This window comes from Streptomyces sp. NPDC001292 (genome assembly GCF_042896465.1).
GTDB lineage: Bacteria > Actinomycetota > Actinomycetes > Streptomycetales > Streptomycetaceae > Streptomyces.
Genome location: NZ_JBIAXG010000022.1, coordinates 1 through 57,671 on the forward strand (window position 1 = coordinate 1; position 57,671 = coordinate 57,671).

At 67.5% G+C, this 57,671-nt stretch carries 28 protein-coding genes and 4 pseudogenes (1 of these 32 running past the window's edge); 15 read left to right on the top strand and 17 right to left on the bottom strand.

The annotated features are described in order from the left end of the window. Positions 1–189 precede the first annotated feature (189 nt). The 4 genes from ACFY4A_RS22635 to ACFY4A_RS22650 all read left to right on the top strand — a co-directional run bounded on the left by ACFY4A_RS22635 (position 190) and on the right by ACFY4A_RS22650 (position 5,087). The gene (locus ACFY4A_RS22635; RefSeq protein WP_390831186.1) at positions 190–939 is read left to right on the top strand and encodes a L,D-transpeptidase family protein; all 750 of its coding nucleotides are present in this window, start codon (positions 190–192) and stop codon (positions 937–939) included. Between the two features lie 19 nt (positions 940–958). Continuing rightward, positions 959–1,657: a response regulator transcription factor gene (locus tag ACFY4A_RS22640; RefSeq protein ID WP_390831187.1), complete on the top strand. Its 699-nt coding sequence runs from the start codon at positions 959–961 to the stop codon at positions 1,655–1,657. Continuing rightward, positions 1,654–3,471, top strand: a complete 1,818-nt coding sequence (locus tag ACFY4A_RS22645; protein ID WP_390831188.1) for a sensor histidine kinase — start codon at positions 1,654–1,656, stop codon at positions 3,469–3,471. Before ACFY4A_RS22640 ends, ACFY4A_RS22645 begins: the two co-directional genes overlap by 4 nt. Before the next feature lie 437 nt (positions 3,472–3,908). After that, positions 3,909–5,087: an adenosylhomocysteinase gene (locus tag ACFY4A_RS22650; protein WP_390831189.1), complete on the top strand. Its 1,179-nt coding sequence runs from the start codon at positions 3,909–3,911 to the stop codon at positions 5,085–5,087. 569 nt (positions 5,088–5,656) lie between these two features. Here the strand turns inward: ACFY4A_RS22650 and ACFY4A_RS22655 are convergent. The 10 genes and pseudogenes from ACFY4A_RS22655 to eccD all read right to left on the bottom strand — a co-directional run. Continuing rightward, a pseudogene (locus ACFY4A_RS22655) lies at positions 5,657–6,394 on the bottom strand (ISAzo13 family transposase); the annotation flags it as partial. Between the two features lie 99 nt (positions 6,395–6,493). After that, positions 6,494–23,320, bottom strand: coding sequence for a hypothetical protein (locus tag ACFY4A_RS22660; protein ID WP_390831190.1), 16,827 nt, complete (start codon positions 23,318–23,320; stop codon positions 6,494–6,496). A 6-nt stretch (positions 23,321–23,326) separates the two neighbouring features. Continuing rightward, positions 23,327–23,662, bottom strand: coding sequence for a hypothetical protein (locus ACFY4A_RS22665; protein WP_390831191.1), 336 nt, complete (start codon positions 23,660–23,662; stop codon positions 23,327–23,329). Positions 23,663–23,667: 5 nt separating this feature from the next. Beyond that, complete coding sequence (locus ACFY4A_RS22670; protein WP_390831192.1) at positions 23,668–24,180, bottom strand: YbaB/EbfC family nucleoid-associated protein; 513 nt, start codon at positions 24,178–24,180, stop codon at positions 23,668–23,670. Positions 24,181–24,185: 5 nt separating this feature from the next. Then, entirely contained in the window at positions 24,186–26,867 is a 2,682-nt protein-coding gene (locus ACFY4A_RS22675) for an AAWKG family protein (protein WP_390831193.1), read from the bottom strand. 93 nt (positions 26,868–26,960) lie between these two features. After that, complete coding sequence (locus ACFY4A_RS22680; protein ID WP_390831194.1) at positions 26,961–27,434, bottom strand: type VII secretion system-associated protein; 474 nt, start codon at positions 27,432–27,434, stop codon at positions 26,961–26,963. Positions 27,435–27,572: 138 nt separating this feature from the next. Beyond that, positions 27,573–27,890, bottom strand: a complete 318-nt coding sequence (locus ACFY4A_RS22685; RefSeq protein ID WP_390726937.1) for a WXG100 family type VII secretion target — start codon at positions 27,888–27,890, stop codon at positions 27,573–27,575. Positions 27,891–27,948: 58 nt separating this feature from the next. Next, on the bottom strand, positions 27,949–28,293 hold the full coding sequence (locus ACFY4A_RS22690) for a hypothetical protein (RefSeq protein WP_390831195.1): 345 nt from the start codon (positions 28,291–28,293) through the stop codon (positions 27,949–27,951). Between the two features lie 174 nt (positions 28,294–28,467). Then, positions 28,468–29,931 carry a type VII secretion protein EccB gene (gene eccB / locus ACFY4A_RS22695; RefSeq protein ID WP_390831196.1) on the bottom strand — a complete coding sequence of 488 codons (1,464 nt, stop codon included), beginning with the start codon at positions 29,929–29,931 and terminating at the stop codon, positions 28,468–28,470. 44 nt (positions 29,932–29,975) lie between these two features. Continuing rightward, positions 29,976–31,376 (bottom strand): type VII secretion integral membrane protein EccD, encoded by a 1,401-nt coding sequence (eccD, locus tag ACFY4A_RS22700; RefSeq protein WP_390831197.1) that lies wholly within the window; start codon positions 31,374–31,376, stop codon positions 29,976–29,978. A 258-nt stretch (positions 31,377–31,634) separates the two neighbouring features. Between eccD and eccCa the strand changes: the two genes are divergently transcribed. Then, positions 31,635–35,576 (top strand): type VII secretion protein EccCa, encoded by a 3,942-nt coding sequence (gene eccCa, locus ACFY4A_RS22705; protein ID WP_390831198.1) that lies wholly within the window; start codon positions 31,635–31,637, stop codon positions 35,574–35,576. 85 nt (positions 35,577–35,661) lie between these two features. Here the strand turns inward: eccCa and ACFY4A_RS22710 are convergent, their stop codons facing one another. The 3 genes from ACFY4A_RS22710 to ACFY4A_RS22720 all read right to left on the bottom strand — a co-directional run bounded on the left by ACFY4A_RS22710 (position 35,662) and on the right by ACFY4A_RS22720 (position 41,787). After that, the gene (locus ACFY4A_RS22710; RefSeq protein ID WP_390831199.1) at positions 35,662–36,738 is read right to left on the bottom strand and encodes a S8 family serine peptidase; all 1,077 of its coding nucleotides are present in this window, start codon (positions 36,736–36,738) and stop codon (positions 35,662–35,664) included. Between the two features lie 146 nt (positions 36,739–36,884). Continuing rightward, positions 36,885–40,214, bottom strand: coding sequence for a right-handed parallel beta-helix repeat-containing protein (locus ACFY4A_RS22715; protein ID WP_390831200.1), 3,330 nt, complete (start codon positions 40,212–40,214; stop codon positions 36,885–36,887). Between the two features lie 331 nt (positions 40,215–40,545). After that, complete coding sequence (locus ACFY4A_RS22720) at positions 40,546–41,787, bottom strand: cytochrome P450 (protein WP_390831201.1); 1,242 nt, start codon at positions 41,785–41,787, stop codon at positions 40,546–40,548. A gap of 239 nt (positions 41,788–42,026) precedes the next feature. On the opposite strand from ACFY4A_RS22720, the pseudogene ACFY4A_RS22725 reads away from it, so the two are divergent. Further along, positions 42,027–42,530, top strand: a pseudogene (locus ACFY4A_RS22725) (D-alanyl-D-alanine carboxypeptidase); the annotation flags it as partial. A 506-nt stretch (positions 42,531–43,036) separates the two neighbouring features. Further along, complete coding sequence (locus ACFY4A_RS22730) at positions 43,037–44,011, top strand: ricin-type beta-trefoil lectin domain protein (RefSeq protein ID WP_390831202.1); 975 nt, start codon at positions 43,037–43,039, stop codon at positions 44,009–44,011. A gap of 48 nt (positions 44,012–44,059) precedes the next feature. Here ACFY4A_RS22730 and ACFY4A_RS22735 read toward each other — a convergent pair whose 3' ends face one another. Continuing rightward, the gene (locus tag ACFY4A_RS22735) at positions 44,060–45,757 is read right to left on the bottom strand and encodes a S8 family serine peptidase (protein ID WP_390831203.1); all 1,698 of its coding nucleotides are present in this window, start codon (positions 45,755–45,757) and stop codon (positions 44,060–44,062) included. 338 nt (positions 45,758–46,095) lie between these two features. Here ACFY4A_RS22735 and ACFY4A_RS22740 point away from each other — a divergent pair, with 338 nt between their 5' ends. The 4 genes and pseudogenes from ACFY4A_RS22740 (at position 46,096) to ACFY4A_RS22755 (ending at position 50,860) form a co-directional block, all read left to right on the top strand. Continuing rightward, positions 46,096–48,885 carry an AAA family ATPase gene (locus tag ACFY4A_RS22740; protein ID WP_390831204.1) on the top strand — a complete coding sequence of 930 codons (2,790 nt, stop codon included), beginning with the start codon at positions 46,096–46,098 and terminating at the stop codon, positions 48,883–48,885. Positions 48,886–49,177: 292 nt separating this feature from the next. After that, positions 49,178–49,425 (top strand): annotated as a pseudogene (locus tag ACFY4A_RS22745) (acetolactate decarboxylase); the annotation flags it as partial. Between the two features lie 211 nt (positions 49,426–49,636). After that, complete coding sequence (locus tag ACFY4A_RS22750; protein WP_390831205.1) at positions 49,637–50,101, top strand: acyl-CoA thioesterase; 465 nt, start codon at positions 49,637–49,639, stop codon at positions 50,099–50,101. A 6-nt stretch (positions 50,102–50,107) separates the two neighbouring features. Beyond that, entirely contained in the window at positions 50,108–50,860 is a 753-nt protein-coding gene (locus tag ACFY4A_RS22755) for an SDR family oxidoreductase (protein WP_390831206.1), read from the top strand. Between the two features lie 27 nt (positions 50,861–50,887). On the opposite strand, the gene ACFY4A_RS22760 is transcribed toward ACFY4A_RS22755, so the two are convergent. Next, positions 50,888–51,250, bottom strand: a complete 363-nt coding sequence (locus tag ACFY4A_RS22760; RefSeq protein WP_390831207.1) for a hypothetical protein — start codon at positions 51,248–51,250, stop codon at positions 50,888–50,890. 674 nt (positions 51,251–51,924) lie between these two features. Here ACFY4A_RS22760 and ACFY4A_RS22765 point away from each other — a divergent pair. Both ACFY4A_RS22765 and ACFY4A_RS22770 read left to right on the top strand, forming a co-directional pair. After that, positions 51,925–52,260, top strand: coding sequence for an ABATE domain-containing protein (locus tag ACFY4A_RS22765; protein WP_390831208.1), 336 nt, complete (start codon positions 51,925–51,927; stop codon positions 52,258–52,260). After that, positions 52,257–52,322, top strand: a pseudogene (locus tag ACFY4A_RS22770) (hypothetical protein); the annotation flags it as partial. The gene ACFY4A_RS22765 and the pseudogene ACFY4A_RS22770, both read left to right, overlap by 4 nt. A 282-nt stretch (positions 52,323–52,604) precedes the next feature. Here the strand turns inward: ACFY4A_RS22770 and ACFY4A_RS22775 are convergent. Both ACFY4A_RS22775 and ACFY4A_RS22780 read right to left on the bottom strand, forming a co-directional pair. Further along, positions 52,605–53,087 carry a DNA starvation/stationary phase protection protein gene (locus ACFY4A_RS22775; protein ID WP_390726952.1) on the bottom strand — a complete coding sequence of 161 codons (483 nt, stop codon included), beginning with the start codon at positions 53,085–53,087 and terminating at the stop codon, positions 52,605–52,607. Between the two features lie 578 nt (positions 53,088–53,665). Continuing rightward, a complete protein-coding gene (locus tag ACFY4A_RS22780) occupies positions 53,666–54,421 on the bottom strand; it encodes a dienelactone hydrolase family protein (protein WP_390726953.1) in 756 nt (251 codons plus the stop codon). A 768-nt stretch (positions 54,422–55,189) separates the two neighbouring features. Between ACFY4A_RS22780 and ACFY4A_RS22785 the strand changes: the two genes are divergently transcribed. Both ACFY4A_RS22785 and ACFY4A_RS22790 read left to right on the top strand, forming a co-directional pair. Beyond that, positions 55,190–56,887: an amidohydrolase gene (locus tag ACFY4A_RS22785; RefSeq protein ID WP_390726954.1), complete on the top strand. Its 1,698-nt coding sequence runs from the start codon at positions 55,190–55,192 to the stop codon at positions 56,885–56,887. A 540-nt stretch (positions 56,888–57,427) separates the two neighbouring features. Next, on the top strand, positions 57,428–57,671 hold the 5' portion of the coding sequence (locus ACFY4A_RS22790; protein WP_390726955.1) for an SsgA family sporulation/cell division regulator. 176 nt of this gene lie beyond the right edge of the window; the window shows 244 of its 420 coding nt (coding positions 1–244); it begins with the start codon at positions 57,428–57,430; its stop codon lies beyond the right edge, outside the window.

Genomic DNA, 57,671 nt, shown 5'->3' on the forward strand with positions numbered 1-57,671 from the left:
TCTGGCCCAGGGGCTGCTGACCGAGCTGCACGATCGGCTGCGCCGGCAGGTGCGCGTGAAAGAGGGCCGCGATCCGGAGCCGAGCGCCGGGATCAAGTGATCGAGTTCGACGCACCGTCCGGCACCGGAAATTGCAAAATCAGAGCTGGACCTGACGAGTTCCTCACATGTGTCGTCCAAGATCGGCTCATGCCCAAGTATCAACCTCGTGTCGCCCTGCTCGCCGCATCCCTGTTCCTGACAGGGTGCGGCGGCGGGGCCGTGGCGTCGCCGAACCACTCTTCCGTCGCCCCGTCCCACACGAGTGCTCCCACCCCGACGGCCTCGTCGGAGATGTCCGCCGAGGCCGCCCCGCTGCAGCCGCACGGCCTCGGCCCCAAGACACTCGCCCAGATCCCGTCCGATGCCCGCCAGTTGGTCCTCGTGACCGGACACGGCAAGAACTCCCCGCGGTCGACGGTCGTTCTGTACGAACTCGGCGAGACCGGCTGGCAGCCCGGTGCCACCTGGCAGGCACACAACGCCCTCAAGGGCTGGTCAGACCACCATATGGGCGGTGACCTGCGCTCACCCATCGGCGTCTTCGGCCTCACCGACGCGGGAGGGCTGCTGCGCAACCCCGGCACCAAGCTGCCCTACGACCACGGGTACGGCTTCGCCTCGCCCGGCACGGGCTTCGAGGGCGAGTCCCTGGCGGGATCCTTCGACTACGTTGTCGCCATCAACTACAACCGCCGACCGGGCACCACCCCCCTCGACTGGACCCGTCCTCTCGGGGCGTCGCGCGGCGGCGGCATATGGTTCCACGTCGACCACGGCGGCCCCACCCACGGATGTGTGAGCATCTCCGAGACACATATGAAGGAGCTTCTCCGGACGCTCGACCCCGCACGCCACCCTGTCGTCGTGATGGGGGACGCCGCGTCCCTCGCCCGCTGAACCGCTTAGGATCCACCAGGTGCGTGCACATGTGCTGGTCGCCGAGGACGATGAGATGCAGGCCGAACTCATACGCCGCTCCCTGCTGGCGGAGGGACACACGGCCACGGTGGTCCACGACGGCGCGGCCGCGCTCGACGCCGCCCGCAGACTGAGACCCGACCTCGTGGTCCTCGACCTGATGCTCCCGGTGATCGACGGCTTCGCTGTGTGCCGGGTGCTGCGTGGCGGTGACGAGGACATTCCCGTGCTGATGCTGACCGCGCGCTCCGCGGAGGACGACGTCCTGCTCGGCCTGGAACTCGGCGCCGACGACTACATAACCAAGCCGTACAGCCCACGCGAGCTGATGGCCCGCATCCGCACGGTGCTGCGGCGCAGCGGGCGCGGCCGCGGTGTGCCGGACGACCCCGCCGTACGGGCCGCGGGGATCGCCGTCGACCCTGTGCGGCACGAGGTGCGGTGCGACGGCACGCTCGTGGAGTGCACGCCGGGGGAGTTCCAGATCCTGCTGGCCATGGCGGCGGAGCCGGAACGGGTGTTCACCCGCCGGCAGCTGCTGCGGGCCACCCGCGGCTTCGACAGGTCGTCCACGGAGCGGGCCGTGGACGTCCACATCATGAACTTGCGTCGGAAGATCGAGGCCGACCCGCGCCGGCCGGTGCGGCTGCTGACCGTGTTCGGGGTCGGCTACAAGCTCAGCGGCGGCCGACCGTGAACCGGCCAGTGCCGCTGCGCAAGCGACTGCTGGTCCGGCTGCTGATCGCGTCGGTCCTCATCGCCGTGTCCTCGGTGGCCGCCACGGCGTGGCTGGCCGTGGAGACCACCACGCGCGCACTGCGCGAGGAACAGGGACAGGACCTCGCCGACGACCTGAGGATCCTGGCGCAGCTGAGCGGTTACGCGGCCACCCACCCCTCCTGGGACGGCGTCGAGGGCACCGTGCGGGCCCTGGCATCGAAGACCGGCCGGCGAATCGCCCTGACCACCGCGGACCGCACACTGATCGCCGACTCGGCGCCCAAGGGCGCCGCCCTGCCCCTCGGCGCCGCAGCCTCCGTCGACCCGCTGCACACCGACACCTACTCCGAGCCCGGCGCGCGGCTCAGCGGGATCGATCCCCGTGCCGTGGGCCCCTACCGGCTCACGGCTGACGAACGAGACCGGCTGGACGCGATCGCCGCCAAGGAACAGGCGTGCTATCGCGGGCAAGGCAACCACACCGAGATCGCGCGGGCGCCCAACGGACGTCCTGTGATCCTCAGGGCCGACGGAACAGCCGCCGCCCTCAACTCCGAGGATTGCGGCTACGACCAGTTGAACACCGCCACGGCCACCGAGCAGAAGGCCCTGGACGCGCTGTCCGAGGGTGTCAGGTCCTGCGCGCAGCAGCACGACGCGAAGCCGTACGGGCCGATCTACCTGCTCCTCAAACCGGACAGAAAGGTTCCGTCGAGCGGGTTCGCCTACGTCAAGGTCGGCGTGTCGGCGGGCCCGAAGGCGCAGGAAACCGCCGAGAGCTGCGTGGACGGCGCCCTTCGTGACCAGCTGGACCCATACGTCGCGCCGGTGGCCGACCTGTACCTCGGCGGGGGCGAGACCGGCCCGCCCCGTTTCGACATGTCCCCGGCCAACAAGGCGAAGGTCGTCGGCACCGCCGGCCTCGTCCTCGCTGTCACCGTCGCCGTCACGGCCGTGGTGGCCCACCGGCTCGTGCGGCCCCTGCGCGCACTGACCGAAGCCGCCCAGCAGCCGCCCCAGCTGCATGTGCGGGTGCCGGTGACCACGCGGGACGAGACCGGCATCTTGGCCGAGGCGTTCAACGACCTCACCGAGCGGCGCGAGCATCTGGAGGACCAGCGCAAGGCGATGGTCAGCGACATCGCGCACGAACTGCGCAGCCCGCTCACCAACATCCGCGGCTGGCTGGAGGTCACCCGCGACGGCGTCGTCGATCCCGATCCCACGCTGCTGTCGTCACTGCACGAGGAGGCGATGGTGCTGCAGCGCATCATCGACGACCTCCAGGACCTCGCGGCCGCCGATGCAGGCACCCTGCGCCTGCACCGCGAGCCCGTTCCCGCCGCCGACCTCCTCGACCAGGTCGCCGCCGCGCACCGTGTCGCCGCCCACACGGCCGGGGTGACCTTGCACACCGAGGCCGAGGGCAGCCCCTGGATCGACGCCGACCCGGTGCGGATGCGGCAGGCGCTCGGCAACCTGGTCTCCAACGCGCTGCGGCACACGCCCGACGGCGGCACGGTCGCCCTGACCGTCCGCCGGGACGGTGACGATGTCGTGTTCACCGTCGCCGACACCGGCTCGGGCATCGCGCAGGAGGACCTGCCGCACGTCTTCGAGCGGTTCTGGCGGGCCGAGAAGTCCCGCAGCCGTCGTACCGGCGGCAGCGGGCTCGGCCTGTCAATCGTCCGTCATCTGCTCGCGGCGCACGACGGTACGGTCGTCGCGGCGAGCGAACCCGGCGCCGGAGCCGTCTTCATCCTCCGCCTGCCGGGTGCCCCGGCACAGTAGAGCCGAGCGGCAGCGCGGGCCGGGACCAGTGATCCCGCGGAGCTTGAACGATCCCCTCGCTCCTCACCGCTGTTTTCGCGGAGTCGGGGCGTGCGTGGCCTCACTGCACCGATGCCGAGGTGTGTCGCATGTGTGCCGTCACGCCGCCGACACAAGGCGGCAGGGCACACGTTTCTCGGTGTCCCTCACTCTTGCGATACGGCGGTTATGCGTATAACTTCACAGGGCGGTGAGATCAGGTCACCGCTGTCACTCGAGAGGAGGTTCCCGGCATGAACAACAACCAGGGGAGCCGTTACCTCTTCGGTGACCACTCCTACCGCAGCGAGTTCTACGGCTGACGAGTCGACGCGGCGAGGGAACACCCATGCCTCCGCTCCCGACTCCGGGGCACGTCTGTGCCCCGTCAACTGCCATCCGGAACAAGGAATTTCACCATGTCACAGCTCTCGGCTGCGCACGCCGTCATTCCGCACGACGGCACTCGGTGGGCGGCACGCCACATGCCGCTGCTCGCCTCCACCATGCAGAAGTACAAGGAGGCGTTCGCCGGTCGTCGGATAGGGATCTGCCTGCACATCGAGCCCAAGACCGCCGTCCTGGTCTCCTACCTGGCCCAGGCAGGTGCCGACATCGTTCTCACCGGCTCGCCCGGCACCACACAGGAGGACACCGCGGACGCCCTGCGCGACTACGGCGTCACCGTCGTAGGCCACCGCTCCGACACCCTCGACCAGCACCGCAGGAACATCGCCCAGGTCATCGACGCCCAGCCCGACCTGCTCCTCGACAATGGCGCCGACCTGATCGAGGCCGTGCTGGCCCGCGGCGGGCTGCCCGGCCTCGTCGGCGCCACGGAGGAGACCACCACCGGCGGTCTGCGCATCCGCTCCTGGGCCACCCCGCCGCCCTTCCCCGTGGTCGTCATCAACGACAGCCGGCTGAAGCTCCTGGTCGAGAACGAGTTCGGGGTCGGGCAGAGCGTCGTCCAGGGCTTCATGAACGCCACCAACCTCATGCTCCCCGGCGCCCACGCCACCGTCGTCGGCTACGGCCCCTGTGGTCGCGGTGTCGCCGACACCCTTGCCCGCCTCGGTGCCCGCGTCTCCGTCGCCGACACCGACCCCTACCGGGCCCTCGAAGCCGTGATGGCGGGCCACCGCGTAGGCGACCTGTGCGAGCTCCTCCCTCAGACGCAGTACCTCTTCCTGGCCACCGGTCACGCCCGTGTGATCGGCGCCGCCGAAGTCGGCGCGCTGCGTGACGGCACTCTCATCACAGGCGTCGGCCACATGCCCTGGGAACTGGATGCCGATGCTCTCGCCGAGCAGACCGTGTCCGTGCACCGCTCCGGCCCCAGCGGACAGGAACGCGTCGTGCATCGACTGCGCGACGGCCGGGAGATCGTCGTCCTCGCGGACACCAAGATGATCAACCTGACCGCCGCCAAGGGCAATCCCGTTCAGGCCATGGACCTCGGCCTCACCCTTCAGGCCCGCAGTCTCGCCGCGGTGGCCGGCGGTGACCCGTCCCTCGTCCACGGCACCCAAGCCGTTCCCGCACCCATCGACCGCCAGGTCGCCACCGACCTGGTGCAGGCAATGACCCGGATCTGACGGACCGTCTTCCGCTGCCGCCGCCCGCAGGACGAAAAGCATCCTCCTGTCCAGCCGTCCAGCTCACCGCCGCCATCAGCCTCTTCGTCCGGTTCAACGTCGGCATGGGCCGGGGCGGCGGCTCGGACTCCGGCGCATGGACAGGCTCTGGGCCGGTCCATCCACGCGGTCAGGAGCGAGCTCGGGCTCTGGGGCCGGAAGAAGCCGGGTCTGCACCTGTCGCATGTGATCTCACGGATCGACCACAGGTGTCCTGGCCGACCTGGCCGACTCCCTCGCCGGCATCGCCGTATGGCACTGCGGCCGTTTCGATGTCGTCAAGACCGGATCCGGTTGCCCCGAGGTGCATCGCCTCGTCGACCGACTCCCGTCTGCGTCGGGGGCGGCACTGCCCAGCATCGTGCATTTCGGTGGAGCCGTCCTGGCCCTGCCAGGCAGGGACTTTGCAAGGTTGCGGGTTGGGTGAGGTTGCCCGGTGATGGGCTGTCATGTCGCTTTATGGGGCCGGGATGCAGGTGCAGGCACGGCCTCGTTGATCATGTGAGTGTCGAGTTCACGTGACCAGAGGGTGCCACGGCGAAGGCGGCGGTGTCGCCGTCGCAGCCCACCGACACCCATCCGGTGTCCGCGCCGATGTCGTAGATCCCGTACGGCACCGCCTTCTTGGCGCCCTTCTCGGGAAAGTCGTGGGCGCGTACGCGGATCGGCTGCCCGACCCGGTGCCACTCGCACCCGGCGACCGCGTACTCGCCCAGGCTCTCCTTCTTCTTGGTGTCCACGCTGATGACCGGCTGCCCGTCCGCGAGATACGTCTTGACCTGGTCGTTGATGTAGTGGAACTGGGCGTCCCGGTCCGGGTGGCGGGCACCCTCGGTGGTGCGCGAAGTGCCCTGCAGGGAGAATCCTTCGGCCTTCAGCAGCGCGGCCACCGTGTCGTGGCCGACCCGATGCCCCTGGCGGGACAGCTCCGCGGCCAGGACACGGGTCGACTTCACCGTCCACCGCAGCGGCGACTCAGGATCTCCCCGCTGGTCCGGCTCGACCAGCGCCAGCAGGGCCGGGACCAGTTCCGGATCGACGTCCCGCAGCTGCTTGCGGCCCGCGCCCGCCGCCCGAACACGGTCACCGGGCTCTCCGCACTGTTCCAGCTCACGCAGCCCGCGCGACACCGTCGACTCCGCCACTCCCGCAGCACCAGCCACCCGGCGAATCCCGCCGTGCCCTCGCACACGGGCAGCGGCCCCCAGCACCAGCCGTCGCTGCCGCTCGTCCAGATGCGGCAGCAACAGCCCGAACGCCTCCGCCAACCCCGCCTCGATCCCCTCCGACACACCCGAATCCTACGGGCCAACAGGCCTCAAAAACCCAGGAGTTATTTATCGACAGCTCCCTGCCCCACAGGCACCTCAGCGCTGCGTGGCGCTGGGACCCTGCTTCTCAGCAAACGTTCGCACCCGGGGGTCCCGCGCATCAATGACGCGCAGTCTGACGAGTTCCCTTTTCGTGGCAGTACTGATAAGTGTCCCATTGCGCACACCAGCGATCCAATTCTTGAGCTGAGCCGGCAGCTTCGTTCCATCATTGAGACTGTTCTTTTTAGAGATTGTAAGTCTGGCTAGTCCATTCTCAGCTATATGCTCCCTCACCGCGTCCAGCATGAGCCGTTCCCGCTCTTCAGCAGTCAGCGGTACCCTATCCTGCTCCCTGGAAGAATCGGCCGCAGCTTCCGGAGCCCTGCTCGATTCGGCCCCCACCAGTTCGTACGTTTGCACCCGCGCGTGCCGCGGCTCAATCGCACCGAGCTCCAGAAGTTCCCTCTTCGTATTCAGGGTGATCTTCTGGGTTCCTTGCCGCACATTGTCCACCCATTTTCCTAGCACGCTCGGCAGAACCGTCCCATCCGCTAGGTTCTTGGTCGTGTCATTGGTGATTCCATTTACGAAACGCCTGCGACCCTTGAACTCTCTTACCGCTTGCACCATCAGTGCTTCGCGTTGCTCTCTGGATGATTCCCTGAACATATCCTCGGTGGAGGCATAATTCGGGCCCGACTCAACAGATTCAGCTCGATCAATATGCCACTTATAAGCGTCATTGAGTCGAAGAAGCTCTGCCCGCGCAAGATAAATGCCGTAAGTCGCGTGGATATGATCCCATACTCCGCCGATGGTGTCGTTACCATTGCTGCGCCGCTTGAGGAGCTCGAACAGCTCATCCATTTGACGGGGTTGCAGGTACGGACTGTGTGCACTATCCCGCTGGAACGGGAAATTTTCCGGAACGGGCCTTGAATGCCATGAAGCCCAGGCTTCATTCCCCAGGTTGTACACAGCCTCTCGGGTAGGAGGATAGATCTGTGCGTCTACGTCCATGACTGAACGTTCACGCAGGTTCGGAAGAGCGGCAGGCGGGGCGGGCGGGGCGAACCTCTCATGCGGAAGCTGGACGGAACCCGACGGCTGAGGCAGAGCGAGCCCCGACGACGACGCAGGTGTCGCTTGTCGTGAATGACCGCCAAACAGGCTGTCCCCTGGCGTCACATCACGCGAATGACCGCCAAACAGGCTGTCCCCCGGCGTCACATCACGCGAATGACCGCCAAACAGGCTGTCCCCCGGCGTCACATCACGCGAATGACCGCCAAACAGGCTGTCCCCCGGCGTCACCCCGCGCGGCACGGCCGCAGCCCAATGCTCATACGGCGTACCAGGGTAGAACCGGACCAGGCTCACTGTTTTAGCCCCATGCTCATACGCCAGCCAGTCCTCGGGGTTGCGGCCCTGATGGAATGGAAATACTTCCAGCGTCACCCCGTACATCGATGCCAGCAGATACGGGAAATGGTCACCGTTACCGTTTCCCCACAGGCCCGGAGCAGCAACTGCCCCAATCAGCGCACGCCGCTCCTCGAGAGACCTCAGTCCCAGCTCCTGCCACAACGCAGCCGGCTCTCTCACCAAGTGACCCAGCCGATCAGCGAGGTCGCGCCGCAGCCGGGCAGCTGTCATCGGCCGGCCAGACTCGTCCCGCAGGTCCGAAGCGACGATGTACGCATTGAACAGGCGATCACCGTCAAAATTGACGTTCACCAGTTGCATGTTCAGCGTGGCAATGCTTTGTCCCGCCCCCTCCAGATCAGGCATCATCCCGTCCTGCGGCGCACCCCCACCATGACCAGGAGCCCAGGCCCACCGCCGCCGTGAAGACGGCTGACTCCCGCCCACAAGAATCGGCTCGCTGACGGAAAAGTCCGATGCCGCAACGGAAGAGTTCGATTCCGCGGATCCATCGGAATCCGAAGCGCTGTGCCATCCCTCGCTGACTTCTGCCTGCGAAATCCGGAGGCCTCGTTCTGCCTGCGGCTGGAAAGCCAGCCAACTCGCATCGCCGGCCACGGAGAAAGTGGAGGTGGTGACCGACGTCGCACCGTAAACAGTCGATCCTGTCACGTCGGCCACCTGCTGGGCCACACTCGGCTGTGTGGCGGAAGCCGTTCCACCCCAGCACGCAGCAAGAACTATCGGCCGGCCGGTCTCAAAACTCGGACGACGCCGAATCACATGACCAAGCGTTGAACCACGCACGCGCACACTCGACCCACCCGATGACGCCAGCTCCACCTCCCCCACAAAACCATGTGAAGCAAAGAAATAGGGAGCCGAACCGGAATAATCCCTCCTCCACGGAACCGGCCTCTCCTCACCATTAGGATCAGTAAATATATGCCCGCCCGACTCGACACCATTCCTGTAGGAGTCCACCGCAGACATACCGCTCAACGACGTTTGCCACGCACCCCGCTCGGGTTCCGGGAAAGAACCCCGGCCGATCCGGTTACCATCACCATCCAAAATCAGGTAAGTGGCGAAACCCTCAAAAGGACCGGAAGCCGACGCATCCGCTACGCCGCTGCCCCCAGACAGAGTCCGCTCGCCCCCTCTCGGATTCCCTGGCCCCTGACCACCCGGAAGGCTTGGAAGTGGCCTAGGAGGGAGCGACGGCAGGGGACGCCGCGAGGTTACGTGATGGGGTGCGGGTGCGGTGCTGGACGAGGATGCCGGAGCAGCAGGCGCGGTGAGCGACCGAACTGCTCGGATCGCGCCGTGCAGCCTTTGCCGGATGTCCTCCGACCTGAAGATTTCGGGGGAATCTGTCGCCACGAGTTCTCTGCGTGCCCCGTTGGCCAGATCCGTTAGTTCCCGTGCTACCTCGGTCGGCAAGGGACGACCATGAAGAGCCAGGTCGCCCAGGTATCGGACCAGACGCTGATTCTGACTGCCGTCGATAACTGACTGCCGATATGCTTCTGATTCGCCGTTGGGCCGGATGTATCTCGCCGCTTCGAGCAATGGAGCGATCTGGCGCACCTGAGCGTGAGACAGAAGCTTTTGCACTGCGCGGCCTAGACTTTCATCCAGCTTACGCCGATGATATGCAAAGGAATTTCGCGAGACAGTGGAAACTTCACGGAAGTAGTAATCCAGGTATGCGGCAGTCATGCGGCCTTTGTCGTAACCGTAGTTCCGCAATTCCAGGAGGGCCAGAGAAACATCACCATGGCTGTCAAGGTACTCATAGGGAGTGGTCACATTCATGCCGACACCCACCCTCTGACTGACGGCATCTTCCCGTCTGACGGACCCACGTACCGCATAGGTGATGTAGTCGTCTACAGTATGGTACCCATCGAGCAACACCTGATCGAGAATGATGGCCGAGGAATGACTCTGCATTCTGCCTGGGTCCCACGTGCCGAGATGATGCCGCAGCAAATTGACGACATCTTGCTTTATTCGTTCCAGCTCCCCGGCCAGGAATATTCTGACTTCCGGAGTCAAATCTTCCAGTATGGCGCCAAGAGGATTCCGTGACGCAACGGGAATCAAGTTCTTTACGATTCCCCTCACCCCCAGCAAATTATGGACAGGCACAGCTGAAACGTGATTGAAGAGCAGCCACCCGTAACCCCACACCTCTCGTACACGGGAATCATTAGTGAATAGATTTACTTCTCCCGGAGCAAGAGCCTGACCCGAGCGGCTTTCGATATAGCGTTGCGCCAAGAGAGCGCCGAAATTCCGAGAAGCAATGAAGAGACGTTCAAGAACATCACGACTTCGACCGAAGCGAGCTTCAACGAGCTGAAGCATCGGCAGTATGCCGTCGACTGGCACGCCGACAGTGAATTGTGCATACGGAGATTCCCGCCGATTGCCCTGAGGCGCGGCAAGGATATAGGTATCAGCGAATTCCGGGTTGATTGTCCAGCCGTCGCGCGGACCGAAGATCTCACGCAGCCGCCTCCTACCTGTTGCAGGCAGACGCTTTTGCGTGTCACTGACCAACCGCAGTATGGAGTTGAGATTGAGCGTGCGAGACTCTCTGTCCAGTATCGCGGCCGGACTGGACACAAATTCCAGCAAGTTGCGCATCTCGAGTACAGGGTTGAGGTGCCCCGCCTTCAGGGCGTCAAATCTTTCGACGAACGCTTCCCCACCGGCCCGCCAGACGGGGGCACGATCAACATGTATTTCGGAACCTGACGCATGAGTGGCAATAACCTCGTGCTGAAGGTCTCCCCTCAGGTCCAGATACTGCTCAAATTCAACCTCCATGCCGATTGCGCCATATTGATGATTGACCGCAGAGTCGACGAGCGTGGCCGCCCAAGTCGACCCGTTGTCGCCAGAGAATGCGTCGGCCACGACACGGGCGGTGTGATCGATGACAATTGCCTGGGTCTCAACGGGTGAGAGATCGGGGGCGACATCGCTGATCCTGTGAGCACCGGATCTCTGAAGGTCGATCCAGACGACCGCCGTTTCGTCGCCGTCGCGCTCAGGCCTCAGGGCATAGGCCGCGAAGGCGTGGCCTATGCGGTGGGGATGTCGGGCCAGGACAAATGCGGTGCTGCCTACTCCCGCGTTCCTGAGCGCGGTCTCCAAAGCCGCCAAGCCCGCGATCCTGTTCCACCCCGGGCCGACGGCGAGCGAACTGCGCTGCGGATCCACATTCAGCACACTGTCGTCCGCAGTGCCGGCCGGAGCCACCCCCTGCGGGAAGAGTTCGTTCCGCAGGCTCTGCAACAGCGCCAGACACTCCTGCACGGACATCTCCTGCGCAGAGAGCGATGCCGGTTCGACCCGTCGGGGGTCGGCACTCCGAGTGACGTCCGCCTCCCGGGCAGCCACTGCCTTGCGGACAGCATGTTCCAGACCTGGCCGGTCTAGAATCCGGGACACCCGTGGTGCGACACCCCGCCGCACTCTTCCCGTGAGCGCGTCAGCCTCGGCGTGAGCGTGCCGATAGCCGGAGGCCTGGCGGCGCGTGCCGGAAGCACCCGGTTCCGTCGCCGTACGTTCCGCAGATATCTGCGACGAGTCCTGGGGGTCTGTGCCTGGAGCCGGCGTGACCGCCCGGTCGTCTGGGGCGTCTAGCCCCAGGGCGCTGAGCGCGGAACCGTCGGCGACCATCCACACGGACGTGGCGGTGCGCGTCCGCTGCGGTTGATTCCAGAGGTCTTTCCCGCTACGCGTGCCGTGGGCAGAGCTGTCCATGGCCGTGTCGTGAGAGGTGAGCCGGAATTCGGGAGTGATCGTCGTCCTCATCGATGCGCTGACCAGATAGAACCGGTCGCCCTGGGACAACGTGGCCGCAGCCGGCGTGCCGGGCTCGGCCTCGCGCGTGTGCTTGCTGAGGTGTTCGCTTTCTGTCTTCCACCGGGGGTCTTCGGTCAGGCCGACGGCTGCCCCGGTGTTCCTCCTGGCCACCTCGTCCACGTTCGAGGCCTCCTCGCGGAGACGCGTGACCGTGGCGCCGTTCACGATCTTGACGAGTCGTAGATGGTTCAGATCGTTGTGGAGCGTCACTGCCTGAAGAGTCGACCCGTCAAGATCGATCCGATAGCCGTCCGCACGCAAAGTCTCGGCGAAGTGCCGGCTCAGCTGATCGCTGCTGGCACGCAGCCGCAGATCGCCGGCTCGGTGAGCGCTGAGCATCGGGATGCCCTGCCCACCGTTTCCGTTGATCAGCTCGTCGAGAGATCTCTGAATCTCTCGCGCATCGAGCCGGGGCACCAGAAGCAGCGCATCGTGCGGCAACTCACTGATGTTCCCTTCCTTCCAGGATTCGCGCAGGCTGCCCCGGTGTTCGGACAGCACCGGCAACGCGCCCTGCGCGGCAACGTACTCATCCGCCATGACGGTCAGCCGAACGGCATCCGGGATCCGGAACGGGTCCTGCGCGATCCACGTGTCCTTGACCTCGCCGGACGGACTACGAAGAACATGCGTGGCCAACCGCTGGCGCCGACCGTCGCGGCTCCAGGTCTGCACCTCGATCCATGCGTTCAGCGTGTGAACGAAGCGATGCGCCTCCCCCGCCCGCCGCACGATGACTGTCTCCTGACCGGACGTCCTCCGCACCGTCCCGGCCTCCCGGGTGAACGATCCGGTCACCGTGGGTTTCACCGCGTCGGTGGCGGCCGAGGCCGCCGTAGTCAGTGCCTGTGCCGCCAGGCCCTCGGCCACGGCCTCGCCCAGGTTGTCCGCCTTGGCCCGGGCCCCCAACGAAAACGCGCCTTCGACCCTGGTACCGGTTCCGGCATGGGTTCCTCTCGTGGTCACCGTGCTGGCCGTTGCAGCATAGTCACGCAGGGAGTCCAAGTAGCGTCCGTCTTCCAGGGAAGCTTTCAGGACGACAAGCAGTTCCCTCTCTCCCGACTCCTCACCGGTGTGGACGCGTAGGAGCGGGACACCCCCGTTGACCGCTTGGCTCACCATCGACGCGAAGCCTCCTGAGGCTCCGTGTGCGGCAAGGTCGTCATCCACGATCGTTTCGGCAAGTTCACGCAGTCGGCCGGCGGCCTGTTCGCTGACGCCCTTCCGGTCGTTGACCTCGCCGAGCTGTTGTCTCACGCCCTGGATGAGTTGTGTCGACGCGTCGAAGCTGTGCAGGACGATCGTGCCGAAGCCGCGACCAGGGTCTCGGGGCGGCGCGATGACCGTGTCGGTGGTCGTCCCGTGGTCAGCCGTCAGCCGCGACAGTTCGTCCGGGGCATGCTGCTGCAGATGCAGCCGGAGTTCGTCGGCTTCGACCCATACGTGCACGGCGTCGGGGACGTGCTTGGTCATCACTCGGGTACGGCTGCGGCCTCTGTGCACCCGGCCCAACATGTCGGACTTGTGATCGCGGGCGACCGTGCTCAACCTGTGCTCGGCGTGATAGGCGACGAGGTAGGCCGGGGCGGAATACCGCTCGGTGACCGTCGACTCCAGGGTGTCCGAACTCTCACTCTCACTGCCGTGACGGACACCGGCTTCCGTCGTGGCGGCGAGCACCAGTGCCCCGTGCTCGACCAGTTCCTGGGGTAGTCCCGCGTCGATTTTCGTTTCCGCCTGCCGGTACCGCTCGCTGTTGCGGGACATCTCGGCGGTCGCGCTGGTGGTACGGGTGAACTCGTGCTCCGCGTCGTACCGCAGCACGCGCGGCTGGGTCAGCAGGGTGCGAAGCCGGACCTCACCGACGAGATCCCGTGTGCCGACTACCTCCAGCAGGCGCCTCTCGTTGTGGTGTTCCAGCCGCAGAACGTCGGCAGTCGGCCCGGTGGCCAGCGGGAACCTGGCCGCGCGGGCAGGCGCCCCGGCCCACTCGGCCAAGGCGACCGGACCGACCTGGCCGCTCTCATCGGTGCCCAAGGAGGTGGGCGCCGCACCGAACACCATGCGTTTCACCACCTGGCCGACCGCCTCGTCCCACCTGTCCGCAGCGGGTGTGTCGTCCAGCATCCGGGCGGCGGTGAGTCGCAGCATGCGCACCGGCTTGAGAGTGTCGATCTCCGCATTCGGCGGCAGTGTGAGTGCCTGCTCCTCCTCCACGGAGGCGCGCTGGTCTTCCTGTGTCCATTCCGTCTCGGTGCGACCGGCCGGGGACAGTACACCCACCCGGGTGCCGTGTGGGGCCGGCACGACGATGTACGCCGTCCGTGGAGCGGCGAGCGCGCTCGGGACGGAAGGGTCCTCCAGGTCCAGGGACTGCCAAGTACCGGGCCAGCGTTCGCCGATGGCCAGGTCCACTGAGATGGGGTAGCGCAGGCGCAGGGGGCGGTCAGAGCGCCAGCCGGTCCGGCCCTCGGCCGCGGTCCGCACCCTGTTACGTTCACCGGCGGTGGTGCCGAACTTCGTCTCGGAGGCGATTTCGAGCGGACCCGCCTCTGCCGAAACGTCGATCTGTATCGCCGCGTTGCGGGTACGGCCACGGGTGGCCGTGAAGTCGTCGCCGCGAACCAGTTCCTCGCCCAGCCGCCGGTTACGGACCTCGCCCAGGTACTCGCCGCGGTCTCGGTCCAAGGAGCCGCGCAGGAAAACGTGTGGAACACCGTCTCCGGGCTCGAAGCGGACCTCGTCGCTTCCGTCGAGGATCCTCCGGGTGTTGTCCCTGAGGAACTGGCGCAATCGCTGGCCCACTTCCGCGGGGTTGTCGACCGCCGCCCCGAGCTTGGTGAGAACGGAACCGGCGATGTCTTCCACAGCGATGTCGGGAAGGCTGTAGCGCGCGTGCACCTGGTCGGGTGCTGTCGGAACGTCCAGATTCTCGGGCGGCGGCTGTCCTGCGCCGGAGTCGTCTCTGGAGGGAGGGCTGGTCAGCCACAGCGTGGCTGTCCCTTGGATGTTTGCCTCCAGGGCCAAGGCCTCTGCCGAGAGCACGTAGGAGAGTTCCACCTCGTGTTCGGCGAAGCTGCCCGCCTCGGTTTCCGATATCTCCTGCCGGAACAGCTGCCCGTGTTCCCAGCCGCCGTCGGTCTTGTCGTGGTACGAGACGGTGACGCCGATGCTGGGGCCGATGAGGGAAGCCAGCAGGTCGGCCGTGCTGACCGTCAGGCTGCCGCCGCGCTGGTGCGACGCCGAGCCGGTCCGCCGGTGGGAACCGCTGTGGGTGTGCCGGTGGGTGACGGTGCGGTCCGCTCGGTCGACGAAGCTGGTCGTCAGCCGCGGGTTGTCGCCTCCGGGGGCCGACGCCTGACGCGGACCGATTGCCAGGATGAACTCGACCTCGCCGTGCCGCGTGGTGCGGAAAGTCTCCCGCACCGGCCGTCCGCCGAACAGGGACTTCGCCAGTTCGCCGGTCGGCGCGGCCAGCCGGCCCAGCCACTCCTCGATCCGGCGCTCCTCACCGGCCTGGTACTCGACGTCCCTCGGAAGAAGCGCGGAGCGGACGTCGCCCAGACCGCTGAGCCAGGCCGCGGCGATACCCGACACAGCGCGCTCCGACTCGCGGTAGCGGCTGGCGCGCTCGATGGACGAGGCACGCGAAGAGACCTTCGGGTAGGTCAGCTCTCTGCTGTTCTCCCGTCCCGTGGCGTCGCCGGCCGCGTTCCTGTGCGGCCAGGTCAGGCTCTGCACCACCTGCACGACGCGGGACGTCTTTCCATCCTTGTTGGGTTTGGTGACGCTGATCTCGTAGTCGACGGTGTGGCTCGCCACGCGTACCGCGCCGACAGCCTCGGTCGTCTCGGTCAGCGTGGTGTCCTCAGCGCCGGTCTTCGTCGTCGACGCCGTGGGGTTGGTGAGTCCGTCGATGGTGGCCGACACCGTGACGTAGGGCGTGGGTACCTTCAGCAGCTTGGTGGGATCGATCGGCCGGCGGGACCTGCCGGTCTCGGCCCCGACCGTCGTAGACGCGTCCTGGTGCACATCCGTCCGGCCCTCTTGGCGAATCTCCTCGGTGTGCGCCGTACTCAGATTCACCACTCTGATCGTCACCTTCTGGCGCCCGACGTCGCGGGTCGTGCCCTCCAGCGCCTGCGTGAACAGGGTGGGCAGGTCCTCGTCGCCGAAGGTGCGGTCCAGGAGCGCACCGTCGGCACGGGGCAGCAGCGCGGCAACCGCGCGCCGGATGCCGGAGGCGTCCACCCCGGGGCGCGGTACGGGCCGCTCCACCCGCGCGCGAGCCAGCGGAGCGGAGGAGGGCTGCTGGGTTTCCGGGCCGGGCATCCGAGCTGAGGTCGGGCGCTGCGGGCTGTTGACGGTCCGGGCGTCCTGGGGAGCGTCCTGCGATCCGTCGTCGACCGTCACCACTATCTCGTCCGACTCGGAGGAGTCCGGCGCGGTGAGTGAGACGTCCGTCGTCGCCGGATGGGCTTGTGCGTTTCCTGAACCGGAAGATATGGGCAGGTTGAGCCGTCCGCCGCCACGGAGCATTCCGGTGCGGGGCAGGCCGGTCAGGAGAAGGTTGACGATACGGACGGCTTGCGTGGTGAGCGGCTGGGTTCGGTACTCGGCGGGCAGCCGACCGTAGACACGCCGGATGTCATCGACCGTGGCCTCCCGGCCTGCGGGCATACGGCTGGTGACCTCGCTCAGCAGATGCCCGGCATCGGCCGGACGCTCGGCGGCGAAAGCATTCCAGGCGTCGTAGGGAGTAGTGATCTCGCCGACCACGATCTCCGGATCGAGGCCGGCGGAGTGCTCCGTGAGCCCGAGGTCGAGTTCATCCGGCGGGTTCAGCCGTAGCTCGTCCGTGGCATCGTGCTCCCCGTCCTTGACCTTTCTGACCTCGACGGCTGGTCCGAATTTCTCATCCAGTTCCGCGTGGTCCACCTCGACGGTGCCGTAGGACGGCTGCCCAGTGGGAGTCCGAGGTGTGACGGGTACAGTGGATTCTTGCTCAGCCGGCTGCTCTGGCGAAGGGCCGGAGTCGACGAAATCCTTGTCCGTATCGATCTCGGCGCCCTGACCTGGAGGGGCGGGGGCAGCGGACTGCGCCGCCGGGCGCAGAACATCGAGGTGCCCTGCGGAGAGCGGCCTGGCGATTTCCGGCTCGGCCCCGGAGCCCGAGTCCCTGGGAGTCGCCTCGTGCGGGCCGCTGTCCCCGTCGCCCTCAGCGGACTGCACCAGTCGACCGTCTCGTTCTCCCTGTGGGTGGAAAGCCACCCAAGCGGCATCATGGGCGACGGAGAAACTCGACGTCGTAGCCGACGTCGCACCGTAGACAGTCGACCCCGTTACATCAGCCACCTGCTGAGCCACACTCAACTGTGCCGCAGACGACGTTCCACCCCAACACGAAGCAAGGACAATCGGCCGACCACTCTCAAAGCTCGGACGACGCCGAATCACACGACCGAGCGCGGAGCCACTCACCCGCACGCTCGACCCACCCGGTGATGCCAGCTCCACCTCACCGACAAAACCGTGCGCAGCGAAGAAATAGGGAACCGAACCCGGGTTGTCCCGCTTCCACGGAACCAGCCTCCCCGCGTCATCCGGGTCAGTCAATATATGCCGATCCGCCTCCGCACCATTCCTGTAGGAATCCACTGCGGACATGCCACTCAACGGCGCCTGCCGCACAACCCACTCAGACTCCGAAAACGAACCACGCCCGATCCGATTACCATCGCGATCCAGGATTAGATAAGTGGCAAAACCGTCAAGAGACCCAGACGCTGGCGCGTCCGCCACCCCACTGCCCCCAGACAGCACCTGCTCGCCCCTTATCGGCCGCCCCAGCCCTTGACCGCCCGGAGGGTTCGGCAGTCGCCTCGGAGCAGCCGGCAACGGACGCCGGGACGCCCCACGCTGCGACGCGACGGAGAGCGACGAAACCGGGCCAGAGGTTGCAGTAAGTGACTGAACTGCTCGTATGGCCTGCACCAGTTGTTGCCGGAAATTCTGGCTCCTGAAGGCCGGACGTGGGTTTCTTGTCGCGAGTTCAGTTTGCACTGCGTCGGACAGGCTCTGAAGTTCCTCACGTGCTCTCTGTGGCAGCACGCCGCCGTTGACGGCGACCGACGCAAGAGATTGGGCGAGGAATATGATCTGACCACTGCGGGTCGACGGCAGGCTCGAAGTATTTTCCTGTACGCCGAATGAAAGCTGCGGTATGGCGCCGAGCAGCGGTCCGATATCACGCACGAGAGGATGACTGAAGACGTGGCTTGCCCGGGCACCGACGTCATTTATGGTCGCCGTTGAGAGCCGACTGTTTTCGAAAGAATTCTGCGCCAGACCAGAAACTTCGCGGAAGTAGTCTCTCATCTGCCGAGATGACATCAGCCCTCCCAGGACGCCGTACTGTCTCAGCTCCAGAAGCGCCAGGGGAACACCGTCATTTATTTCCAATCTCGCATAATTCCGGTGCTCACGCATAGCGATTCCTATACGCTGGCCGACAGCTCTCCCGTCGCTGGTGCGCCCAACTGCAGCATATGTGAGATAATCACCGACATTGAATCCCCGCAAAGCCAGCGGCGCACCGAAAATTGAGGCATCCAGGCGGTGCGGAGCATTGTTCGGGGTCAATTCGTCGAAGACTTCCGACAGGACACTTATGAAGTCGTTTCTGATGTTCCCCAAGTCCTGCGCAAGGAAGCTCCTGACTTCCGGCCGCAGCGCTGCACGTATCTCCCCGAGCGGATTCCTGGACGCCACGGGGACTCTGTTTTTCGTGAGCCCCAGGTCCATCCTCTGCTTTACCGGTGCTGCTGCCACGTGATTGAAGAGCAGCCAGCCGTATCCCCAGATCTCGGACACATACGGGTCCGACGACATCAGATAGGCTTCTCCGGACCCGAAGGATCGCCCGAGATTATGCGCGAGGAAGCGTTGAGTCAGTCGCATTCCGAATCTGCGAGACGCAGCGAAGAGAACACTGTCTGTCGTGCCGTCATGGGCCTCGACCAGATGGAGCAGTGGAAGGATTCCACCGACGGGCATACCCACGGTGAACTGGGTATAGAGGCTGTCCCGGTCCGCGCCCACGGGAGAAGGATAGACCAGAGTGTTCTCATGCCCGTCATAAATGACCCATCCGTCACTGTCCTTGAGAACGTCGCCAAGGCGCACACCATCCCTGACATTGAGCCTGCTTTTCAGAAGGTCGGCAAGCCCCAGTACCGACTCTTCGTTCAGCCTACGCTGTTCTCCAGTCAGAATCGCAGCAGGATCCGATATGAACTCCAGAATATAATGAGTTTCCGGCGTCGGGCTCGAATATCCCGCATTTCTTGCATCGTCAATATCAAGAAAAAGTTTGGCCCCGCCACGCCAGAACGTCTGCTTGTCCAATTGCAGCTCAGAATCTGACACATGGACCGCAACAACGGCACCATATCGAACATCACTTCCCGGCGCTGCGGACAGAATGTTAGTGAATTCTACTTCCATTCCAAGAGCGCCGTACTGACGGCTCCTCGATGGATCCACGACCGCATGCGGTACCGAGGCCGAGTCAACGTGCCCGGGGAGAGCATTGGCTACGGCACGTGCGCTGCGATCGATGATGATCGCCTGCGCATCAGCAGGTGAAATATCCGGAACAGTGTCGCTGACGACCGCAGCACCAGGCTTTTGAAGGTCGAGCCATACGACTTCCGTTTCGCCGGTCCCATGATCGGCAGCGAGAGAATAGGCCGCAAAAGCGTGCCCGATCCGACCGGGACGCCGAGCGAGGATAAGTGCCGCGCTGCCCGCTCCCGCCGTCCTGAGCCCGGTCTCGACCGCCCGCCAGCCATCCACGCGTTCCCAACCCCGGCCGACGGCAAGCGAGCTCCGCTGTGGACGTCCGTCCAGCACGCTGTCGTCCACAGTGCCGGCCGGGGCCACCCCCTGCGGAAAGAGCTCGTCCCGCAAGCTCTGCAACAACACCAGACACTCCTGCACGGACAAGTCCTGCGCAGACACCGACGGCGGCTCGACACGCTGCGGACCGTCACTCCGACCGACGGCCGCATCCCGGGGGGCCAGAACACTTCTGACAGCCCGTTCCAGACCCGGCCGATCCAGCACCCGTGGCTCTCGCGCTGCCACCGCCCGACGCACCGCATTCCCTCTCGCGGGCCGGTCGTGGTCCCCCTCGGAGCTCATCTTGTACGGGTTTCCGTGGAAGTCGGGAGCCGCGAAGGTGACAGGCTGGAAATATCCAGTCAGCTGAACAGTGTATTCACTCGGATTCCCCTCGTCAGGAATGGGCGCGAGGGAGTTCTTGCGCGAGAAATTGCCGCCATGCCGCTCCGGCTCCGAACCGGCGATGCCGTGGAAAAACCTGCCCGTCGCGATCTTGTTACCGACAAGCTCCGCACGCCGCCGGAGAGGCTGGGAATACCAGGAGTCGGGAAGTTCGCGGTATGCCTCCTCCACCCGCCGGGCAAGATCCTCGTCAGAATCCCGACCCGTCTGTGCAGCCACAAGACGACTCAGCTCCACACGATCAGCCCGAGAGAGACCATCCCACGCAGCACGACGAACATGCTCCCCGGCCTCCGTCTCCATCCGGGTGACCCAGAGGGAGTCCTTCCGCTCGGACCGATCCGAGTGCGAATGCTGGTGTCCGGAGGACGCCGGGCCACTCCGGAAGACGTTCGGCACGCCGCCGCCGTAGCCCGGCGAGAGGTGCGTACCGGTGGCCGCCTCGGTGGATGCGCTCAGACGGGTCGCGTCGAGTGCCTTCATCAGACCGGCCACGTAGGGCTTACCGATGTCCCCGTTGACCACTGCGTTCAGCAGGGCGTCACCGAGTACCCGGTCGGTTGTCGACTTCTGCGCCCCGGTGAACATGGCGACCGTGACGTCTTGGGCGGGGACGTCGAGGGGATGCGCCTGGCCCTTGAGGAGAGCGGGATCGTCTGTATCCCCGCCCGCGATGGGGAGGCCGGCGATCCAGCGGGAAATCTCCTCCTGAGAACGCGGCAACCGCCCGGCCTTGGCGGCCTTCTCCGCGCCGTTCTCAGGCTTCGTGTCGTCCTCGAGGTCGACGAGCGTGTCACCGGAGACCGACTCCGAGTCGGCGACCGTGTCGTCGTCATCGGAGGCGAAGTCGTCGACGGTGAGGTCGGTGTCCTGGTCAGCGGTCGATGGTGCGGGGATGTGGTCGACCGTGGCCAACGCAGGAGCGTCGTCCTGTGTGGTGACGCGATCGGGGTCCGCGGCATCGTCAGCCTGCGACACGGTGGACATGGGGGCCGGGGCGACGAGATCCTCGTCCCTTGTGCCGGCGTCGTTCGAGACTGTGCTCATGGGATCGGCGCTCTGCGGATCCGGCTCGGCGGCCGACTCGGTCCTGTTGGCGTTCTTGCCGTCGTTCCGTCCCGAGGTGCCGGAGACCACGAGGTTGGTGGCCGAGACGTCGTCGGACCCGTGCTCCTGGGGCGTGTTCGAAGCGTCGTCCGCCCTCGTGCCGTAGCCGCCGCGGCTGTCCGGGACGCCCGCCGGACGAGAAGGGGACGATGCCGAGACTGTCGTGATCGGCGTAATGCCCGGCTGGGCGATGTCGTTGGTCCGGGGGTCTCCAGGTACGTCGGCTGCGCCCGCCGTGGTGTCCTGGCCGTGCGGGGTGGCCGTGTCCGCCGTCGTGGCGAGGTGAGTCGTATCGGGGAGGGTCGGAACGGCGTCAGCGCTCTCACTCTGCATGTTTCGGTCGGCGTCCGCCCTCGGGCGGTCCTGGCCGGTCGTCGATCCACTCGCGCTGTGAACCGGGACGTCGCCGTCGGTCTTCACCATGGCCGGGGTGTTCGTGTCCGCCGCCGGTCCGGTCGCACTGCCGGCGTGCGTGGGCGAGGTCTGAGTCTGGCCGTTCCCGGCAGGCACCGTCGGTCCCACGCCGCTCGTGGTCACCGGCCCCGTCACGGATTCCGTGTCCGACTGCCGGGCGGACACGTCGTGGGCGTCCGGGGAACCGTGCGTCACCGAGTCGTCGTTGACGCCGGACGTGGCCGTCTTACCGGGACCGGCGACCGGGCCCGTCTGAGAGTTGTTCGGCAGGTGCGTGGCGTCATGGCCCGGCGTCGGTTGCGTACCGGCGTCCAACTCGGCCGGAGGCTGCGTGTTCGTCTCGTGGTCGGCAGGTGTCTCGGGTGCGGTGGATCCCTGCTCGACACCCGGGGCCGCAGGTTTCGTCGACGCGCTTGCGCCGCCGGACACGGTGGCCGGACCCGGACCCGCGGAGGCGGCGTGGACGGAGACGGGAGGTAGGTCCGGGGTGCCGGTCTGCGAGGTGGTGACAACCGGGGCCGGCCCGGTCTCGCCGAGGTTGTCGGGGGTGTACGACACCTGGGCAGGAAGGCCCGTACCAGAGGTAGGGACCTGGACGTCCTCGCCCGCCCCGTGAACGGCGCTGCCCCCGCCGGAGGTCTTGGCAGGGTTCGTGGTCGCGCCGGCCGAGACCGGGTTGGGAGCAACGTTGAGGTTCTGGGGGGCGACGAAATCGCGGAATCCCAGGCCGGCCTTCTGGATTCCCTCGAATATCAGCCCGGTGTTCAGGCTGCTGACGACAGCACCGTGGAAGGTCGAGAAACTGAGTCCTTGCTGGTAGACAGCCCCCTCGGCAAACGTCTCGGCCACACCCTCGCCGAGCGCGTCGAACCCCCGGTCGCCGGTCTTGGCGGCGATTTTCCCCCCGTTGGCAAGAGGCCCGTCGGAAACGGTATTTTTCACTCCGTGTGTTACGGCTCCGCTGCCGGGAAGGCTGTTAAGGCCGGGCATATTGTCTTTGTCGGCGAACTTCTTTCCGAAGCCAGTGTCGACGTCGGTTTTACCCTTGAAAATTCCCTTGAAAAGATTCTTTCCACCATGGAAGAGGTGGTCGAAAATCGAGGTGAGACCACCGGTGACTCCGCTCAGTACGACGTCCTTGATGTCAATACCGTGCGGCTTGCGGCCAGGCGCCGCCGAAAGGATCAGAGCCAAGCGGGCGGCGATCGTGGTGAATGCTTCTTCCAGCGCCTCGCTGAGGGTCGGCAGCACATGGAAGCGCTTGGCGAAGACGTCCAGGATCACCAGGATCTTGGCACGCGTCCGCAGCTTGGCTTCCGCCGCCTCACCCGCTGTGGCACCGCCGCTGAAGAACGCCACCACGGCCAGGTAGAGCAGTTCCGCCGCCAGGATCACGAGTTCGATCAGCAGGCTGATCTTCGACTCGGCGATATTGATGGAGGTCTTCACGCGCCCGTCGGCGATGTCGTCCAGCTGGTCGGCGAACTCGGTGACGTGGTTCTTGCCCCCGTCGTCCGTCAGCGCCCGCACATCGCGCTTGTAGGCGTCAGCGTTCTTCTGCGGCAGCACCTTGGCGGCGTACCTGATCGAATCGTTGAGCAGGATTCCGAGCTGGCGGAGTTTGTTGGCGAACCGTTTGAAAGCCTCGTGACTCATGTAGGCGAGGTCCTCGTTGGCCTGCGGCAAGCGCTCGCCCATGAGGGCGTAGAACAAGTCGTTGAGCCATTTCGGGACCAAGATCGCCATGAGGAGTCAGTGCCTTCCGTTCCTGGAGGCCGAGTTGTCGATGGCCTCAAAGGCGTCGTTCTGGGCGCCCTGGATGATGTTGCCGTTCAGGTTCAGCGCCCTGGCCATGGCGGCGATGGCGTCCATCAACGCCGCGCCCGTCTCCTCGGTGCCCTTGCGCTCCTTATCGTCCCGCGGGCCCAACTCCCTTGCCATCGCGTCGTCCTTGCCCACCCAGCCGGCGGTCCTGGCAGCATCGTCGTGGAATTCGCGCACACTGTTGTGCACGATGTCCATGATCTGCTCTTGGATTCTCGCCGCTCTTTGAATGTCCCCGGGGCTCGCCGAGAAGACGTCTCCCACAGCTCCTACTCCTCCCCGTCCTCATGAATCTCGTCCCGCAAAGATTCACGGCCCTTCCTGGCAGACGGGCCCGCCGGCTCTTCCAGCACCCCGGGCCCGAAGATGTCGCCCCAGTCGATGTCGAAGCCCTCCATGTGCGGCATGCCCAGACGTGGTTCGGTGAAAGGTTGCATCGTCCGCACTACATGCCGTGACATCGCGTCACGTGCCTGTGACGCGGCTTCCAGCACGGACGCGCTGAGCTCGGTCGGGCTCATCGTGCGGTACTTGTTGTCGAGGAACCTCAGGTCGACCAGTTGCCCCTGAGAACCCACAGTGGCTTCCACCGATCGGTCGCGGGACCGAACCACGCGGGTTGCTGCGCGTAGTTCCTCCTTGGCATTGGCCAAGCCAGTCGTCAGGGTGTCCAGTTCGGCGAGTGTTTCGGCCAGACGCCGGCTGATGGACTCCGTGAAGGGGTGCGCCGCGGCGGTCGCGTCGAACTCTTCCTCAGCGTCCGTCGCATCGTCCTTCTCCATCCTGTTCATCCGATCACCGCCGGAGTTCCGCCTTCCTCAGTGCCCCACACGTCTTCTTCCTCGTCCACCCAGTTGGTGCGCTGCCGTTCTCCGCTCTCCGTGGACTGGCCGCCCTGCATGCCGCCCATCGGAGCGCCTCCCATGGGGGAGCTGGTGGTCTGGGCACCGCTCTGCCGGAACGGCATGGTCTCGCCATCGACGGCCGATGCCACGGAGCCGTTTCGCCGCAACGCGGAGAGGTTGTTCGAATCGTTCAGTACGGTACGCACACGTTCCCCGTTTGCCCCGCCCGCTCCTGCGCCACCTGCCCCTGCGCCGAATCCGGGGTTGAGAGGTGTGCCGCCCGGCGGTGCCGTCGAGGTGTTGGTTCCGGACGTGGTGTACCCACCCGTATTTCCGCCCAGCGTACCTCCTGTGAAAGGTGTGCTGTCGTAGTCCAGGTAGTCGGGCCCCGTATCGCTGTCGAGATACTCGTTCCCACCGCCGCTCAGGCCGTTGTTCAGCGGGGAGGTCCCGCCATGCGACAGGTTTGTCCCTCCGCTGGACACATGGGGTACGTCGATCGGCTTGTTCAGAGTGGTCGTTGTGTGGGTGCCATCCGGGTTCGTGGTCTGCAGGGTTCCGTTGGACGGGTTGAACACCGTCGTGGTGCCGTCCGGGTTCTGGGTGGTGAGGGTGCCGTCGGGGTTGAGCTGGACGTGGCCGCCGTCGGGGATCGTGACGGGATCCCCGGGGTTGAGTTGGGTGGTGGTGGTGTGCCCGTTCGGGTCGGTCGTCACGAGCTGTCCGGTGTCAGGGTTGTACACCGTCGTGGTGCCGTCCGGATGCGTCTGCACCAGGTTTCCGTCGCCGTCGAGACGGGGGTTGTCGGTGGTGAGCGAGCCGGGGTTGAGGTTGAGCGGAGACGTGTGGCCGGTGGAGTAGTTGCCGGTACTCGCGTTGGCGATCAGGGAAGCGGGGTTGTTGAGCGGCAGGGCGGTACCGAAGCCGGGGTTGAGGTTGAGCGGAGACGTGTGGCCGGTGGAGTAGTTGCCGGTACCCGCGTTGGCGATCAGGGAAGCGGGGTTGTTGAGCGGCAGGGTGGTACCGGTGCCGAGGTTCGACGTGTCCTTGATCACGTCGCCCAGGCCGGTACTCAACGGTGATGTCACACCGCTTCCACCGCCGTCGAGTTTCAGGCCGGCGCCGGAGTTGAGGCTCTTCGTGAAACTGTCGCCGAGTCCGCTCAGGCTGCTGTTGAGCTGCTTCTGATTGTTGTTGGAGTCAGCGAGGTTGTTGTTGAGGTTGTCGAAGAGGCTCTTGTTGTTCTTGTTGGAGTCGGAAAGGTTGTCATTGAGGCTCTGCCACGCTTCCTGATTTTTTTTGTTAGCGTCATTCAGAGACTTTTCGGCAGCCTCTTTCTTGCTATTCGTCTCCTTTTTTTCATAGTCCTGCGAAAGGCTTGTCTGGCTTTTTGTGGTGACTTCTACACCCAGGCTCTCGGAAACCGTGTTCCATCCTGCTCCGAGCCTGGACAAGGACTGCCGTGCGGCTTCGACGAGATAACCGTCGACATTGTTGTTCCAGCGCGTGACCGCCCGTTCACCAATCACTTTCCATGCATTGATGTCATCGAGCGCACCGAAGCCCGGGTTGTCGGTGAAGCCAGGCGCGGTGCCGAAAGTGGCGTCGTAATTATGCACGGATAGATCTTCATCGTTATCCGCGCCGTCTTGATAGACGTTGTTGGTATAGTCTGGCTCAGTTACCAGAACGTATGGAACATTGTTCTGTATGATCCAGCGGCTGAGCTCGTCCAGCTCTTCGAGGAGAGCTCGGTAGGGGTCGTGTTCTCCGGAGTTGGCCCAGTTAGCCCACGCGGACTCCATGACTTTCGCCTCGAAGTGCAGGTCCCACTGAGCCTGGAAGAGCATGTCAGCGTAGATCGATGAGGGGACGTGGCTGCCGAGCATGACATGGCCAGAACTATAATCGGCGCCCCCCATTTGATCGACATAGTTCTCATAGTTCGTGTGCAGCGTATTGATAAGGCTTCGCATCACGTCAGCGGATTCGCCTTTCCATGCCGCTTTATCACCGCCTAGATCCTCATTCCACTTGGCCAGTATCTTCATCTGGTCCTTGAAGAATCTGGCCGTCCGGTCGAAGGATTCTGCCGCCCGGTCGAAGGAGTGCAGATCTACGGCATCGGCGTCAGCCACACTGACGCCGCCGAAGGAGAAATGCGTTGTCTTGTGATCCTGCACCAACGCGTTGAAAACCGACTTCGGCGCTGATACATACCGCCAGAGATCATTGTCGTCCCATTCCTCACCGTCCTTGCCCTTGGCAGTGCCTCCGTCTCTCGTCGCCCCGCCGTCCAGCAGATGACTCATGCCGTCGTCGCCCATTATGGGCCTGATGAAGGTGATGTCCGCTGTGAAGAGTCTGACATCGTCCGAACCATGGTGCGTATAAAAGGCAAGCCGATAGTCCTCACCGTGGGAGGCATGCCATCCGGAAACAGCGGAGAAGTCGTCCTTGTTGACGGACCGGTTCTTATGTTCGACGAGGTGTACTCGCATGAGCGGAATCCCGTCCTTACTCTTCAGCTTGTCGAAGAGCGCTTTGCGGCTCGGCATGGAGTAACCGGTGTAGAGGCTTACAGCCTGGGCCCAGTAGTCATCGGCATCGGCCTGAGCAGCCATGGGCAAACTCCACTGTGAGGGGGCGGGATGGTGAGGACGGGAAGGCAGGCGCCAGAAGGCCTGTGCGTCGTCGGCCTGCACAGGCCACGGGCCTTAGACGTCGGTCGTGGTCTTACTGTCGGAGGTCGGGCTCATGTCGTGGTCGACATCCTGGAAGATGTCGAGCAGTTTCTGGGCGTCGATCTCAGTGATGTTGTCGCTCTGCGTGGCCCCCATGAGCTTTAGGGTCTGCCTGAAATCTCTGTCGATGTCCCTGAAAAGGCGCTGCTGTTGTTCCAGGATTCCGTCGAGGGACTTGGCCGACTTGGTAGTGGATTCGATGAGGTTCTTGCCATGTGTGAGATCGTCATTGACCATCGGCCCGAGTGCCAGAAATTGATTCTGCTGCAGCGTTTCGGGTGTGGTGGTGCCGTCGATCAGACTCTTGAGGGCCCTGCCCGGGGGACGGCCGTCTGCTGAATCACTCTTGTCCCTGCGGATGTTCTCCGTCTGTGTGACGAAGTCCTTGAGCTCCGTTTCGATGAACGTCTGCAGCGACTTGCCGTCGAGATGCGTCAGATTACCCATGAGGCCTCCAGGGAGAGCGGGTCGGGCGGGCACTGGACCGGCCCGGGCCCGCCACGACAGGTTGGTGCCGTGCACCGCACGCGGACTGGACGGGGCCGCTCTGGCCGATCGGTCAGCCGGCCCCGTGGACGTGCAAGGTCAGCCGATGACCTTCACGTCGGACCACATCTGGTTCAGCGACCGTTCGGTGTACTGATAGTTGCCTGACACCTCTGTGAGGAGATTGGCGTTTTTGACCAGCAGCTTGTTCATCGCGTCGACGGCATTGTTCCAATCCGTCTGCTTGCTCTGGTACATGTCCTTGTCCTGACCGTTCCACTTCTCCATCAGCGACCCAAGTTCCATGTTGAGGTCGACGAGCGTCTGATGGATCGCCTTGGTCTGGTGGATCATGTCGTCGGCCGCGTTCTCCATGTGGTCATAGGAGACAAAGATCTCGCCGTCTGTGAAACTCATGGTGGCCTCGTCGTTTCTCGATGTAAGTCAGTGTGCGGACGGGTGGGCTGTGCTGCGCTCAGGCCTTGCCCATCAGCTCGCTGAACAGGTCGTTCGACTGCTGGTAGGCGTTGTTGATGGCCTCGTTCGACGAACCCTGGTCCTTGTTCATCGCCGACAGTGTCGTATTGAGGCTGTCGATCACCTCTCGCAGACCCCGCAGGATGCTGTTGGCGTGCCCCTCCCAGGTCTCGATGAGATCCTGGAACCTTGCGCCGTCCTGGCCCTTGTATCCCGAGCTCAGGTTGTGCCTCATCGCCTCGACGTCCTGGCGGGACCTCAGGATCCCCGTGAACGCGGACTCCAGGGCCTGGATGCCATTGCGTGTCGCCTGCTCATCTCCTGTACGGATATTGCCAGCCATACTCAGCCCTTCTTCAGCTTCTTCGATGGGTGTCCGCCGGCTCACCCGGCACTTGACGCGTGTGGGGGATGTGTGCGCGGACAGCAACACCGGACTCTCCTCATACGTTACCGGCAACGTGTGTCGTCCAGGTGCCTTTCACATGTGGCCGATGCCCACGTCTTCGGCTTCCGGCTATCCGCGCTGCCCGCAATGTGTCGACGTCGTGGCCGGCCGTGCCGCGCCAGTGGCCACATCCGGGTCCAGGTCCGGTCCGGTGGGGAGCATCGACAGTAGCGGGGAAGGTAGGGACGTCACTTGGCTCTCGCTGTAGCCGAGCGCGCCGAGGGCCTTGGCCGTCGGGATGCGGTACTTGGTGCCGCTGTCGTCCACCAGGTAGGTCGTCGTGCCCATGGCGGTGCCGCCGGCCCCCAGGGCGCGAACCAGTGCCCCGCGTCCCGGGCGCACCATCACGGCGTCCACGGTGAGACAGGCCTGTTCGGCGTCCGTCGACGGCTGGGCCACGGGGGTCAGGGCATTCGTCGGTGCGAGCAGGGTGGTGACTTTCGTGCCGTCGCCGCCGGGTTCGACGCCCACGCACGCGGACATGTCCGAGGAGACGAGAGCTGCTTTCGGCGGCGCCGTGGGAAGACCCTCCGCAACCGGGGAGCGGCCCTCCGCGCCCGGTGCCAGGTGCTGCTTCAACGCGTCGGCGCCTAGGGGCAGCGCACGCGGCGTCCGGCCGCCGTAGGCCTTGTTCCGGGTCTGGGGGTCGCCGAGGGCGAGCGCGGCCTGCGTGGACGTCAGCGGCACGAGGCCGTCATCGCGCAGAAGGTAGTACGGGTGTTCATCGGAGCCGGGCACCTGGGCCTGGAAGACTTGCCCCGTTGTGCTCGCGGTACCGTCCAGCGACGGGCCCGCCGCGCCGCGGCCGGGGACGTCGGGCGCCACCAGGTCCGGGCCGGCGACCAGGGCGTCGAGGAAAGCCGCGGAGACCGGGCGGGGAGTCACGGAGCCGTAGCCGAGGGACACGGCCGCGCCGGACTTCTCGTCCAGGCGGAGCCGACTGCCCTGCCAGAGCAAGTACGTGGCATGGGTGGGCCCTTCGACCACGAGGCCCTGTTCCGAGCCCGGGGCGGTGCTCTCCACGGGTGCGCCGACCACCAGCGTGGTGCGTGCGTCCGCCGCCTTGGCGCCGGTGGTGGAGCAGACCAGCCACGCGTTCCGGTCCAGGTTGCTCGCCGACGGCACCGACTCGGGAGCGCCCGGGATGCCGATGGGCAGGCCCACAAGGGTCCCCTGGAGCGAGGCAGTGGCCACGGTGGAGGTGGCGAGATCACTGCCCGCGATCAGGCGGGCGGAGGCGTAGTTGCGCACCGGCCGGAGTCTGTCGCCGACATACATGTAACGAGCGCCGGTCTCCTTGTTGATGACGAGTGTCCCGTTCGTCTTCCACGAGGTCTTGCCGCCGGGCGAGATCAGTCCGAACACCACCGCCCCGGCGGAGATCAGCACCGCGATGAGGACACCGATGAAAACACCCCGGGTGGTCCGGCCCAGAGGTGTGTCAGGGGCGTCGGGCTCCGCGAGGAGCATGCCGGCGGTCAGCCGGGTCATGATGAAGCTGTGCGCCTGGACCTGGTCGCGCTTGGACTGCATGTCGGCCTACCTCGCGGGTCTCTTCGAATTCGGCATGGTCGCGCTCAGCCCGAGACGGCGCGCAGGTCGCCGAAGACACCGATGGCCCAGAGCATGAGCGGCAGCAGGCTGACGGCCAGCAGGGACTGCACCAGCTCGGCGGCCCGGCCCCAGTAGGGCAGCATCCGGCGCCCGGGAACGGTCCAGGTGGCCACAGCCAGTACGGCGGCCAGACCCAGCAGACCGGCGACCAACGCGGGCCGGTCGCCGGGGGTGAGGTAGCCGCCGGAGCCCACGAGGATCAGCGCCCCGCCCAGGCCGCCGGGCACGACCAGAACGAGGCGCTGCCACACGTTGACCATGCCCCGTCCGTGCAGCAGCAGGATCAAGGACAGGACGACGACGATCAGCACCTCTGGCAGGTTCGGGCGCCGCACCAGAGGGATCAGACAGCCTGCGGCGATGACACCGATCGAGCCGTACAGTGCGATCATCCAGCCACTGGCCAACTCCGTCCGTGTGGCCACCTCCTGGCTGTCGTAAGGGTCGATGCCCTCCTGGAGCTGCCGGGGGCTGGTCGGCAGCGGGGGCATCCGCATGCCGGCCAGCTTGAACGAGATGGCGGGGACGAACCCCCCAAGGATCACCAGGGACGCGGCGACCACACAGGCCGCCTTGTCCACCGGCACGTCGAAGACGCTCATCATCGCCCCGGAGCCGGCCGCAGCCACGCAGACCACGGCCGCGGAGAGGAAGAGCGGAGCGTAGACGGCGACGGAGGCGAGGGCGAGGACCGCACCGCCCGCTCCGGCCGCGCCGGCTGCCAGCAGGTGTGCACCCAGCACGTGGTAGGCGTTGGGTCCGGTGATCTCGCCGTCGGGCAGCAGACAGCCCGCGAGGGCCAGCGCCGGGGTCGCCATGACGCCGAGAACGGCCCCCGTGGCCGCGTCTCCGACCGCGCGGCTCGCCGTGGCGGCTCCGGCGAGCAGGAGCAGACCGGCGACGCCCGCCGTGACCACGCGCGGGACGACCGGGCCACCGGGCAAGGCGAGCATGCCGAGGCCGATGACGAGCACGCAGACGATGAAACCGCGCAGCAGTTGGCGGCTGGTGTCCGGGGTCCAGGCATGCAGCCGCACACGTGTGACATCCGCGATGCCCTCGACGAGGTCGTCGAGGCGCACTTCCGGCATGGTCTCGGCCCTCGGACGCAGGTGGAGTATCTCGCCGTCGTGGAGGTCGAGGGCTTCCAGGGTGGCCTCGTCGTCCAGGGCCGGGCCACCGAGGCGCTGAAGCACCCAGCCGCCGTGATCGAGTCCTTCCTCCTCCATGCCTTCCACGCAATACCTGAGCAGAGTGGGAAGCAGGTCGGCCACCGGCACATCTGCCGGCACAGCCAGATCGATCGTCCTGGAGGGTGCCCGGACGGTGAGGCGGCACAGGCTGGCCACCGAGGTGTCGCTCATGGTCGGCACATTCGCTTTCGCGGAAAGGTGATCAGGTTGGCCGGATGGAGAAGAGAGATCCCGGCCAACACATAGGTGTCTGAGCCGAGGATGGGTCCATCCGTCTATCGTGTGCAGGGTACCTCTGCTGCCGGGCTGGCTTCACAGCCCCTGCTTTCCACCACGGGCCCGGTGACACCTCACTGGTTGCTGCCCGAAGGAGCCGATTCGTTGAGTTCCGTGCTTTTTCGTCGTCCCGCGCGTCGTCGCGGTCCGGACATGCCTCAGGGGGAGTTGAACCTCCAGGAACCCCCTGTGCTCGCGGAGACGGTGCCTGACAACTCCGCGGTATGGACATACATGCCCATGGCGATGATGTCCGTCTCCATGATGCTGATCTTCCTGCGTCCGGGCGGGTCCAACGGTGTCTTCATCTATCTGTCGCTGGGCCTGATGGTGCTGGCTTCGGCCGCCATGATCATCGGCCAGTTCATGCGTCGCATCAGCGAACGCAAGCAGCGGCTGCGGGGAGAACGGCGAGACTATCTGAGGTATCTCGGACAGATCCGCAAGCAGACCCGACGGGCCGTGATGGAGCAGCAGTTCGCTCTCGCCTGGCGTCACCCGGAGCCGGCCGCGCTGCGCTCCATGGTGCGGACCACACGGCTGTGGGAACGCCGGGTGAAGGACGATGACTTCGCTGAGGTGCGGATCGCGGTCGGCGACCAGCAGCTGGCCATGAAGCTGACACCGTTGTCGACCAAACCCGTGGAAGATCTCGACCCGCTCTCCGCACACGCACTGCGTCGCTTCATACGTGCCTACAGCACGGTGCCCGACCAACCGGTGGCCGTCTATCTGCGCTCCTGGGCGAGGGTACTGATGCGCGGCGACGAGACGGCCAGACGCAATCTGGTACGTGCGATGGTGGCGCAACTCGCCGTCTTCCACGCCCCGGAGGACCTGTGGATCGTCGTGTGTGCCGCCGACGAGCACCGTGCCGACTGGGAGTGGGTGAAATGGCTGCCGCACGGCCAGCATCCCCATGAAGAGGACGGAGCGGGCCCGGCACGGATGGTGACATCCGCCTTCAGTGACCTGGAGGACCTGCTAGGGGCCGAGTTCGGCGAACGTCCCGCGTTCGCCCCGGAAGTACCCCCGGGGCGCGAGGAGCCGTACACGGTCGTCGTCCTGGACGGCGTGACCGTGCCCTCCGGGCACCGCATGGACGCCCAGGGCTTCCGCAACGCCGTCGTCCTCGACCTGGCCGACGCCCTGCAGTGGCGCCCCGGGCGCACGACTCTTCGCCTCGAAGTCCTGCCCGACCGGGTGAGTCTGGTACGCACCGACCGCACCCGCAGGGAACAGACGACCCTCCTCGGCCGGCCCGACGGCATGGGCCCGGCCGGAGCCGAGGCGTTGGCCCGGATGGTCGCTCCGTACCGTATGCGGCTCGCGGCCTCCGCCGCCGAACCGCTGGCCGCGGACATCGAACTGACCTCGCTGCTGGGCATCCCCGACCTGTACCGGCATGAACCGGCAACCTTGTGGCAGCGTGCCAACGGTGCGTCCCGGCTGCGCGTGCCCATCGCGGTGGGCAGCGACGGCCTGCCGGTCGAGCTGGACATCAAGGAGTCCGCGCAGGGCGGCATGGGGCCGCACGGCATGCTCATCGGCGCCACCGGATCCGGCAAGAGCGAGTTGCTGCGCACCCTCGTTCTGGGGCTGGCCCTGTCGAACTCCTCCGAGACGCTGAACTTCGTCCTGGTCGACTTCAAGGGCGGCGCCACGTTCCTCGGCCTGGACGAGCTGCCACACACCTCTGCTGTCATCACCAACCTCTCGGACGAGGTCGCGCTCGTCGCACGTATGCAGGACGCACTTCACGGCGAGCTGATCCGCCGCCAGGAACTGCTTCGAGCGGCCGGCAACTACTCCTCAGCTCTCGAGTACGAGAAGGCACGTGCCTCGGGAACCCCGCTGGCCCCTCTGCCCAGCCTCTTCGTCGTGGTTGACGAGTTCAGCGAACTCCTCTCCGCACACCGGGAGTTCATGGAACTGTTCGTGATGATCGGCCGGCTGGGCCGGTCGCTGGGTGTTCATCTGCTGCTCGCATCACAGCGTCTCGACGAGGGACGGATGCACCAGCTGGAGAGCCACCTGTCGTACCGGATCGGTCTGCGCACCTTCTCGGCGATGGAGAGTCGCGGTGTGCTGGGCGTGCCGGACGCCTACCAGCTGCCCTCGCAGCCTGGCAGTGGATACCTCAAGAGCGGTGTCGACGCGCTGACCCGCTTCCGGGCGGCCTATGTGTCGGGTGAGTACCGCAAGCGAGGTGGAGCGGTCGTACAGGCTAGGGTGGCCAGCCAGGTGGTGCCGTGGACATCGGGCTACGTGGTGCCGCGCACGGTCGCCCAGCCCGCGGTGCCGGAACCGGCCGCCGAGGAGGAGAAGGAGACGGGTGACAGCCTGCTGTCGGTGGCACTCGACCGGCTGCGGGACGCGGGGCCGGGAGCACACCAGGTATGGCTGCCCCCGCTCGATCTGCCCTCTTCTCTCGACGAACTCCTGCCGCAGCTCACGGTCGATCCGGAACGCGGGTTCACTGCGACGCGGTGGTCGGGCTCAGCTCGGCTGAAGGTGCCGGTCGGTCTGGTCGACAAGCCCTTCGAACAGCGCCGCGAGGCCCTTGTGGTGGATCTGTCCGGCGCGGAGGGCCATGTCGGTATAGCGGGCGGATCGCAGAGCGGGAAGTCAACGCTGCTGCGTACGCTCATCGCCTCGCTTGCGCTCACCCACACACCCCGCGAAGTGCAGTTCTACTGCCTCGACTTCGGCGGCGGAACGCTGTCCGGACTGGCCGGACTGCCGCACGTCGGCGGCGTCGCCTCGCGGCTGGACAGCGAGCGCATCAGCCGAACCGTGGCCGAGATCACGGCGGTGCTCAACCACCGCGAGCAGTTCTTCCTGGACCACAACATCGACTCGATGGCCACCTACCGGCGTCGCCGGGCGGCCGGCGAGTTCGCCGACGAGACTCACGGTGATGTCTTCCTCGTGGTCGACGGGTGGGCGACCCTGCGCCAGGACTTCGACAGCCTCGTGGCGACGTTCAACCAGTTCGCCACGCGAGGCCTGAACTACGGTGTGCACCTGATCGTCACCGCCTCCCGCTGGATGGAGATGACGACGCAGGTCCGCGACCAGATCGCCACCCGGCTGGAACTGAAGCTCGGCGACAACATGGACTCGGTCATCGACGTGCGCCGGGCGGCGCTCGTGCCGCGCATCGCAGGGCGCGGTCTTACGGTCGACGGCAAGCTGCACTTCCTGTCGGCGCTGCCCCGGATCGACGGCAGCGGTTCGGCCGACGACCTCACTGACGGCGTCACCGACCTGGTCGAGCGGATCGCGAGCGCCTGGACCAAAGCCCCAGCGCCCGCCGTCCGGATGCTGCCGCACCGGCTGCCCAGCTCGGAGCTGCCGGCCGCCGAGACCACCGAGGGCCTGCGGATGCCGCTGGGCATCGACGAGGAGACCCTCTCTCCGGTGTGGCACGACTTCAGCCGCACCCCGCACCTGGTGGCCATCGGCGACACCGAGAGCGGGAAGACCAACCTGCTGAAGCTAGTGACTTCTGCGATCACCTCCCGATACACCCCGCAGGAGGCACGTATTCTCGTCGTCGACTACCGGCGGGAACTGGTGGAGGCCATACCCGAGGAATACCGCCTGGGTCATGCGGTCTCCCTGTCGGCGCTCCAGGAACTGATGAACGGTTCGCAGCGGGCGCTCAAGACACGTCTGCCGGGACCGGACATCAGCCCCTCCCGCATGAGGCAGGCGGACTGGTGGAGCGGTCCTCGGTTGTTCGTCCTGGTCGACGACTACGACATGCTGGGCGGCAGCAACGCCTTCGATCACCCCTTCGCGCCGCTCTTCGAGTTCCTGGCGCTCGGACACGAGGTCGGCCTGCACATCGTGGTCGCCCGCTCCGCCACCGGCGCCGGCCGCGGCTCCAGCGACCTGCTTCTGCGTCGTCTGGGAGAGGTCAACACACCGGGCATCCTGATGTCCTGCCCGCCGGCCGAGGGCTACGTCTTCGGCAACATCAAGCCCCGCAACCTACCACCGGGCAGAGCGCGATACATCGCCCGGAACAGGGCAACACTGCTGCAGACGGCGATGGTGGCCATGCCTCCGCAAGCGGCAGCGAACTAGCGTCTCGTTCAACAGTGCGGGTCCGGGCGGTTGCCGCCCGGACCCCACTACCGTTCACGACGAACCGGACGGCTCCTGCTCGGCGTCAGCGCCGCGGCGGGTTCCATCCACGGGCGCGGCCGCGCGGGACGGCCACCGCCGCCCAGCCGACGAGGAGCACGACTCCCGCGCCGACGGCGCAGACCAGCAACGCGGTCCGCGTGGCGCGTTCCCCCTGCGTGCGGTCCGGAAGCCGTACGGCGCCGTCGTCCGCTCCGGCTCCGGCGCGAACCGCCTTCGTGCCGTTCATCACCGAGGCGACCGCGGCATAGATGTCCAGCCGCGGTACGTCGTCGGGGTAAGCGGTGGACGTCAGGCGCCGGGCCACCTCGGCCGCGGAGAGATCCGGGAAGACCGACCGTACGAGGGCAGCCGCTCCCGCGGTGTATGCAGCGGCGAACGAGGCGCCGGAGCCGACGAAGTGTCCGCTCCCCCGCGGCCCGATACCGACTACGCCGTCGCCCGGAGCGGCCAGGTCGGCATGGACCGGCAGCAGCATGGTGTCCGGGTGAGCGCCCTGGACGTCCACGTCCAGCACGCTCAGCACGCCGCGCGCCGCGGCGGGCCAGTAGTCCCGCGGCCCCGGTGTGGAGGTGCCGGCGGTACCACTCGGTGGGTCGGGTACCGCGGCGGCCACGACAAGGGCGTCGTGCTTCGCCGCGTAGGCCACCGCGGCGTCCAGCTGGGCCGACCTGGTGTCGAACGCCGCCGACACCTCGACGACGCGGGCGCCGGCATCCACCGCGCCGCGGATCCCCGCCGCCACACCGGCCGCCGACGGCACGCCGCGCTCGGTGGTGCCGCGGGCCGCGATGATGGTGGCCCTCGGTGCGACCCCGTGGAAGGCCACACCCTTCGCCTGCGCCGCAGCGATCAGTCCGGCCACGAAGGTCCCGTGGCCGACGCAGTCCTCACCGGCGGAACCCACGGCGTGGACCCGCCCCGCCAGGGTGGCCGCTCCGGTGGCGACACCCGTGTCCACCACACCGACCTTCACACCCGCACCCTGGGAGATCCTCGCGGCCCGGGTCAGTTCCAGGCTCTGGTGCTCCCACGGCATGGTCGCCGCGGTGCTCGTGGACTGCTTCGGGCAGGCGGCTCCGTCGGCCAACTGAGCAGTCACGACCGGCAGTTTGACAGTCGACTTCCCATCGGCGACGGCAGGCGACGGTACGGCGAGCACGGCTGTCGCCGCCAGCGACAGCGGCAGGAGAACCGTGCGACGCCTGTCTCGCGTGCCGCGCCGGGCGGCTTGTCGTGACCCGCGCGTCATACGGTCTGTCCCTCCCGTTGCTTCGGTGCGTCCTGCGGCAGCAGCAGCCTGAGATCCTCGAAACCGGGTGCGGACATCCGGCTGAGCCGTCCGGCCTGGCGGGTCATCATGCCCTCCAGGACCTGGCGTGCGAGACGCGCGTTGCCGAAGGAACGGTCACGCGGCAGCGAGTCGAAGTACTCCCGGAGCACCTGCCCGGTGCCGGGCCCGCACTCGTAACCCGCTGTCGTCGCGTGTGCCCGCACGATCGTAACCAGTTCGTCGGACGAGTAGTCGGCGAACTCGACGCGACGGGAGAAGCGCGAGGACAGCCCGGGGTTGGAGACCAGGAAGCCCTCGATCTCCTCGGTGTATCCGGCGACGATCACGACGACCTCGTCACGGTGGTCCTCCATCAGCTTCAGCAGCGTGTCCACCGCCTCACGACCGAAGTCGGAGGCCGAGGCGCCCGCCGGGGTCAGGGTGTACGCCTCGTCGATAAACAGCACGCCGCCGATGGCCCGTTCAAAGACCTCGCGGGTCAACTGCGCGGTATGTCCGATGTAACGGCCGACGAGATCGGCGCGGGAGACCTCGACGAGCTGGCCGCGGGGCAGTACGCCGAGCGAGGCGAGGAGTTCGCCGTACAGACGGGCCACGGTGGTTTTGCCGGTGCCGGGCGGGCCGGTGAAGATGAGGTGGTGGCTGATGCGCGGCACAGGCAGCCCGGCGGCTTCCCGCTGCCGTGCCGTGGAGAGCAGGTTGACCAGGTCGGTGACGTCGCGCTTGACGGCTGCCAGGCCCACCAGATCGCCGAGCCTGGCGAGCGGGTTGGTCTCGTCCGAGGCGGCTTCGCCGGCGACCGCGGCCGCCGCGGCAGCGCCCACGTCCTCGGGGAGCAGCAGTTGCAGGTCGCTCTCGGAGATGTCGGGATGGTTGGCCAGGCGGGTCGCCTGGCGGTCGACCATCTCCTCGAAGACCCGGCGTGCTTCACGGCCGTTGCCGAACGTGGCGTCCTTGGGCATCTGCTCGAAACGCACGGCGAGCGCCTGGTGCGTCGAGCCGTCCAGCCGGTACTGGTGGGACAGGCACATCTTCTCGACGATCGCCACCAATTCGGGCACAGCGTAGTTCTCGAACTCGATCGTCCGCGAGAAACGCGAGGCGAGGCCGGGGTTGGACGCCAGGAAGTCGTCCATCTGGGACGAGTAGCCGGCGGCGACCACGACCACGTCGTCGCGGTGGTCCTCCATCAGCTTCAGCAAGGTGTCGACGGCCTCACGGCCGAAGTTGGCACCGGAGCCCTGCCCGTCGGAGAGCAAGGTGTACGCCTCGTCGATGAAGAGAACGCCGCCGAGCGCGCGGTTGAAGGCCTCGGTGGTCTTGATCGCGGTACCGCCGACGATCTGGGCGACCAGGTCCGCCCGGGAGACCTCGACCAGGTGTCCCGAACGGAGCGTGCCGAGCCCCGCGAGGATGTTTCCGTACAGGCGTGCCACGGTGGTCTTGCCGGTGCCCGGAGGGCCCGCGAAGACCAGGTGCCGGCTCATCGGCGGTGCCGGCATGCCGAGCCTGGCCCGCCGCTGGGCGAGCTGGGTGAGGTTGACCAGCGTCCGGACCTGCTGCTTGACGTTCTCGAGACCGATCAGCGCGTCGAGTGCGGCCAGTGAGGTGTCGTCGCCCGAGTTGCCGCCGCCCTGCTCCCGGGTACCGGGGGACGCGGCCGGGTCGGTGCCCTCGGCGTCGCCGACTCCCCAGGCGTCCCGCTTGCCGTTGCCGGTGCTGTTCAGCCCCTCCACGGCGACGCGGTCGCCCGCCTTGGCCTGGATGAGACCGCCGCCTGTGTTGTCCCGCGCCACGCAGTTGACCACGGAGACCGGGGAGTCGGACTCGATCCGCACACCGTCCTTGCCGCTGCCGCTCGCCTCACAGGAGTTCAGGGACGCCCGGCCCCCGTCGGCGATCAGCACCCCATGTTCCGTGCTCTCGCGGGAGGTGACGCGGGTCGCGGTGAGCTCTCCGCCGTTCTCGACCAGGACACCATGCTGCGTCGCCTTGGTGACCACGCAGTCCCGTACGGTCATGACGCCGTCGCTGCCGACGGAGAGCCCCACGCCTTCCGGAGCTTCCACCGCTCCCCCGCCGACGTAGACGTTCCCGTCGTCCTCCACCCGCACACCGGCGCCACCCGGCCGCTGGATCTGGCAGTCCTCCAGACGGCCCCGGCCGTCCTTGGTCACTTCCACGCCGTGTCCCGCGGCGGAGGTAACCCGCGCCCTGCGGACCAGCGGATTGGCGCCGCTGCGGATGGAGATGCCGACGCCCTTCGCATCCACGACCTCCAGCCGGTCCAGCTCAGCCGCGGACTCCTCCTCGAGCCGGAGTCCGGCACTGGCACAGTCTCGTACCGTCAGTCCGACGAAGACCGGCGAGGACGATCCGGTCACCCGGACCGCGGGCGCCTCGCAGGAGTCCACCCAGCAGTCCTCGAACGTGCCCCGTGAGCGGTCGGTGACAAGGACTCCATGCTCCTTCGTCCGGGCCACCCGGCAGCGGCGCAGCAGGGGGTCGCTGCCCGCGCCCACCGCGATGCCGACGCCGGAGGTGTTCGTCACCCGTACGTCCTCGAGGAGAATGCGTGACTCGCTGGTGATGTGCAGACCCGTGGTCGTGTCATGCACGACCGTGCGCAGCACACTGGTCGTGCTCCGGCCCTCCAGGGCCACCGCCGGCTTGTCGGTGGAGGAGATGTCGCAGTCCTCGACCGAGCCCTGGCCCTCACCGTTGGCGAGGACGCCGTTGCCTCGGGCATCGCGGATCGTGCAGCCCCGCACGGTCACACGTCCCTGCTCACCGATCACGACGCCGGTGGTGCCGAGGTGTTCGAGCGTGGAGGATTCCACCGAACTGTCCGCGGGTGAGGTGACCACGACTCCGGCGCCGGTGCCGTTGGTCACTCGGCAATCGCGCAGAGCCAGCGAACCGCTGTTGCGGGCAAGCAACGCCGCCCACGAGGCGGCCGCGATCTCGCAGCCGTCCATCGCGACCTGCCCACGGGGCGCGTCGACGACAGGAAGCTCCTCGTCACGGCCGCGCAGCACCAGGTCGGTGAGCATGACGGCATCTGCCTTCAGCGTCAGGGCGATGCCCCGACGCGGGGCTATCTCCACGGTGCCCCGCGCCTGCGCGGCGACGATGGTGACCGGCGTGGTGATCGTCAGATTCTCCGGGTAGGTACCAGGAAGAACACTGACGACAGCACCGCTGCGTGCCCTGGCCAGCGCTTCCCCGATCGTTGACAAGCCGTCGGCGCTGTCCGGGCCGACGGTGAGTACCTGGCGAGACACGCGTGGTTCCTCCTCAGACGGACACCCCGAGACCGCGGACCGGGTGTGCCTTGCACGGGCAGCGACCACCATGCCGGGAGTCCTGGTCGCCGGGTGGTGGACCGTGTGAACACGTCGGCAATCGTGCGGCGGAAACCTGACTCGTGACCGGCCCCTGCCGACACCCCACTCGATTGCCTGGTGACCCCTCGGCCTACCCCGGTGACAGACTAGTTGAGGTTTGACGACACGTAGGAGTCGTATCACCACACGGAACGCAGATGTCACAGGTCGAGGAAGGGCTTCAGCAGACTCGGCGGCCTTGAAACATGTGCCTCCGCGACGCGCGGTCTCATGTGCGGCGGTACCGCACCGGCAGCGACAAAACTCCGCGCACCATCCCCGATGGAAACCATTCCAGGAATTCGGCGGGCACCGCCAGTTCCATGTGCGGAACGCGCGTGAGAAGGGTGTCGAGAGCGACGCGGGCCTCCAGGCGGGCCAGGGGGGCACCCAAACAGTGGTGGATGCCGTGCCCGAAGGAGAGGTGGCGGGCGGCTGAGCGGGTGATGTCGAGTGTGTCCGGGTCGCCGCCCCCGGGCAGCGGGGCGTCGCGGCTCGCGGAGGCCAGGGCCACGGCGACGATGCTGCCTCGGGGGATCTTCACCCCGGCAAGCTCCAGGTCCTCGGCTGCGTAGCGGTTCGTCGTGCGCTCGACGGACGTGTCGTAGCGCAGGAACTCCTCGATCGCGTCGGGCAGCAGAGCGGGGTCTTCGCGCAGCAGCCGCAGCTGGTCGGGGTGCTGGAGCAGCGCCAGTACGGAGTTGCCGAGGAGGTTGACGGTGGTCTCGTGGCCGGCGATGACGAGCAGGGCAGCCGTGCCGGCCAGTTCCTCCTCGGACAGGCGCCCGTCGTCCTCGTCACGGGCGGCCACGAGGGCGGACATCAGGTCGTCACCGGGACTGAGTCGCTTGTCCGCGACCAGTTCGCGCAGGAAAGCGTGCATGCTGGCCACCGCCGAGGCGTACTCGGGGTGGCTCACCTGAAAGGCCAGGGTCGTCCAGCGGCGGAAGTCCTGGCGGTGTGCCTCGGGGATGCCGAGGAGTTCGGCGATGACCGCGACCGGCAGCGGCGCGGTGAAGGCATCCACCAGGTCCAGTTCGCCGGATGGCGGCATTGCGTCGAGGAGTTGGACGGCGATCTCGGTGATGCGCGGTTCCATCTCGGCGGACCGCTTCGGGGAGAAGGCGCCCGACACCAGCCTGCGCAGCCGGGTGTGCTCGGGCGGGTCCGCCTCCAGCATCTGGCCGCCGAACCCGGTACCGCGCTTGTGGCCGAGGAAGCCCACCGCCTCGAGCATCGCCGCAGCCGGCTCCGGGTCCTTCAGCAGCGCCGGATGGGTCAGTGCCTCGCGGGCGAGGTCGTAGTCGACCACCACCCAGCCGGTGATGCCGGGGAAGAACTGCGCCGGGTGAAGGGGGCCCTTGGCCCGCAGCCGGGCGTACTGCCGGTGGGCGTCCGCCTTGAACTCCGCGTTCATGACGACCAGTTCGTCCGCTTCACCGGTCGGTCGGGCCTGCTGGTAGGTGTCCATCGTATGTCCTCGCACTGTTGTGCACCGAGCCTCGCTCGGGGCTCGTGCGGGCGGAGAATGCCCGTCACGCAGGACGACGGGACAAATCCGCAAAAGGTTCACCGGGGATTCTTCGCGCTGTCCCGGTTCGGGCGTCTACTCCGGCCTCCCGCAGGCCCTGGTGTGCACCCGCTGTGTACGTCACATACACACGGGAACCGAACCCGACGTCCCTCAGAACAACTCCATGTCAGGAGGAAGCGACACTGCTGCGGATGACCGCCCTGAAGGCGGGACGCCCCGCCACCTTCGAGGGCGGCACCGAGGTCGTGCGGCACGTGCTCAGCCACCGCTACGGCGTGTCCCTCGACAACTTCGAGATCCACGACGGCAGCGGCCTGTCCCGCAGCGACCGCATCCCGGCCGCCACCCTCGCGCAGATCCTGGAGCTCCTGACCGAGCCGCAGTACGCGCACACCCTGGCCCCCATCCTGGACGGCCTGCCGGTCGCCGGTGAGGCGGGCTCCACCCTCGGCCCGGAGTGGGGCCGCTTCGACGACGCCAACTCCCAGTGTGCGGTGGGCAAGGTGCAGGCGAAGACCGGCACCCTCACCGGTGCCGTCGCGCTGAGCGGTCTGACCCAGACCGCGGACGGTGAGTGGCGGGTGTTCTCCTTCATCGAGAACAACTCCACGGCCGCCCCGGGCGACATCAAGGACGCGATGGACGGCCTGGCCGCCACCGTCAACGGCTGCTGGGCCTGACTCCAACGGCGAGCATCCGGCACCGAAGCGCCGCCCGACCCCCCAGGCCGGGCGGCGCACGTGCGCACACGTCCTCCACATCTCCCCTCCCCGGCTGGCGGCCACCACCAGCACGGGCGGATAAACTCCGCTCTCGACGGCCCGTCCGAAGCGCCGGTCTGAACCGACGCACGCAGACCGGTAACAGTCACATGTCACACTTCGTGGGGTGAACCGGAAGGGCGGCACACCCACTGAATGTGTGACAGGACCGGACCACTCGGGAGACTGACCGGACACCCCCGCACCCACGCCGCCCACACCCCGGCTCTGCTGGAAAGGAACCCATGACGCCTCCTCACACGCCCCGGTCCGCGGGGGACCTCCCCAAGAGGGTCCCGGGCACCGCGAAGCCGGTCAGGCCTGGTTTCGAACCCGCCCAGGAGGACACCGCACCCGGCGAGACGGAACGGGTCACGCCGAAGAGCAGTGACCGTACGCCCGGTACTGCCGGGAGAGGCGCTTCCGTGCCCCGGCTCTCCCAGATCTCCTCGCTCGGCGTGCGAAGGAACGCCGCCGTCCGTGGTGGTGCGGAGTTCGAGAGTCCGGTGGACGGCCCCGCCGGGGACGGACCCGTCGACAACTTCGCTCGTCGCAGGGACACAGACAAAAGTCCCGCCCGGGAACTCGTCGTACCGCTCACACCTGCCGCCCGGACCAAGGGCGACAAGTCCCAGCGCCAGGCATCCCGAGGTGCTCTGGGCGTCGTGGGCGTCGTGGGGCTGCTGGCGGTGGGCGGGTTCGTGCTGACCCTGTGGCTGGTCAGCGGCGGCAGCAACGACAAGGGCAACGGGGCGTCGGTCTCCGTCGGCTCCCGCGGCGACGGCACGGACCTCATCAACGGGCTCGGCGATGTGTCTGGGCCTTCGGCGAATGCATCCGGTGCCGACGCCGGCAAGAAGCCCGACGGCTCCGGGAAGCCCACCACTTCCGCTTCGCCCACCACTTCCGCTTCACCCACCGGCGAAGCATCGCACAAGGCCTCCGCGTCCCCGGGCACCCAGGCGACCGCCCCAGCGGAGGGCAGGGCCGAGACCAAAGCGAGCGCCTCGGCCTCGGTGCCCGGTGTGAGCGTCTTCAGCCATGACTCGCAGCGCTGCATCGACGTCGTGGGCGGCCAGGCCGCGCCGAGCGCGAAACTGATGATCTGGGACTGCGGGCGATCCGCCTCGCAGCACTGGACGTTCACCGGCGGGACCATGCGCATGCTCGGCATGTGCGTACAGCTCGCGGGCGGCTCGACCGACGACGGCACGGATCTCGAACTCGGTTCCTGCAACGGCAGTCCGGCCCAGCGGTTCGTGCTGAACGCCCGCCACGACCTGGTCAATTCCCTCGCCGACAAGTGCGCCGACGTACGGGACATGGGCACGGCGAACGGCACCCGGCTTCAGCTGTGGTCCTGCTCCGGCGACGACAACCAGAAGTGGTCCACGTCCTGAGGACCGACGGATCCGGCGGGCCGCGCCGGGCGGCCCGCCGGAGACCGGTCAGCCGACGATGCTGACCAGGGTGCCGGTGCCGTCCGGGTACTCCACGTACCCGGTGGCCGGGGTTTTCGTCACACCGGACCAGCGACCGGTCACCGGGATCGGTTCGAGCGGTTTCGTCGCGGGATTGGCCGGCGACACGCTGAGAGTGCCGGTTGTGGGTGTGTCAGGGCCTACCAGGTTGGCCTGGAGGGTGAACGGCGTGGACGTCGTTCCGGGACGGTAGAGCCCGGCCAGGACGATGATGAGGTACCGGCCCGGCTTGAGGTTCTGCAGGGAGACATGCTTCTGATGCCCTGAGACAGGATCCTGGCCCAGAAGCGTCCCGCTCTCCCCGTCGGTGGTGTCCGTCATGACATACAGTCCGACACCCGAGTCCTCGGTGTCCGTGGTGGCGAAGACCTCACCTGCCTTGCTTCCCTCGGGCACCGTAAAGGTGTATTCCCGGGCCTCGCCTGCTTCAGGGGACACCTCACTGCGCACTGGAGTGCCCGCCACCGGAGCGTGTGCGGTGAGCGTCAGCTTCTCGGTCCCGGGGGTCACGGAGTACGAGACACTACCCTCGCTCCCCTTGCCCTCGACCCGCTCGGGGGCCAGCTGGCCCTGCGGCGTCACCACGATCGGACTGCGTACCGACACATGCCCGCTGCCGAACCAGGTCAGGGATCCAGTGACGGGGACGTCGGACGGCGCGGTGGTGCGGGTCAGCGTGATGCTGACCTTCGCCGTCTGGCCGGCATGGGCGAACCGGAGGGTCGAGGGTTTCACTTCGGCCCGGAATCCGGGCAGGTCGACCGCGGCCCGGTACACGCCCTGCCTCGCCGCGGTCAGCGTGCGGGTGAGCGTCCGCGAGCCGAGCAACTGATCGACCGAGAGGGACGGGTAGTTCAGATCGCTCGGGGCTATGGGCGCAACGCCGGTCCCGGTGTCGATGCCCAGGCCCTCCTCGTAGGCGAGCCAGTCGCGGTTCGAGGAGTCGTACACCAGACCGGGGTTGAGCATCGCGGCGGGGTCGACCTCACCGGAACCCTGCGCGTACACATCGGTGTTGGTACCGCCCGACGAGGTCTTGGTGTCCACGGCGGTGGTCATCAGGGCGGACTTCACCGCCACTGGGGACCACTTGGGATGCACTGCGAAGTAGAGGGCCGCCAGACCGGAGACCTGCGGTGCGGCCATCGACGTACCCGACATGAAGTCGAAGTCGTGTCCCAGGTTGCTGGCCGGTGCGACCGCGGCGAGCACGGCCACACCCGGTGCGGCGAGGTCCGGCTTGATCAGCGCGCCCTTGTTGCTGTCCGAGGGCCCCCTGGAGGAGAACGGGGCGATCTGCGGGTATGGCGTCCCGGTGGAACCCCCCGGCTCCAGCGAAGCGGTGGCTCCCGGCGTCGCCGCGTAGGTGCGGACCGTCGAGGCCGCCGTCGCGTTCAGGTGCACGGTCGGCACCTGGTGGATGTCGCCGTCCGTTTCCAGGTCACCGAGGTTCACCAGGACCATGCCGACACCCCCGGCCCGGGTCACCTCGGCGGACTTGCTCACCCGGGAGTTGACCCCTCGGTCGCACACCACGATCTTCCCCGCCGTCTTCGCCGGGTCGAGCGTACCGTCCTGGCACAGGTTCGCCGCGGTCGCCGTCGCGGAGGCGGTCTTCACCGCGGAGGACAAGACCAGTGGCTGGGGGCCGAGTTCGGCGTGCACGGTGATGCTTGCGCCGACGAACGTGCGGCCGTCACCCCAAGCGAGGCGTGCGGCCGCAAGGCGTGCGGTGGCACGCCGACCTGTCGCCCTCCGCGATCACACGATGACGCCGTGGGAAGGGTACCCGGCTCTGACCTGCGCGCTCCTACAATGGCTGAACACCGTTGGAGGGATGCAGATGGCACGTTTCGGGAGGAAGCGCACCACAGGTACGCCGCCGTGCGGATCCGCCCCGGTGCCGTTCGGCGCACTCCACGGAACCGCGGCATCCGCTGCCGTGCCGCCCGGGGCAGGCCCCTCGGCACCAGCCGGACCGGGCCCGGAAAGGGTGGTGGCCCGTGGTGTTCGCTGATTCGCTGCGTGCGGGCGCCGCCGCCCGGCTGGTGGGGCGCGAGCACGACCTGGACCATATCCTCGGGGTGTTCGAGCAGCGCTGCGGCGGTGCGCTGCTGCTGTCCGGGGACCCGGGTGTCGGCAAGTCCGCAATGCTGGACGCCGTGGCCGCGGCCGCCGGGCAGGACGGGACCCGGGTGCTGCGCGCGGCCGGCGTCGAGTTCGAGGCGGACATCAGCTATTCGGCGCTGAACCAGATCCTGTTGCCGCTGCACAGCGCGCTCGACCGGCTCGCCGCCCCCAGCAGGGAAGCCCTGAGCGTCGCCCTCGGCTTCGGCGCCGGGTCCCCTCCGGAACGCCTGGTCATCTGCAACGCCACGCTGGCCCTGCTGCGGTCGGCGGCCGAGGACAGCCCCCTCCTGCTGATCGTGGACGACCTGCCCTGGGTCGACCGAGCCAGCGCCGCCGTCTTCGGCTTCCTCGCCCGGAGGCTGTCCGGCGACCGCATCCGGTTCCTCGCGGCCTCCCGCACCGGTGTGGGCAGCTTCTTCGACGGCAGTGGTCTGCCGGCATACGAGCTACCCGCCCTGGACGCGGACTCCGCCGCCCGCCTCGTCGACCTGCGCTTCCCCGACCTGGCGCATCCGGTCCGGCGGCGCCTGCTGAACACCGCGCAGGGCAACCCGCTGGCGCTGCTCGAACTGCCCGACGCGCTGCGCGCGGACCAGCGCCGGGCCCGGGAGGTCCTGCCGACGGTCCTGCCGCTGGGCGAACGCCTGCAGTCCCTCTTCGTCTCCCGGGTCCGTTCCCTGCCCGCCGCCACCCGCGCTCTGCTGCTGCTCGCCACCCTCGACGGCACCGGTGACCTCGGTGTGCTCTCGACGGCCGCGCGGGAGATGCACGGCGAGGCGGACCTGCGGGACCTCGACCCCGCGGAGCGGGACGGGCTCGTACGGGTGGAGGAGTCCCCCCGCCGACTGGTGTTCCGGCACCCGCTGATCATGTCCGCCGTGGTCGCGGCGGCCACCAGCAGCAGCCGCCGCGAGGCGCACCGCGCGCTGGCACTGGTTCTCGCCGACAAGCCGGAACAGCGCGCCTGGCACCTTGGGGAGGCCACCCTCCAGCCCGACGAGGAGGTGGCCCTGCTGCTGGAGCGGACGGCCCGGCGCATCTTGGACCGCGGGGACGCCGTGGCCGCGATCGCGGCGCTCACCCGGGCGGCCGACCTCAGCCCGCGGGGCACCGACCGCGCGCGCCGGCTCTCGGAGGCCGCCTATGTGGGCGCCGAGGCGATCGGCGCGCTGCGCAGCGCGTCGGAACTGCTGGAGGATGCCTGGCGGGCGGACCCCGCGCACGGTGCGTCCCTGAACTCCGCGAACGCCGCGGTGCAGCTTGTGCTGAACAGCGACGGAGACCTGGCCACCGCCCACCGCCTGCTGGTAGGCGCCATCGAGGAGGGCGACCACGGCTACGACGCCGAGGACCCCGCCCTCATCGACGCACTGCACTTCCTGCTGCTGCTGTGCAACTACGGTGCCCGCGAAGAACTGTGGGCGCCCTACTACGCGGCGGTCGCCCGGCTGCGTCCCGCTCCCCCGCCGCTGCTGCTGGTCGCCGCCCGGACGTGGGGTGACCCGGCCCACGCCGACGCGGCGACGCTGCGCGAGCTGGACGAGATCATCGACGGCGCGCTGAAGGAGACCGACCCCGCCCGGGTCGTCCGGGTGGGGACCGCCGCGCTCTACCCGGACCGGCTGGCGGCGGTGCGCGAGGCGGCCTGGCGGCTGGTCCGGCAGGGGCGCGAGGGCGGCCCGGTGCGCCGGCACATCGGCGCGCTGCTGCACCTGTGCCTGGACGACTACCACAGGGGCAAGTGGACCGAGGTCCTGGACCTGTCGGAAGAGGGGCTGACGCTCTGCGAGAAGTCCGGGTATGCCGTGTGCACCTGGTTCTTCCAGTACACCAAGGGGCTGGTGACCGCCTCCCGGGGCGACACCGAGACCGCGCACGCGCTCGCCGAGGCGATGGTCAACTGGGCCTCGCCGCGCGGCATCCGCGAGGCCGTCGACTGCGCGCAGCACGTGCACGCCCTGGCGGACATCGCCGACGGCGACTTCGACGCGGCGTTCGGCCGCGTGAACTCCATCAGCCCCGCGGGCACCTTCACGCCGTACGTCGCGCACGCGGCGTGGGTTTTCTTCGAACTGGTGGAGGCCGCGGTACGCACCGACCGGCGCGCGGAGGCCGCCGCGCATGTGCGCGCGCTGCGCGGGACGAACGTCGCCGGACTCTCGCCCCGGCTCGCCCTGCTGGCCGGCTGCGCCGAGGCCCTCGTCGCGGACGACGACGCCGAGGCGGCCCGCCTGTTCGCGAAGGCGCTGGCCACACCGGACGCGGAGCGGTGGCCGTTCGAACTGGCACGGGTGCGCCTGGCCCACGGCGAGTGGCTACGCCGCTCCCGTGCACTGTCTGGCTCCAAGGCTCCGCTGACGGCCGCGTTGAAGACCTTCCAGCAGCTGGAATCCTCGGCTTGGGCGGAACGCGCGCGCAAGGAGCTGCGGGCGGCCGGGCGGGTCGTGCCGCACTCGGGCGGCCGGGCCGGTGCGGTCCTCACCCCGCAGGAACGCGAGATCGCGGAGCTCGCGGCGACCGGTCTGACGAACAAACAGATCGCCGAGCGCCTGTTCATCTCGCACCGCACGGTCGGCGCGCACCTCTACCAGATCTATCCGAAGCTGGGCATCGCCTCCAGGGTGGCGCTGCGGGACGCACTGCGTGAGCAGGACCGAGCCTGACGATCTCTTTCCCTTCCCTCAAGCAGACTGCGGGAAGGGGTAATTGGGGGAGGGAGGCGCAGCGCGCCCGACGTTCGTTCGACGGACTCGACGGCGAGATGCTGGTCTTCGGCGGGGAGCTGCCACCGCCTGCGCGCCGACGGCACGGCCCAGCGGGCCACCGGCGTGGAACTGATCCCCTTCGCCGCGGCGCCCCGCTTCCCGCTCGGACGACCGACGGTACCGAACAGACCCCTGACCCGGACGGTGACCGAAGAAGCCGTCAGCGACCTACTGACGAGGCCCCAACCTGCTGCACGCCTCGCGCATCGAGGGACGCTTCACCGGGATGCGCACCCGGACCGTGAACCGGCAGCAACGCCCGCCGCTGGCCGAAGCGACAACCGGCCAGACGCAGAAGACCTTTCCCGACGTGTGCGGCACACTCGCCGGCTTCTTCGCCCCGACCATGAACAGCACCTGTCCGTCGCCGGCTACCACCTGCACTTCATCGACTCGCAGCGCGAACGCGGCGGGCACAGCCTGTACTTCACCCTCACCGAAGGGCGCATGAATCGGCGGTATGAGCCGTGCGGATCACCGGTTCACCGGAGCGGGGTTCCTACGCGAAGCCGCCGGGACGTATTCCGGTCCAGTTCACACTTCCTGCTATCCTCCGAAACACGTGTTTGCGTGTGTGTTCAAAGACGCGGCATCCGCGGCAGCTGTTCGCCCGTCCGGGAGACTCACGCACGGCCCAAGGAGAAGCACGATGACCCCCATCACCCCCACCTCCGACCTGCCGGGGACCGACATCGGCGTCCTGATTCCCGTGTCCGTCTACTTCGACGACCTGGACCCGATGCGGATGCTGCACAACAGCCGCTACGCGGTCCTGGTCGACCGGGCCTGGAACACCTTGTGGATGGGCCGGGGAGTGGGCGGCGACCAGGGTCTTCAAGGCGACGGCTTCCAGGTCATCAAGTCGTTCGACATCGTCTTCGACGTCCCGCTGACGGATCTGGGCGAGCACGCCGTGCACCTGTGGATGGAGCGCCTGGGCAGAACGTCCGCCACCGCGGGCTACCGGGTGTGCTCGGCCGACGGGAAGACGACGTACGCGCACGGCACCCGCACCGTGGTGCGGCTCGACCCGGCCACCCTGGCACCCGCCAAGTGGTCGGAGCGGGTCCACGAGATCGCCCGGACCCTTGGTCTGCCGCAGGACCAGGGCTGAGGCCGGATGCCTGTACTGACCGGCAAGGGTGCCATCGTGACCGGCGGGTCCCGCGGGATCGGCCGGTCGGTGGTCGAGCGTCTCGTCGCCGACGGGGCACGGGTCGCCTTCTCCTATCTCACCGGCGCCGAACACGCCGATGAGGTGGAGCGCTCGGCGGCGGCGAACGGCGGCGCGGCGAAGGCGTTCCCGGCCGATCTGGCGGACCCTGGCGCCGTACGGGATTTCCTGGCGCGGGCGCGGAAGTGGCTGGGCGGGTTCGACATCCTGGTGAACAACGCCGGGTGCTCGGTTCCCGCCTCGCTCCTGATGACCACCGAGGAGGACTACGACCGGGTCATGGCCGTCAACACCAAGGCCGTGTTCCTGGCTCTGCGTGACGCGGCCCAGCACATGCGCGACGGCGGCCGGATCGTCACCGTGTCCACGATCAATACGCGGATGGCGGTCCCGGGCGCCTCCGTGTACGTGGGCAGCAAGGGGGCCGTCGAGCAGTTCACGGCCGTCGCGGCGCGTGAGCTCGGCGCGCGCGGCATCACCGCCAACACGGTCTCGCCGGGTTTCACCGACAGCGATCTGCTGCGCGCCGTGAACACCGAGGAGACCCTGCGGCAGGCGGCGCAGTTGTCGCCGTTCGGCAGGCTGGGCGAACCGGCCGACGTCGCCGACGTGGTCGCGTTTCTGGCCGGTCCGGACGCACGGTGGGTCAGCGGCCAGAACCTCCATGTGAACGGCGGAGTGACCCGGCTCGTCGGCTGACCATCCCGGCCGGACCGGCCGCAGGAGTCACCGAAGGCTCAGCAGACCGGTGACGGCAATGTGCAGGGTGCGGCCGAGCCGGTCGGCAAAGTCGACCTTCGTGTCGGCGAGTTCGGGGTCGCGCTGGGCCTCGGCGACGGCGCCCGAGGGATGGGCGAACGGCCAGAGACCGGCCGTGTACACGATGGTCAGGGAGACCAGCTCGCGGGCCGCGGACGGGGTCAGCACGGTGATGTGCCGCCGCAGCAGGGCGGCGAGTTCACCCAGCAGCCGGACGTGGGCAAGCTTGAACTCGCGAGCAGCCTCGGCGGAGATGTTCCGCTCCAGTTCGGACCCCAGTGCGCTGAGCAGGTCGCACAGCACTGGCCGGTCGGCCAGCGACCTGGCCAAGGCGTCCGTGACCGCTTCGGGAGCGGGGTCGCGGCCGGGGCGCGCGAGGCGGGTCTGGACTTCATCGTGGCCCAGCGCCAGCCACGAGCGGGATCCGCGCGGTGACGACGGCGTCCGCGTCCATCCGTGCCGTCGTCGGCCTCGTCTGGCTCGACGCACGCGACCTGACCGACGGCGAATCACGAAGATCGGCGACGACGCCGCGTCCCTGCCAGTCCAGGTGCCGCAGAGCTGAGCGGACAGCGGCCGCGAACGGATCCGTCACCGGCGGCGGGAGTGACGCCCAGGACCAGCCAGCCGTGTCCGTCACGGCCGAGCTGGACCTCGTCCTGTGGCCGATCAGCCCGTTCCCGCCCAGCAGGGCGTCGGTGTCGCGGGCATGAACGCTCTTTCCTCCCGGGCGGGTGCGAGGCCGCCGACGCGCCGTCGCACCGCCGCGTTTCCGTGACCGTCGAGGGAGACGTCAGCGGAGAACAGGACATAGGGGTGGGGCATCAGGACGCATCCTCTTTAATGCCTGGCCGACCAGGCCGACGAGGGCCCGGGCACTGGTCCGGAGGCGGCCCTGCCTCATACGGGGGGCTTTGAGACAGGACCGCCGGTGGGAGCGGACCGACGGCCGAACCGGGCTTGCCGAACCGCCGACCTGGGAAGTGTCGGCTGGTCACCACCACGTGAACGGAGCTGGTCTTCCCACACCTGACGTCGGCGCGTGTTCGACGGCAGGTGCTTCCCTCCCATGCAACGAGTGGGAAGCACTATCGGGTTCACGTTTCGACGCGTCTGTTCGGACAGGCGTTCTTCTCGCAGGGTGGCCGACGATCGAGCGGATCTGCACCCCAGGACTGCTCGACTCATGGTTCCTCGACTCCGGGCGGCTCGATCAGAAGCCGGGGTCCGGACCGGCGGACCTGCGCGCGGCGGTCGATCTGCGGAAGGCGATCTACGCGTTGCTCGGGGCCCGGCTCACCGCGGCCGGCCTCTGCCCACCGGGGCCGTCGCCCCGGTGAACCGGCAGGCCGCCGGGGCACCGGTGGCGATGCGCCTGGGTCCCGACGGTACCCGCCGCTTCGGCAGAGCTTCCCAGGCCCTCACCGATCTCGCGCGTGAGGCGGTCGAGATCATCACCGGGGACGAGGCGGAACTACTGCGCGAGTGCGGACATCCCGACTGCACTCAGGTCTACCTCTACCGCTCCTACAGGCCGCCGGCCCGAATGGTGTGCGATGCGGACCGGCGGCAACCGTGTCAAGGCAGCCGCCCTGCGGGCACGCCGCCGGAGGTGAGAGCGTCTCGCTTCCGGGCGTTCCGGCCGAGGGAGGCGGCTCCTCGTACGGAACCGTCCCCGCCTGCCTCAGTCCCTGCCCTCGGCGTTCTCGGCCTGGAACATCCAGCTCTGCTTCTCCAGATCGGCCGTCAGGCCGATCAGCAGGTCCTGCGTCACGGCGTCCACCGGACCGGTCTCCTCGATACGCGCCCGCACCCGCCCGATGACGGCGGAGAACGTTGCCACCAGAGCCTCGACTGCGTCGGCGTCCTTCGTCCAGCCGGCCGGGAACCCAGGCACGCCGCTGGTGGCGGCGACGGTGCCGGCCCGCCCGTCCGGGCTGACGCCCAGCGCGGCGGCGCGTTCGGCCACCGTGTCCGCGTAGTCGCGCGCGGTGGTGACCACTTCGTCGAGTTGCAGATGGATGGAGCGGAAGCGCGGCCCGTACAGGTTCCAGTGCGCCTGCTTGGCCACCAGGGACAGATCGAGCAGGTCCACCAGGGTCGCCTGCAGTGCACTCCCCGCTATCTCGCGCTCTTTGTCCGACAGTGGGCTGTTGATGACCGTCATGGGTGTCCGGTTCCTTTCCGGTTTGTCGCTGAGGTCACCATTCTCGAAGGAGCCCGTCCTGCGCGGATCAGTTGTTTGACTGCCAGTCGGAGCGCGGAGAATGCGATAAATGACCTATACGCAGTGATAGTTCCAGGGACCGAAGGGACCGCGTCCCCGTTATCTGACCGAAGAGCCGAGGGACTCGGTCCAGTGCCCTCGGCGCCCCCGTGACGGCGGATTCCAGGAACTGGCTGCCGGCCCGCGCACGGCGCGGCGCCTCGGTCAGGGACGGCCTCCACGGCCGTCATCACCAGGCGCACCTGCTCCACCGTGCCGTCGTAGTCCGCGCCTTCGATGGTCGCGCCGACCAGCGGACGCCGCGCGGACGGTGTCCGCCACGTCGACCGCGACCATCGTGATCAAGAGACCGCGCAGCGGCCGTACGGATGTCGGAACCGGCCCGACGTCCGGTCGGACGCTCACGCCGGACGGATTCGCCGGCCCGGGCCGGCGGTCGAAGAAGCTCTCGCAGAGAGTGGACCATCAAGACCGCAATTGCCCGACACCCACCGTCCCTTTCCGCCCGGCGCCCTGCCTCAGAGGGTGCGGCCGAAGAAGGCCAGCAGCTCGGTCCAGTGCCGCTCGGCCGCCGCGGGGCTGTATGCGGCTGTGTCGGACTGGGTATAGCCGTGGTGCGCGCCCTTGTAGACCTCGCAGCGGTGCTTGACGCCCGCATCGGTGAGCGCCTGCTCAAGGCGGCGGATCTGCTCCTCGGGCATCGAGTCGTCCTCGTCGGCGTGCGCGAAGTAGAGCTCTGCGGTGATCCGGTCGGCGAGCAGGTGCGGGCTGTCGGGCGCCTCGCTCGCCAGCCAGCCGCCGTGGAAGCCGGCCGCCGCGGCGACCCGGTCCGGGTGGGTGCCGGCCGTGTAGAGGGCGAGCCGGGCCCCCATGCAGTACCCGGTGATACCCACAGGCCCGTCCGTGGCCAGCGGCGAGTTCGCAAACCACCTCAGGTAGGCGCCGGCGTCGCGCTCCGTCAGCTCGGGGGTGAGCGCCTCCATCAGCGGGACGACCTTCCCGACGATGTCCGGGCGGGCCTCGATGTCGATGAACTCGGGCAGCTCCACGACCGGGATGCGCCCCTGCCGGTAGAAGACGTTCGGGACGAGCACCGTGTATCCGGTGGCCGACAGCCGGTCGGCCATCGCCCTCAGATGCGGACGCACCCCGAACGCGTCCTGGTACAGAAGCACACCCGGGTGCGCTCGGCCATCGTCCGGGTGGACGAGGTAGGCGTCGGCGGTGCCGTCCGCGGTGGGAATGTCGACGAGTGTTCCGGTCACGGGGGTCATGAGCGCATGGGCCTCTCTGGGAGGGAGAAAAGGATGGAGCGAGGGCGCACGAGATCCTTCCGCCGCCCACATGTCACGAACACCGCGATTCGCCCCTCGATTCCCAGCCTGCCATGAACATGTTGATATGTGTTTGGGACGGCCGAACCAGATGCCTCATGAACGCGACGGTCGGCCCTCCGGGCGGCGGCCCTCCACCCGGACCGTCGTCCGCTCCCCGTCCGGGACACACCGGATGCCCCCGTCCGCATGACGAAGTGATGTGTCCGCGCGGCACCGTCGTGCGCTGAAATCAGCGCCGCCTGCTCGACTGTGAACCGTCACCGGGCCCTGGCCCTGGATCACGAGGGAGCCGAAGCTGAGTGAGTCGCCTGCTCTCAGACGGTCACATCAGCGGTACTCATCACGATCTACGGTCGCCTCGGACGGGGCAGGTGACCGCACAAGAGGAAGCGGCCGTCCCGACGGGGGGGTTCAGGACGGCCGCTGGCAGCCGTCGCTCCTCGACCGAGCGGCGGGCTTCCGTACAGAACAACGGAGCCGGACCGCGCGGGGTTCATCTGAAGGGCGATCCGACGAAAGGCTCTCCGCGAAGCATCCGTTTCACATGGCCGGCTCGAACTGGCCACACATGATCGCCAGTCAATTTTCATTTGTGAGCATGATGTGCTTGCAGAAGACACATATGATCCTTGACGGCATGACAGGAACACATGTCCCGGAGCCGGTCGTCCGGCTCTTACCTCACACTCCGAGGACGAGACTGACGTGAACGACTTCCACCCTGGCCGCAGACGCCTGCTGAAGATGTTCGGACTGGGCGCCACCGCGACTACGGCGTCCATCCTCCAGGCCGACCCGGTGCTGGCGGCGACTCTCGGGTACGACGAGCGGACCGGAGTCTCTCCCGCCACGTACCGCGCCCCCAAGGGGCTGGCCAAGAACACCGCGGCCAAGCAGACGGCGCTCGACTGGATCGCGGCCAACGAGAACGCGATCACCAAGCTCAGCGACGACGTGTGGCAGCACGCGGAGTTGTCGCTGCGCGAGTGGAAGTCCTCCCTCGCGCACGCCAAGGTGCTGCAGGACAACGGCTTCACCGTGACGTGGGGCTCGGCCGGTTTCCCGACCGCGTTCGTCGCCACCTACGGCACCGAGGGCCCCGTCATAGGCTTCAACGCCGAGTACGACGCGCTGCCCGGCCTGTCGCAGAAGAAGGGCGTAGGCAGCCACGATCCGCTGGTCTACAACTACGACGCCTACGGCCCCACTTACGGCGCCGGTCATGGCGACGCCCACAACGCCCTCGGCGCGGGCGGCACCGCCGCCGCCATCGCGGTCGCGCGGGCGATCAAGGCGAACGGGCTGAAGGCCACGGTCAAGCTGTTCGGCAGCGCAGGCGAGGAGCAGCTCGTCGGCAAGGCGTACGCGGTCAAGGAGGGCGTCTACGACGGCCTCGACGCGTTCCTGGACTGGCACCCCTTCAACATCACGGTGCCGTTCTGGAACACCACCAGCGCGCTGATATCGGCGACCTTCACCTTCCTCGGCGCCTCCGGGCACGGCGGCACCCCGCTCGGCAACAAGAGCGGTCTGGACGGCGCCCTGCTGATGGCGACGATGTCGGAGTACCTGCGGGAGAAGAATGTCGCCCCGTCCGGTCGCTTCCACTACGCGATCATCAACGGCGGCGGCGCCCCGAACGTGACCCCGGACATGTGCTCCATCTGGTTCTTCGTCCGCGAGGGCAGCCCGGCGCGCGCCCAGGTGCTGTACGACAAGATCGTGGAGTGCGGGAAGGCGGCCGCGCAGGCCAGCCAGACCCGTCTGGTGCGCAGATTCCACTCCGCGACGTGGAACCTGCTGGCGAACAAGGCCGGCGCGGAGCTGCTGAACGACAACATGCAGCAGATCGGCGCCCCGAAGTTCACCGACGCCGACCACAGCCTGGCGAAGGCGGTGCAGAAGGCGCTGGGCAAGCCCGAGGTGGGCATGCCGACCGGCCTGACCCCGCTCGCTCCCCCGGCGGCGGCCTACACCGGCGGCCTGGCGACCGACACCGCCGACATCAGCTGGCAGGCCCCGACCGCGGTACTGCTGTCCGCGGCCTACCCGCCCGGCATTCCGAACCACAACTGGGGTGCCACCGCGACGGCGGCCACGAACATCGGCCACCAGGCGCTGCTGTCCGCCGCCCGCTACCTGGCGGCGGGCGCGATCGACCTGATCGAGCAGCCGGACCGACTGGACGCGATGAAGCAGGAGTTCCAGGGCCGCACCAAGGGCATCCAGTGGGCCTCGATGATCCCGGACGGCAACCAGCCGCCGCTGTATGAGCCGCCGGCGGACTTCCTGAAGGCGACCGGGCAGAGCTGGCCGCCGAAGGGCGTGACCTGGCCGGTGCCGCAGGTGGTGGCCACCGAGCAGCTGGGCACCACGGGCCCCAACCTGGCGCCCGTGACCTGATGGCCGGAGCGCCTCGGCGCGCTGGCTGGACGCCCCCGTCCGTGGTCGCCCTTCCTTCCCTCCGAACCACGGGCGGGGGTTCGCCGTGTCTGCCGAGTGCCTGCTCCGCAGCGAGGCGGCGTCGCCCATCACGATCAGCGGGTGCGGTACGGGGCGATCGCACCCGGCGGGCGAACGGAGATCGTCGTCGGCCGCCCAGCCCTTGAGGATGTTGTGGGCCGGCCAGGTGGCGCCGCCCGTGGCCCGTCGCTGGTCGCGACCCGTACCGGCAGACAATTGACTTACGTCACTCCCCCGATGGGCCTCAAAAGACACCCCTGCACTGCCTTCATGGCGGTGCGGGTGCCCCTGGCGTCACGCATCGGCAAGGGTGTTCCGTCAACTGCCCGGAATGCCGCCTCGCCCTTGACCGTCAACTGACCGATGCGTCGGCTCCCCGCCCGGCGAAGAGTGGTGGATGCAGACTTCGTCCCACGGAGGGGAACTCCTGTCATGCATCGTGATCAGTCACCCTTGCAGGCGCGTTCAGCGCCCGAGCTTGTGCCTTCGCTGTTCCTGGAGCTCGACCAGATGCTCGACGAGTTCACCCGGCTGCCCATGCGGGCGAAGTTCAGCTTCGACCCGGACATGCCGGCTGTGATCACGGTCGAGTTCCTGGCAGAGCGGGGACCGAGCCTCATCTGGCACATCGGCCGCGGACTGCTCCATCTGGGGCTGTCGGCGATGAGCGGTTCCGGCGACGTACGGATGTGGCCGACTCTGCCCAGCGAACGGCCCTCGTCTT

Excerpts from the sequence above, each read along its gene's own strand:
- ACFY4A_RS22635 (WP_390831186.1), top strand. The coding sequence starts at position 190 with ATGCCCAAGTATCAACCTCGTGTCGCCCTGCTCGCCGCATCCCTGTTC.
- ACFY4A_RS22680 (WP_390831194.1), bottom strand. The coding sequence starts at position 27,434 with ATGGGTAATCTGACGCATCTCGACGGCAAGTCGCTGCAGACGTTCATC.
- ACFY4A_RS22670 (WP_390831192.1), bottom strand. The coding sequence starts at position 24,180 with ATGGAGAAGGACGATGCGACGGACGCTGAGGAAGAGTTCGACGCGACC.
- ACFY4A_RS22660 (WP_390831190.1), bottom strand. The coding sequence starts at position 23,320 with ATGGCGATCTTGGTCCCGAAATGGCTCAACGACTTGTTCTACGCCCTC.
- ACFY4A_RS22690 (WP_390831195.1), bottom strand. The coding sequence starts at position 28,293 with ATGGCTGGCAATATCCGTACAGGAGATGAGCAGGCGACACGCAATGGC.
- ACFY4A_RS22720 (WP_390831201.1), bottom strand. The coding sequence starts at position 41,787 with ATGGACACCTACCAGCAGGCCCGACCGACCGGTGAAGCGGACGAACTG.
- ACFY4A_RS22650 (WP_390831189.1), top strand. The coding sequence starts at position 3,909 with ATGTCACAGCTCTCGGCTGCGCACGCCGTCATTCCGCACGACGGCACT.
- ACFY4A_RS22675 (WP_390831193.1), bottom strand. The coding sequence starts at position 26,867 with ATGGCTGCTCAGGCCGATGCCGATGACTACTGGGCCCAGGCTGTAAGC.
- ACFY4A_RS22750 (WP_390831205.1), top strand. The coding sequence starts at position 49,637 with ATGACCCCCATCACCCCCACCTCCGACCTGCCGGGGACCGACATCGGC.
- ACFY4A_RS22685 (WP_390726937.1), bottom strand. The coding sequence starts at position 27,890 with ATGAGTTTCACAGACGGCGAGATCTTTGTCTCCTATGACCACATGGAG.
- ACFY4A_RS22780 (WP_390726953.1), bottom strand. The coding sequence starts at position 54,421 with ATGACCCCCGTGACCGGAACACTCGTCGACATTCCCACCGCGGACGGC.
- ACFY4A_RS22755 (WP_390831206.1), top strand. The coding sequence starts at position 50,108 with ATGCCTGTACTGACCGGCAAGGGTGCCATCGTGACCGGCGGGTCCCGC.
- eccB (WP_390831196.1), bottom strand. The coding sequence starts at position 29,931 with ATGCAGTCCAAGCGCGACCAGGTCCAGGCGCACAGCTTCATCATGACC.
- eccCa (WP_390831198.1), top strand. The coding sequence starts at position 31,635 with ATGCCTCAGGGGGAGTTGAACCTCCAGGAACCCCCTGTGCTCGCGGAG.
- eccD (WP_390831197.1), bottom strand. The coding sequence starts at position 31,376 with ATGAGCGACACCTCGGTGGCCAGCCTGTGCCGCCTCACCGTCCGGGCA.
- ACFY4A_RS22775 (WP_390726952.1), bottom strand. The coding sequence starts at position 53,087 with ATGACGGTCATCAACAGCCCACTGTCGGACAAAGAGCGCGAGATAGCG.